48 protein-coding genes and 1 pseudogene (1 of these 49 running past the window's edge) are annotated in these 57,671 nt (G+C 65.8%); 21 read left to right on the forward strand and 28 right to left on the reverse strand.

What is annotated here, in order from left to right; genetic code table 11:
- Positions 1–222, forward strand: a 222-nt coding sequence (locus AC1DT7_RS19695) for an integrase core domain-containing protein (protein WP_478034659.1), incomplete at its 5' end; no start/stop codon positions are given.
- A gap of 23 nt (positions 223–245) precedes the next feature.
- On the opposite strand, the pseudogene AC1DT7_RS19700 reads toward AC1DT7_RS19695, so the two are convergent.
- Positions 246–774: pseudogene (locus tag AC1DT7_RS19700) on the reverse strand (IS3 family transposase); the annotation flags it as partial.
- Between the two features lie 197 nt (positions 775–971).
- Here AC1DT7_RS19700 and AC1DT7_RS19705 point away from each other — a divergent pair.
- A complete protein-coding gene (locus AC1DT7_RS19705) occupies positions 972–1,832 on the forward strand; it encodes a hypothetical protein (protein WP_478037881.1) in 861 nt (286 codons plus the stop codon).
- A 418-nt stretch (positions 1,833–2,250) separates the two neighbouring features.
- Here the strand turns inward: AC1DT7_RS19705 and AC1DT7_RS19710 are convergent, their stop codons facing one another.
- Entirely contained in the window at positions 2,251–2,463 is a 213-nt protein-coding gene (locus AC1DT7_RS19710) for a hypothetical protein (RefSeq protein WP_478037882.1), read from the reverse strand.
- A gap of 213 nt (positions 2,464–2,676) precedes the next feature.
- Between AC1DT7_RS19710 and AC1DT7_RS19715 the strand changes: the two genes are divergently transcribed.
- From AC1DT7_RS19715 to AC1DT7_RS19725, 3 genes are all read left to right on the forward strand, one after another.
- Positions 2,677–4,023 (forward strand): dicarboxylate/amino acid:cation symporter, encoded by a 1,347-nt coding sequence (locus tag AC1DT7_RS19715; protein WP_478037883.1) that lies wholly within the window; start codon positions 2,677–2,679, stop codon positions 4,021–4,023.
- A 36-nt stretch (positions 4,024–4,059) separates the two neighbouring features.
- A complete protein-coding gene (locus tag AC1DT7_RS19720) occupies positions 4,060–4,296 on the forward strand; it encodes a hypothetical protein (protein ID WP_478037884.1) in 237 nt (78 codons plus the stop codon).
- 315 nt (positions 4,297–4,611) lie between these two features.
- The gene (locus AC1DT7_RS19725) at positions 4,612–5,565 is read left to right on the forward strand and encodes a PEP-CTERM sorting domain-containing protein (protein WP_478037885.1); all 954 of its coding nucleotides are present in this window, start codon (positions 4,612–4,614) and stop codon (positions 5,563–5,565) included.
- Positions 5,566–5,574: 9 nt separating this feature from the next.
- On the opposite strand, the gene AC1DT7_RS19730 is transcribed toward AC1DT7_RS19725, so the two are convergent.
- The 11 genes from AC1DT7_RS19730 to AC1DT7_RS19780 form a co-directional block, all read right to left on the reverse strand.
- Positions 5,575–6,798: a molybdopterin molybdotransferase MoeA gene (locus AC1DT7_RS19730; protein ID WP_478037886.1), complete on the reverse strand. Its 1,224-nt coding sequence runs from the start codon at positions 6,796–6,798 to the stop codon at positions 5,575–5,577.
- A complete protein-coding gene (gene cobA, locus AC1DT7_RS19735) occupies positions 6,791–7,570 on the reverse strand; it encodes a uroporphyrinogen-III C-methyltransferase (protein WP_478037887.1) in 780 nt (259 codons plus the stop codon). Before cobA ends, AC1DT7_RS19730 begins: the two co-directional genes overlap by 8 nt.
- Positions 7,563–10,199 (reverse strand): molybdopterin-dependent oxidoreductase, encoded by a 2,637-nt coding sequence (locus tag AC1DT7_RS19740; RefSeq protein WP_478037888.1) that lies wholly within the window; start codon positions 10,197–10,199, stop codon positions 7,563–7,565. Before AC1DT7_RS19740 ends, cobA begins: the two co-directional genes overlap by 8 nt.
- A gap of 79 nt (positions 10,200–10,278) precedes the next feature.
- The gene (gene nirD / locus AC1DT7_RS19745; protein WP_372857881.1) at positions 10,279–10,620 is read right to left on the reverse strand and encodes a nitrite reductase small subunit NirD; all 342 of its coding nucleotides are present in this window, start codon (positions 10,618–10,620) and stop codon (positions 10,279–10,281) included.
- Entirely contained in the window at positions 10,620–13,103 is a 2,484-nt protein-coding gene (gene nirB, locus AC1DT7_RS19750) for a nitrite reductase large subunit NirB (RefSeq protein ID WP_478037889.1), read from the reverse strand. Before nirB ends, nirD begins: the two co-directional genes overlap by 1 nt.
- On the reverse strand, positions 13,100–14,311 hold the full coding sequence (locus tag AC1DT7_RS19755; protein WP_478037890.1) for an alginate export family protein: 1,212 nt from the start codon (positions 14,309–14,311) through the stop codon (positions 13,100–13,102). Before AC1DT7_RS19755 ends, nirB begins: the two co-directional genes overlap by 4 nt.
- Positions 14,311–15,624, reverse strand: coding sequence for a nitrate/nitrite transporter (locus AC1DT7_RS19760; protein ID WP_478037891.1), 1,314 nt, complete (start codon positions 15,622–15,624; stop codon positions 14,311–14,313). The genes AC1DT7_RS19755 and AC1DT7_RS19760 overlap by 1 nt, the downstream gene beginning before the upstream one ends.
- A 189-nt stretch (positions 15,625–15,813) precedes the next feature.
- Positions 15,814–17,022, reverse strand: coding sequence for an ABC transporter substrate-binding protein (locus AC1DT7_RS19765; protein ID WP_478037892.1), 1,209 nt, complete (start codon positions 17,020–17,022; stop codon positions 15,814–15,816).
- Positions 17,019–17,597 (reverse strand): ANTAR domain-containing response regulator, encoded by a 579-nt coding sequence (locus AC1DT7_RS19770; protein ID WP_478037893.1) that lies wholly within the window; start codon positions 17,595–17,597, stop codon positions 17,019–17,021. Before AC1DT7_RS19770 ends, AC1DT7_RS19765 begins: the two co-directional genes overlap by 4 nt.
- A gap of 113 nt (positions 17,598–17,710) precedes the next feature.
- Positions 17,711–18,790 carry a glycosyltransferase family 2 protein gene (locus AC1DT7_RS19775; RefSeq protein WP_478037894.1) on the reverse strand — a complete coding sequence of 360 codons (1,080 nt, stop codon included), beginning with the start codon at positions 18,788–18,790 and terminating at the stop codon, positions 17,711–17,713.
- A complete protein-coding gene (locus AC1DT7_RS19780; protein ID WP_478037895.1) occupies positions 18,787–21,273 on the reverse strand; it encodes a DegT/DnrJ/EryC1/StrS family aminotransferase in 2,487 nt (828 codons plus the stop codon). Before AC1DT7_RS19780 ends, AC1DT7_RS19775 begins: the two co-directional genes overlap by 4 nt.
- A 150-nt stretch (positions 21,274–21,423) precedes the next feature.
- On the opposite strand from AC1DT7_RS19780, the gene AC1DT7_RS19785 reads away from it, so the two are divergent.
- From AC1DT7_RS19785 to AC1DT7_RS19805, 5 genes are all read left to right on the forward strand, one after another.
- Complete coding sequence (locus tag AC1DT7_RS19785; protein WP_478037896.1) at positions 21,424–21,891, forward strand: (2Fe-2S)-binding protein; 468 nt, start codon at positions 21,424–21,426, stop codon at positions 21,889–21,891.
- Positions 21,888–24,044, forward strand: coding sequence for a xanthine dehydrogenase family protein molybdopterin-binding subunit (locus AC1DT7_RS19790; RefSeq protein WP_478037897.1), 2,157 nt, complete (start codon positions 21,888–21,890; stop codon positions 24,042–24,044). Before AC1DT7_RS19785 ends, AC1DT7_RS19790 begins: the two co-directional genes overlap by 4 nt.
- Positions 24,041–24,652 (forward strand): Isoquinoline 1-oxidoreductase subunit, encoded by a 612-nt coding sequence (locus AC1DT7_RS19795; protein WP_478037898.1) that lies wholly within the window; start codon positions 24,041–24,043, stop codon positions 24,650–24,652. Before AC1DT7_RS19790 ends, AC1DT7_RS19795 begins: the two co-directional genes overlap by 4 nt.
- The gene (locus AC1DT7_RS19800) at positions 24,649–25,563 is read left to right on the forward strand and encodes a crotonase/enoyl-CoA hydratase family protein (protein WP_478037899.1); all 915 of its coding nucleotides are present in this window, start codon (positions 24,649–24,651) and stop codon (positions 25,561–25,563) included. Before AC1DT7_RS19795 ends, AC1DT7_RS19800 begins: the two co-directional genes overlap by 4 nt.
- Positions 25,564–25,677: 114 nt before the next feature.
- Entirely contained in the window at positions 25,678–26,832 is a 1,155-nt protein-coding gene (locus AC1DT7_RS19805; protein WP_478037900.1) for a fumarylacetoacetate hydrolase family protein, read from the forward strand.
- 94 nt (positions 26,833–26,926) lie between these two features.
- On the opposite strand, the gene AC1DT7_RS19810 is transcribed toward AC1DT7_RS19805, so the two are convergent.
- Entirely contained in the window at positions 26,927–27,298 is a 372-nt protein-coding gene (locus AC1DT7_RS19810; protein WP_478037901.1) for a hypothetical protein, read from the reverse strand.
- A 146-nt stretch (positions 27,299–27,444) separates the two neighbouring features.
- Complete coding sequence (locus AC1DT7_RS19815; protein WP_478037902.1) at positions 27,445–29,103, reverse strand: carboxylesterase/lipase family protein; 1,659 nt, start codon at positions 29,101–29,103, stop codon at positions 27,445–27,447.
- 414 nt (positions 29,104–29,517) lie between these two features.
- Here AC1DT7_RS19815 and AC1DT7_RS19820 point away from each other — a divergent pair, with 414 nt between their 5' ends.
- Complete coding sequence (locus tag AC1DT7_RS19820) at positions 29,518–30,576, forward strand: alpha/beta hydrolase (RefSeq protein WP_478037903.1); 1,059 nt, start codon at positions 29,518–29,520, stop codon at positions 30,574–30,576.
- Positions 30,577–30,606: 30 nt separating this feature from the next.
- Here the strand turns inward: AC1DT7_RS19820 and AC1DT7_RS19825 are convergent, their stop codons facing one another.
- From AC1DT7_RS19825 to AC1DT7_RS19835, 3 genes are read right to left on the reverse strand one after another with little or no spacing between them, the layout of a single operon-like run.
- On the reverse strand, positions 30,607–32,163 hold the full coding sequence (locus tag AC1DT7_RS19825; protein WP_478037904.1) for a DHA2 family efflux MFS transporter permease subunit: 1,557 nt from the start codon (positions 32,161–32,163) through the stop codon (positions 30,607–30,609).
- Between the two features lie 11 nt (positions 32,164–32,174).
- Positions 32,175–33,374: an EmrA/EmrK family multidrug efflux transporter periplasmic adaptor subunit gene (locus AC1DT7_RS19830; protein ID WP_478037905.1), complete on the reverse strand. Its 1,200-nt coding sequence runs from the start codon at positions 33,372–33,374 to the stop codon at positions 32,175–32,177.
- Positions 33,371–34,810, reverse strand: a complete 1,440-nt coding sequence (locus AC1DT7_RS19835) for an efflux transporter outer membrane subunit (protein WP_478037906.1) — start codon at positions 34,808–34,810, stop codon at positions 33,371–33,373. The genes AC1DT7_RS19830 and AC1DT7_RS19835 overlap by 4 nt, the downstream gene beginning before the upstream one ends.
- 85 nt (positions 34,811–34,895) lie before the next feature.
- On the opposite strand from AC1DT7_RS19835, the gene AC1DT7_RS19840 reads away from it, so the two are divergent.
- Entirely contained in the window at positions 34,896–35,534 is a 639-nt protein-coding gene (locus AC1DT7_RS19840; RefSeq protein WP_478037907.1) for a TetR/AcrR family transcriptional regulator, read from the forward strand.
- Between the two features lie 251 nt (positions 35,535–35,785).
- Entirely contained in the window at positions 35,786–37,372 is a 1,587-nt protein-coding gene (locus AC1DT7_RS19845) for an alpha-N-arabinofuranosidase (protein WP_478037908.1), read from the forward strand.
- 153 nt (positions 37,373–37,525) lie between these two features.
- Here the strand turns inward: AC1DT7_RS19845 and AC1DT7_RS19850 are convergent, their stop codons facing one another.
- From AC1DT7_RS19850 to AC1DT7_RS19865, 4 genes are read right to left on the reverse strand one after another with little or no spacing between them, the layout of a single operon-like run.
- Positions 37,526–38,698, reverse strand: coding sequence for a hybrid sensor histidine kinase/response regulator (locus AC1DT7_RS19850; RefSeq protein ID WP_478037909.1), 1,173 nt, complete (start codon positions 38,696–38,698; stop codon positions 37,526–37,528).
- Positions 38,695–39,270 carry a chemotaxis protein CheB gene (locus AC1DT7_RS19855; protein WP_478037910.1) on the reverse strand — a complete coding sequence of 192 codons (576 nt, stop codon included), beginning with the start codon at positions 39,268–39,270 and terminating at the stop codon, positions 38,695–38,697. The genes AC1DT7_RS19850 and AC1DT7_RS19855 overlap by 4 nt, the downstream gene beginning before the upstream one ends.
- On the reverse strand, positions 39,267–40,091 hold the full coding sequence (locus tag AC1DT7_RS19860; RefSeq protein ID WP_478037911.1) for a CheR family methyltransferase: 825 nt from the start codon (positions 40,089–40,091) through the stop codon (positions 39,267–39,269). The genes AC1DT7_RS19855 and AC1DT7_RS19860 overlap by 4 nt, the downstream gene beginning before the upstream one ends.
- Positions 40,092–40,095: 4 nt before the next feature.
- On the reverse strand, positions 40,096–43,551 hold the full coding sequence (locus AC1DT7_RS19865; protein WP_478037912.1) for a response regulator: 3,456 nt from the start codon (positions 43,549–43,551) through the stop codon (positions 40,096–40,098).
- A 304-nt stretch (positions 43,552–43,855) separates the two neighbouring features.
- On the opposite strand from AC1DT7_RS19865, the gene AC1DT7_RS19870 reads away from it, so the two are divergent.
- A complete protein-coding gene (locus tag AC1DT7_RS19870; protein ID WP_478037931.1) occupies positions 43,856–44,137 on the forward strand; it encodes an HU family DNA-binding protein in 282 nt (93 codons plus the stop codon).
- Positions 44,137–44,613 carry a YbaK/EbsC family protein gene (locus AC1DT7_RS19875; RefSeq protein ID WP_478037913.1) on the forward strand — a complete coding sequence of 159 codons (477 nt, stop codon included), beginning with the start codon at positions 44,137–44,139 and terminating at the stop codon, positions 44,611–44,613. Before AC1DT7_RS19870 ends, AC1DT7_RS19875 begins: the two co-directional genes overlap by 1 nt.
- Before the next feature lie 201 nt (positions 44,614–44,814).
- Here the strand turns inward: AC1DT7_RS19875 and AC1DT7_RS19880 are convergent, their stop codons facing one another.
- The 6 genes from AC1DT7_RS19880 to hpnI form a co-directional block, all read right to left on the reverse strand.
- Positions 44,815–45,780, reverse strand: a complete 966-nt coding sequence (locus AC1DT7_RS19880; protein WP_478037914.1) for a lysylphosphatidylglycerol synthase domain-containing protein — start codon at positions 45,778–45,780, stop codon at positions 44,815–44,817.
- A 20-nt stretch (positions 45,781–45,800) separates the two neighbouring features.
- Positions 45,801–46,706 (reverse strand): ferritin-like domain-containing protein, encoded by a 906-nt coding sequence (locus AC1DT7_RS19885; RefSeq protein WP_478037915.1) that lies wholly within the window; start codon positions 46,704–46,706, stop codon positions 45,801–45,803.
- 10 nt (positions 46,707–46,716) lie between these two features.
- On the reverse strand, positions 46,717–47,583 hold the full coding sequence (gene hpnK / locus AC1DT7_RS19890) for a hopanoid biosynthesis-associated protein HpnK (protein WP_478037916.1): 867 nt from the start codon (positions 47,581–47,583) through the stop codon (positions 46,717–46,719).
- 73 nt (positions 47,584–47,656) lie between these two features.
- On the reverse strand, positions 47,657–47,983 hold the full coding sequence (locus tag AC1DT7_RS19895) for a GIY-YIG nuclease family protein (protein ID WP_478037917.1): 327 nt from the start codon (positions 47,981–47,983) through the stop codon (positions 47,657–47,659).
- A 76-nt stretch (positions 47,984–48,059) separates the two neighbouring features.
- Complete coding sequence (gene hpnJ / locus AC1DT7_RS19900; protein ID WP_478037918.1) at positions 48,060–49,505, reverse strand: hopanoid biosynthesis associated radical SAM protein HpnJ; 1,446 nt, start codon at positions 49,503–49,505, stop codon at positions 48,060–48,062.
- Positions 49,502–50,656 carry a bacteriohopanetetrol glucosamine biosynthesis glycosyltransferase HpnI gene (hpnI, locus tag AC1DT7_RS19905; protein ID WP_478037919.1) on the reverse strand — a complete coding sequence of 385 codons (1,155 nt, stop codon included), beginning with the start codon at positions 50,654–50,656 and terminating at the stop codon, positions 49,502–49,504. Before hpnI ends, hpnJ begins: the two co-directional genes overlap by 4 nt.
- Before the next feature lie 154 nt (positions 50,657–50,810).
- On the opposite strand from hpnI, the gene hpnA reads away from it, so the two are divergent.
- The 6 genes in view from hpnA to shc are tightly spaced (at most 9 nt apart) and all read left to right on the forward strand, a layout consistent with a single transcriptional unit that may run on beyond the window.
- On the forward strand, positions 50,811–51,812 hold the full coding sequence (hpnA, locus tag AC1DT7_RS19910; protein WP_478037920.1) for a hopanoid-associated sugar epimerase: 1,002 nt from the start codon (positions 50,811–50,813) through the stop codon (positions 51,810–51,812).
- Between the two features lie 5 nt (positions 51,813–51,817).
- Positions 51,818–52,939: a glycosyltransferase gene (locus AC1DT7_RS19915; RefSeq protein WP_478037932.1), complete on the forward strand. Its 1,122-nt coding sequence runs from the start codon at positions 51,818–51,820 to the stop codon at positions 52,937–52,939.
- Complete coding sequence (gene hpnC / locus AC1DT7_RS19920; RefSeq protein ID WP_478037921.1) at positions 52,939–53,778, forward strand: squalene synthase HpnC; 840 nt, start codon at positions 52,939–52,941, stop codon at positions 53,776–53,778. Before AC1DT7_RS19915 ends, hpnC begins: the two co-directional genes overlap by 1 nt.
- The gene (gene hpnD, locus AC1DT7_RS19925) at positions 53,775–54,614 is read left to right on the forward strand and encodes a presqualene diphosphate synthase HpnD (protein WP_478037922.1); all 840 of its coding nucleotides are present in this window, start codon (positions 53,775–53,777) and stop codon (positions 54,612–54,614) included. The genes hpnC and hpnD overlap by 4 nt, the downstream gene beginning before the upstream one ends.
- Positions 54,599–55,855 (forward strand): hydroxysqualene dehydroxylase HpnE, encoded by a 1,257-nt coding sequence (gene hpnE, locus AC1DT7_RS19930; RefSeq protein WP_478037923.1) that lies wholly within the window; start codon positions 54,599–54,601, stop codon positions 55,853–55,855. Before hpnD ends, hpnE begins: the two co-directional genes overlap by 16 nt.
- 9 nt (positions 55,856–55,864) lie before the next feature.
- Positions 55,865–57,671, forward strand: the 5' portion of a protein-coding gene (shc, locus tag AC1DT7_RS19935; protein ID WP_478037924.1) for a squalene--hopene cyclase. The gene runs 161 nt beyond the window's last position; 1,807 of the gene's 1,968 nt are visible here — the first part of the coding sequence; it begins with the start codon at positions 55,865–55,867; its stop codon lies beyond the right edge, outside the window.

Genomic DNA, 57,671 nt, shown 5'->3' on the forward strand with positions numbered 1-57,671 from the left:
TTGCGCGACGAATGTCTGAACGAGACGCTGTTCAGGTCACTGGCGCATGCGCGCCGGATATTGGCGGCCTGGCGGGACGATTACAACAATGTCAGGCCGCACTCGAAACTGGGCGGAAAAACTCCCGCCGAGATCGCCGGCCAACGGCCATGGGGGCATGCCCCCATGGCCGTTGCCATGTCAGCAACCAGCCCGCACAAAGGGCAAGGACTCTATCTCTGAGTGGTAACACTCAGGGGAGCACGTCAAACGCAACAACCCTCCCAGACGCTCAGCCGCGCGATGGTAGACCATAGAAAATCTACATATTGCTTTTCAGCTTCGACAGGCGGGATGTTGCCGATGGGTTCGAGCAGCCGACGATGGTTGAACCAGTCGATCCATTCCAGCGTGGCGTACTCGTCCGCTTCGAAGATGCGCCACGGCCCGCGGCGGTGGATCACTTCGGCCTTGTAAAGCCCGTTGATGGTCTCGGCCAAAGCGTTGTCGTAGCTATCGCCAACACTCCCAACCGACGGCTCGATCCCAGCTTCGGCGAGGCGTTCGGTGTACTTTATGGACACGTATTGCGACGTGCGGTCGCTATGATGGACGGGCCCCCCGGTGGGCCGGCCGGCGATCGCGAACGCCCGTTCCAGAGCATCGAGAGAAGCTGGCATGCGCCGTCCTGATGGCTCGCCAGCCGACGATCCGCCTGGCGTAGGTGTCGATGACAAAGGCCACGTAGACGAAGCCCGCCAAGGTCGCGACATAGGTGAAGTCCGATACCCACAAGCATCCGCGTCTTTCGCCTAGAGGCGATCTGCCGCGAGCGGGCAGGAGCGCTGCGGCTCCGATCTGGGCGGCGAATTGTCGCCCTTTGGTGCAGAGGGGCCTTCCAATGGCGCGCCTGTCGTGCTTCTGGCGCGCAGAGCTGCGGGGGAATGGTGATGTTGGGATATGGCCGGTATGTCGGTGTCCTGCTGGCGGCATTGATCGCGGCGATGACGGCAGCCGCCCCGGCCGCCGCGCAGATGGAGTGTGCGCCGCGCCAGTGGCAGAAGTTGAACTACCCATCGGTCGGGCTGTCGGTCGAGGCCGATTCGGATAACGCGCCGGATTATGGGATCGTCGACGGTCGATCCTACATGGCCATCGACGAAAATGTTCGACTGGGCAAAACGGTCGACGGACGCTGCAGTTCCTTCAAGTTCGACACACGCGCGCTGAGCGCCAGTGAGGCTGAAGATCCGACAAGCCTGTTCCAGACCCAGGCAAAGGATGACATTGCCAATCGCGACGACGTCAAGATCGTGCGAAACCGCGTCTTCAATTTCCAGGGCCAGCCCGCGGCGGAGATCGTCTACTCCTTTACGCGCGATATTATCGGCGGCAGCGTCACGAAGCGCTCGGTGATGGTGGTGCGCGACAATCGGCTGTACGGCTTCTACTGGTATTGGGACGACAAGGGGCCGGTCCCGGCCGACGCGGCGCGCATCTACGATTCGATCCGCTTCACGCCCGTGGTGGCCGATCCGCACGGCCGCTCGATCGCGCTGCTCTGGTCGACCATCCAGGGCTATTGGCTGAGCACGCTCAATCCCCAAATGGTGTTCCTCAGTCCCGCGCTCAAACGCATTGCCGATCCCAAACGCGTTGCCGAAAGCAAGCTGGTCGCCAGCTATGGCTGGCCCCGCAAAATCACCTTCGTCCGCAGCGAGAACGGCTACAACGTTTTCCGCGTCGAGCACAGCATGGCCGTGGTCGACTGGTACACCGTCGATGACGGGCGCCTGATCAGTGCACTGACCTGGCAGAAGATCCGCGATATTGAGGTCAAACGGCGCGAGTAGATATCGCAAAAATCGCCGTCGCGCCTTGGTCGACGCGGCTAATCACTCTAGCTGCTCGCCGGGGCTAGCGGCAGGACGTCACGATCCCACCGTATGGCATAACAGCCTGTTCCCACCCGGCGTCGCTCGGTTGGGCCTCGAGCGCCCGCCAGTTTAGCACGGCCCTGCAACATCTGCTGGCTCACCTCGTTGTACCAGACTGGAACAGACGAAGAATGTCGGGGGCGGCCTGCGCGCCTCCCCACAACCAACGTCAAACCCGGACGCCAAAAAAACCGGTGTTCTTATGCCCACAACAAACAACCAAACAGCCCGCAACGCAATCGTTTCGCGGGCCGCTATGCGTGATGAAACATGCCGCGGAAAACCGAGATCCGGGCCGGCCGCCCCCCGCGTGCCGACCGGGCAATCGGCGCCCCTAATCCGGCTTCCTGCTGCGCGTCCCGTTCGCCGGGCGGTCCCGGAAATCCTCAATCTTGATGCCAAGCCGCGCGACCTTGTCATAGAAGGTCTTGCGCGGGATGCCGAGCAGCGGCGGCACTGCGGCCACGCTGCCCCAGTCGCGCGTAATGCCTCCTCTATAGCGCTCGACGAGCCGGATTCTGATAGGTCTTGGACGACTGGCCATCATGGGCAAAATACCACACGAAAGGCATTCGTCATGTGTGGAATCCGCACATTCTACGCTGCCCTATTTCATCGAAAATCAGTTTTATGCCATAATATCAAGTATTTGATCTAAACTTTCAAAACTCTCGCCACCGGCTTTCTGGAGCCGTATTTTCACAGCCAGCCGTTGACCAGAAAGCGGCCGACAGCGCGTGTTTGCGCCGAGAGGGACTGAATGACGATCACCGTCGCCACTGCAACCGACCGACCTCCTGTGCGTGCGCCTTTATGGCAGCATCTGTATGTGCAGGTGCTGGTCGCGATTTTGGCCGGCGCCGTGCTCGGCCATTTCTGGCCGGACGTCGCGATCGCCTTGAAACCGCTGGGCGACGGCTTCATCAAGCTGGTCAAGATGGTCATCGCGCCGGTGATCTTCCTGACGGTGGTCAGCGGCATTGCCGGCATGCGGGAATTGTCCTCGGTTGGCCGGGTCGCCGCCAAGGCGTTCGGCTATTTCCTGTTCTTCTCCACCCTGGCGCTGATCGTCGGGCTGATCGTGGCCAATGTCGTGGAGCCGGGCAGCGGCATGAACATCGATCCGGCGACGCTCGATCCCAAGGCGGTCGCCGACTTCGCGCACAAGGCCCATGAAACCACCGTCACCGGCTTCCTGATGGAAATCATCCCGACGACGATGGTGTCGGCGCTGACCGAAGGGTCGATCCTGCAGACGCTGTTCGTGGCGATCCTGTTTGGCATCGCCATGTCGCTGGTCGGCAAGCCGGCCGAGCCGGTGCTCGAGCTTATCGAGCGGCTCGCCCTGATCGTGTTCCGCCTGGTCGGCATCCTGATGCGTGCTGCGCCGATCGGCGCGTTCGGCGCCATCGCCTTCACCATCGGCAAATACGGCGTCGGCTCGCTGGTCAATCTCGGCGCGCTGGTCGCGACCTTCTACCTTACCTCGCTGCTCTTCGTGCTGGTGGTGCTCGGCACCGTCGCGCGGCTGCACGGTTTCTCGATCGTCCGGCTGATCGTCTATCTGCGCGCCGAGCTGCTGCTCGTGCTTGGCACCTCCTCGTCGGAGGCGGCGCTGCCCAGCCTGATCGGTAAGATGGAGGCCGCAGGCTGCGACAAGGGCGTGGTTGGGCTGGTCGTGCCGACCGGCTATTCGTTCAATCTCGACGGCACCAATATTTACATGACGCTCGCGGCGCTGTTCATCGCCCAGGCCTGCAATGTCGACCTGACGCTTTGGCAGCAGGTCACCCTGTTGCTCGTCGCGATGCTCAGCTCGAAGGGCGCGGCAGGGGTGACCGGGGCGGGCTTCATCACCCTGGCTGCGACCCTGTCGATCGTGCCCTCGGTGCCGGTCGCCGGCATGGCGCTGATCCTCGGCGTCGATCGCTTCATGTCGGAATGCCGCAGCCTGACCAATTTCATCGGCAACGCCGTCGCGACCGTGGTGGTCGCCCGCTGGGAGGGGGCGCTCGATCGTGATCGCCTCGCGGCGGCGATGGCCGGACACCCGCTGCCGCCTGAGGCGGTGATCGCGCCGGACATCGGGGGGACGCCAGCCGGATGATCGAAAAAAACAAGAAAATGGGGAGAGGAAATGACCATGGCAATCCGATCCGCGACGTTGCTCGACGGAACGCCTTCGCCGCCCCAGCGGTATCGAGCGCCCGGCGCTGGAAGCGCCGCTCCGGCCGATGAGGCCACGCCCGAAAAGCACATCCTCGTCGGCCACTCCCAAATCCGCGGATCAAAGGTCACTGCCGCGCTGCCCATCGCAGTGCTCGATTCGAAGCAGATCGATGCGATCGGTGCGCTGACCGGCGACGATCAACCTGCGTAGCTTGGACGTCGGCAACACGCTGGTGCTGCCCAATGGCCGTCGCCTCGTGTCGCATCCGGTCACCGCAAGGAAATTCAGATCACCGGCTTTGCCGGCGCAGACTTCGCCCCGGGCCGCGGCAATGTGTCGCCCTATCTCGATGACACGATGCTTACCGCGCAGCTTTCGGGCGACGGAGCCTCTACCGCGACCAACGATCTGCGCCCGCAACCTGTTCGCCAAGAAGCCGCCGATGACCGCTGACGGCTATTTCGGCTCGCTCCAAAATCCCTATGGCCGTTACTGGTACGGATCGATCGGCAAGAAGTTTTGAGGATGACGGGTTTGAGAAAGATTGGGATGAAGACGGGCGAGTTCGGGTTCCTGCTGGCGGCATCGTTCGCGCTGCTGGCACCTGCCACTGCGCGCGCGCAGGCGCGGGCGCCCGCTCGCCCGCTGGCGGTCGCCACGGTACCGGCGGCACCGGCGAAGACGATCCTGTTCGTCGGCAACAGCTTCACCCAGGGCGCGCACTCGGCAGTACGCCGCTATCGCCCCGACACGGTGACCGACCTGACGAATGACGGCACGGGCGGCGTTCCGGCGATCTTCAAGCTGATGACCCAGGAAGCCGGGCTCAACTACACCGTGAGCCTGGAGACCCAGGGCGGCAAGGGCCTCGACTTCCATTACGAGACCCGGCGTGCGTTGCTCGACCGCAGATGGGACGTGGTCGTGCTGCAGGACTTCAGCACGCTCGACAGCACCAAACCCGGCGATCCCGGCTTGCTGCTGACCTATTCAAGGCTGCTGGCGGCCATGTTCCGCCAGCGCAATCCGACAGTGCGGATCGAGTTCAGCTCGACCTGGTCGCGCGCCGACGAAACCTATCGGCCCAGGGGGCATTGGTTCGGCAAGCCGATCACCGCCATGGCGCTCGACCTGCGCACCGGCGCCAATCTCGCGCTGGCCAATCGCACGATCGATGGCATCATCCCGGTCGGCGAGGCATGGAATCGCGCCTTTTCCGAAGGGGTCGCCGATCCCAATCCATATGACGGGACCGATTTCGGCAAGGTCGATCTCTGGACCTATGACCAGTATCACGCGAGCATTGCGGGCTATTATCTCGAAGCGCTGATGGTGTTCGGCAAGGTCACCGGGCTCGATCCCCGCTCGCTTGGCGCAAAAGAGAAGGCGGCCGACGATCTCGGCTTGTCGCCGCGTCTGGCGGCATCGCTGCGCGACATCGCCTTCAGGCAGATCGAGGCGGAGAAGGCGGGGCGCTGAGCGCTCCGATCAGAAATCCAGGATCATGGCGGCATCGCCCGGCTGAGTGGGCGGAGCATCGCGCTGCCGCCGGATCAGCACATTGGCCGCCGCCAGGCTTGCCTGCGACGATGCAGCCTGACCGTCGAGCGCCCGCACCACGGCCCCGTCCCAGGTGCCGCAGAGAAAGCTTTCACGATTGCCCGCTGCGTCGAGCGGGGCATCCAATATCGCGGGCCGCCAACCCAGCGCTGAAGAAGCCGACCGGCCGGTCAGGAGGCAGAGCAACGGTGCGAGGAACAGCCGCGCCGTGACCAGCCCGGCGGTCGGATTGCCGGGCAGTCCCAGCACCTTGGTGCTGCCCACCCGGCCAAGCCAGACGGGCTTGCCCGGCTTGATCGCCACGCCGGCAAACACAGGGTCGAGCCCAAGCGCGCCCAGGGCGCCCCGCGAGAAGTCGCGATCGCCGACCGAGGCCCCACCGGTGACGATCAGGACATCGGCCTGCGCCATCGCGGATCGGGCCATGACCCCGATCGCCTCTCCATCGTCAGACACCAATGCCACGCCCGAGATCACCGCGCCCCATTCGGTCGCAAGCGAGGCGATGGCGAGCGACAGGCTGTCGGGGATCGACAACGCGCCGCCGCTGGCCAGGCCCGGTCGCGACAGTTCGTCGCCCGTCGCGAGAATGAAGACGCGCGGCCGGCGCCACAGCGTCAGCGTTGCGGCATCCGCCGCCGCTGCGACCAGCATCGCACGGGCATCGAGCCGCCGGCCGGCGGGAAGCAGCACGGCGCCCGCTGCAAAATCGGATCCCCGCGCCCGAACATGACGGCGCCCTTCGGCGGCGGGGACAGCGACCTGGTCGCCCCGCCGAACCGCCAACTCCTGCACGATCACCCGGTCCGCTCCGCGCGGCATCGGCGCGCCGGTGAAGATCCGCACCGCCTCACCCGGTCCGATCGCACCGCGATAGGGGCGGGCGGGGAACGACTCGCCGACGACCCCGAGATGCGCAGCGGTGCGTGCCTCGCCGACCGCATAACCATCCATTGCCGCCAGATCGGCCCGCGGGGAATCGAGCCGGGCCACCACCGGCCGGGCCAGCACCCGTCCAGCAGCGTCGGCAAGCGCCACACGCTCTTCCCCAAGCGGGGGCGTGCCCGCCGCCAGGCGTGCGATGGCCGTCTCGAAATCGATCGTCGCATGGCAGGGCAGGGGCGGCCGGATCGCGAATGCCAGGTCAGACATGCCGGCGTGCCGCGTCCAGGATCATCTCCAGATCGGCCGCGCGCCGGGCTCGCATCGCCTCGCCGATCAGGATCAGCGCCGGCCCACCGCTCGCTTCGCCGATCGCGATCGGCAACAGGTCGAGCCGGGTATGGACCAGCTGCTCCCTGGCCAGGCTCACATCCCGGGCGATCAGCACGGGCGTGGCGGCGGAGAGGCCGTGTCCGATCAGGTTGCGGCAAATCTCGGGCGCTGAATCCCGACCCATATAGAAAACGAGCGTCGCTTGCCGGTCGGCCAGCGCCGCCCAGTCGAGATCAATCGCCTCGCCCGCGCGCGCCTGCGCCGTGACGAAACGGATTTGCCGCGCCGATCCGCGCAGCGACAACGATACGCCCGCGCTTGCGGCGGCGGCGCTTGCCGCGGTGATGCCGGGGCAAATCCGCGCCCGTATGCCCGCCATGGCGAGCGCGTCCATTTCCTCGGCCGACCGGCCGAAGACCGACGGGTCGCCACCCTTCAGCCGCACCACCCGTTCGCCGTCGAGCGCCGCCTCGACCAGCAGCGCGTTGATCGCCTCCTGACTCCGCGAGTGCCGTCCGGCGCGCTTGCCGACGGGCACGCGGCGCACATGCGGCGGAATCAGGTCGAGCACGCCGGGCCCGACCAGCGCATCGTGAAACACGACCGAGGCAGCAGCGATCAGCCGTTCGGCCTTGCGGGTCAGCAGGTCGGGATCGCCGGGGCCGGCACCGACCAGCCAGACCTCGCCTGGGGCGACGAGCTCAACCATAAGCGGCTTCCTTTTGTGGGGGGAGCAGGGCGGCGATGGCGGGACGGCACGACCCGCAATTGGTGCCGGCGTTGATCGCGGCGCCGACGGCCTCGACGCTGACGAGGCGCTGCCCGGCGATCGCGTCGAGGATGGTGTTGAGCCCCACATCGAAGCAGACGCAGATGATCCTGCCGCGGTCGGGTGCCGGCGTCGCGGGTCGCCCGGCGAGCAGCTCGAAGGGGGCCGCACCCGCCGCGCCGAGTTGCGCGATCAGCCAGTCGCGCGGCGGCAGTCCGCCGCTGCGCGACACGAACAGGGCAGCCTGGAGCATACCGTCGGCCATCACCGCAGACCGGATCACGCCGCGCTTGGGATCGATCATTTCGGCCCGCTCGCCCTCGGGCAGCAGCGCGGTGAGGGGCGCGATATCGCCGTCGCCCGCCAGCTCGACCAGCCACCCGGCGGCGGTGCGGATGCGCGTCCAATAGGCGCAGTCGGGCATGGCCGGCAGGTCGCGCGAGAGCAGGAAGCCGTTCCAACCTGGCTTATAGGCGCTCGCCGTCACGGGCGTGTTCTTGAACCCAGGCTGGCCCGACACCGGATCGCGGTCCTGCGCCGGCAACAGCCCAGCCCGGCCGCCGCCGCTGGTCTGGTCGGTCCAGTGGATCGGCACAAACAGCTCGCGCCGTCTTTGATCGGGCGTGCTGGCGACCCGGAAGATGCTCGATCCTTGCGCGGTCTCGACCCGCGCCAGCCCGCCATCCTCCAGGCCGAGCCGCCGGACGGTGTCGGGATGGATCTCGACCAATGGCTCGCGGCGATGCTGCGACAGCTTTGGCGACAGGCCGGTGCGCGTCATCGTGTGCCACTGGTCGCGATAGCGGCCGGTGTTGAGCCGCAGCGGAAAGGCGCGGTTGCCGTCGTCGCGCGGCACATGGCTGACCGGCACCAGCCGCGCCTTGCCGTCGGGCGTGGCGTAACCCCGCGCCGCGAAGGGCGACGCACCGCCCCATTGGAACGGCATCATCGCGTCATACTCGACCGCGCTGATTGCTGCCTTGTCCGAGATATCCAGCACCCGCGCGCCGTCATTCTCGAACCCGGTCTGCGCGGCGAACTCACGAAAGATGCTCGCCGCATCGGGATAGTCGAAGCCGGCAAAGCCCATGCGCTTCGCCACCTCGGCGATCGCCCACCAGTCGGGGCGCGCCTCGCCTGGCGGCGCCATGAAGCCACGCTGGCGCGAGACGCGGCGTTCGGAATTGGTGACCGTGCCGTCCTTCTCGCCCCACCCCGTCGCCGGCAGCCTCACCTGGGCGTAGAAGCTGGTGTCGGTCGCCGCGATGCAATCGGAGACCACGACGAACGGGCAATTGGCCAGCGCGATCCGCGCCAGCCGCGCATCGGGCAACGAGACGGCGGGATTGGTCGCCATGATCCACACCGCCTTGATCCTGCCCTTGGCCATCGCGTCGAACATGTCGACTGCCTTGAGGCCGGGGCCGGGGCAGATGGTCGGCGATTGCCAGAAACGCTGTGCCCGGTCGCGCTCGGCCTCGCTGAAGCCCATATGCGCCGCCAGCATCGACGCGAGCCCGCCGACTTCGCGCCCGCCCATCGCATTGGGCTGGCCGGTGATGCTGAACGGTCCCGCGCCGGGCTTGCCGATCCGGCCCGTCGCAAGGTGCAGGTTGATGATCGCGTTGGCCTTGTCGGTGCCACTGGTCGACTGGTTCACGCCCTGGCTGAACAGGGTGACGGTGCGCGGATGCTCGGCGAACAGGTCGTAGAACGCCTGGAGATCGGCGGGTGCGATGTCGCACGCCTTCGCCACATCGGCGGCCGGCAGGGATTTCCAGAAGCCCTCGGGCACCGCGACATGCTCGGCGAGATAACGCCCGTTGAGCCGCCAGGTCGATTGCATCTCTGCCAGCAGCCCGGCGAACAGCGCGACGTCGCTGTCCGGCGCGATGGCAAGATGCAGGTCCGCACGCTCGGCCGTCTCGGTGCGGCGCGGGTCGATCACCACCAGCTTCGTGCCGCGCGCGGCGCGTGCCGCCTCGATCCGCTGCCACACGATCGGATGGCACCAGGCGGTGTTCGACCCGACCAGGACGATCAGGTCGGCGGCGTCGAGATCGTCATAGCTGCACGGCACCACATCCTCGCCGAATGCCCGGACATGCGCCGCCACCGCGCTCGCCATGCACAGCCGCGAATTGGTGTCGATATTGGCGGTGCCGACGAACCCCTTCATCAGCTTGTTGGCGACGTAATAATCTTCGGTCAGCATCTGGCCCGAGGCGTAGAAGGCGACGCTGTCCGGGCCATATTCGGCGATCGTCGCGGCAAAACGGCTGGCAACGAGGTCTAGCGCCTCGTGCCAGCCGGCCCTCTCCGACCCGATCATGGGGTGTAGCAACCGGCCTTCGAGGCCGATCGTCTCGCCGAGATGCGTGCCCTTGGAGCAGAGCTTGCCGCGATTGGCGGGGTGGTCGGGGTCGCCGGCGATTTTGGCGGTGCGGTCGCCTGTGTGGGTTGCGAGGACGCCGCAGCCCACACCGCAATAGGGACAGGTCGTTCTGACGCTCGTCTCGCTTAAAATCCCCCTCCCGCTTGCGGGAGGGGTTAGGGGAGGGCCTGTCATAAGGCGCCGCCTGCTCGGAACAGGCCCTCCCCCGGCCCCTCCCGCAAGCGGGAGGGGGGAAGAAAGGGCAGGTCGAGTATCACGCGGCAACCCCCTCGAGCGCAGCCGCACGCCCGATCAGGATCCGCCCACCATCAACCTTCACCGGAATCACCGGCACGCACCCCTTGTCCGCCCCCAGCGCTTCGCCCGTCACCAGCGAGATCCGCCAGTTGTGCAGCGGGCAGGTCACCGTCGTGTCGTGCACGATCCCCTGGCTGAGCGGCCCGGCCTTGTGGGGGCATTGATTGGCCAGCGCATAGACCTGGCCATTGGCGGTGTGGAAGATCGCGATCTCGCGTCCGCCGCGCACCGGCAGGGTACGCGCGCCCAGCGCCGGGAGCTGATCGACCGGTCCGATATCGAGCCATTCGGGTTCCATCACGCGATCTCCAGCTTACGGACGGGAACAGGCGCGGGGGCCGGCCGGATCTCGGCAAGATGCTGGTGCAGCTTCCAATCCTCGCCTGCGGCGCGCTTCGCCCAGGGGTCGTCCTGCATGAAGCTCTGCGAATAGAGGAAGCGTGCCCGCAGCGCCTCGCGCCCGGCTTCGTCGTCGACGATCCGCTGCCGGATATAGTCCAGCCCGACCCGCTCGACCCAGGGCGCGGTACGGTCGAGATAGCGTGCTTCCTCGCGGTAGAGCTGGATGAAGGCAGCGCAGTAATCCATCGCCTCCTGCTCGGTCGAAACCTTGCACAGGAAATCGGTGCCGCGCAGCTTGATGCCGCCATTGCCGCCGATCGACAGCTCATAGCCGCTGTCGACGCAGATCACGCCGATGTCCTTGATCGTCGCCTCGGCGCAGTTGCGCGGGCAGCCCGACACCGCGATCTTGAACTTGTGCGGCATAAAGCTGCCCCAGGTCATCTGCTCGATCCTGATGCCCAGCCCGGTCGAATCCTGCGTGCCGAAGCGGCACCATTCGGAGCCGACACAGGTCTTCACCGTGCGCAGCGCCTTGGCATAGGCATGGCCGCTGACCATGCCGGCGGCGTTCAGATCGGCCCAGACGGCGGGCAGGTCCTCCTTTTTGATGCCGAAGATGTCGAGCCGCTGGCCGCCCGTCACCTTCACCATGCGCGCCTGATATTTCTCGGCGACATCGGCGATCGCGCGCAGCTCCTTCGGGTTGGTCACACCGCCCCACATGCGCGGCACGACTGAATAGGTGCCGTCCTTCTGGATGTTCGCGTGCATCCGTTCGTTGACGAAACGCGACTGGTTGTCGTCGACGAACTCGCCCGGCCAGGCGCAGAGCAGGTAATAGTTGAGCGCCGGGCGGCAGGAGGAGCAGCCATCGGGCGTGGTCCAGTGAAGTTCCTGCATCACCTGCGGGATCGCTTTCAGCTGCTTCTCGATGATCAGCCGGCGGACATCCTCATGGGTGAAGCTCGTGCATTTGCAGACGGTCGGCGCCGCGCGCTCCCCGGCATAATCTTCGCCCATGGTGATCGCGAGCAGCCCCTCGACCAGCCCGGTGCAGGATCCGCACGAGGCCGAAGCCTTGGTGCAGGCCCGCACCGCGTCGAGCGTGCAGGCGCCGCCTGTGATCGCGGCGACCACCTTGCCCTTGGATACGCCGTTGCAGCCGCAGATCTCGGCGTCGTCCGCCATGGCTGCGACTGCCGCATTAGGGTTTGCCGATGCCCCTCCTCCCGAGGCGAAGGCCTGGCCGAAGATCAGGGCATCGCGAATCGAAGCGACGTCCTCCTGCCTCTTGAGCAGGTCGAAATACCAGTTGCCGTCCTGCGTATCGCCATAGAGCACCGCGCCGATCAGCCGGTCGTCCTTGACCACCACGCGCTTGTAGATGCCGCGCGCGGCGTCGCGCATGACGATATCCTCACAGCCTTCGCCGCCCGAGAAATCGCCGGCGGAGAAGACGTCGATCCCGGAGACCTTGAGCTTGGTCGAGGTGACCGACCCGCCATAGCCATTGGGCGTCGCGACCAGTCCGTCGGCAAGGCTGCGGCACATCTCCCACAGCGGCGCGACCAGGCCGTAGACCTGGCCCTGATGCTCGACGCACTCGCCGACCGCGAGGATGTCGGCATCCGAGGTGACGAGATGATCGTCGACATGGATGCCGCGTCCGATCGCGAGGCCGGCGTCGCGCGCCAGCTTCACATTGGGGCGGATGCCCACCGCCATCACGACCAGGCTTGCCGGAATCTCGCGACCGTCCTTCAACCGCACGCCCTCGACCTTGCCCTGGCCGATGATCTGGGCGGTGTCGGCCCCGGTCAGGATCGTCTGGCCGCGCCGTTCGAGCTCCTCCTTCAGCAGCCAGCCGGCTGCCTCGTCGAGCTGGCGCTCCATCAGGGTCGGCATCAGGTGAAGCACCGTCACCTTCATCCCGCGCAGGCACAGGCCATGCGCTGCCTCAAGCCCGAGCAGGCCGCCGCCGATCACCACCGCATCGCCACCGGCCGAGGCAGCGCGCAGCATCGCGCCGACATCGTCCATGTCGCGGAAGGTGACGACACCCTGCAGGTCATGCCCCGGCACCGGAATGATGAAGGGATCGGAACCGGTCGCTAGCAGCAGCTTGTCGTATTGCTCGACCCGGCCCGACCGGGCGGTGACGGTACGCTGCGCCCGGTCGATCGCGACGATCGGGTCGTCCGCAACCAGGTCGATTCCGTTGTCCGAATACCAGGCGTGATCGTTGATCACGATGTCCTCGAACGACTTGTCGCCCGCGAGCAACGGCGACAGCATGATGCGGTTGTAGTTCACCCGCGGCTCGGCACCGAAGATCGTGATGCGGTATTTGCCTGCGTCGCGCGCGAGGATTTCCTCCACCGCGCGGCACCCGGCCATGCCGTTGCCGATGACGATAAGGTGCGGTTTGTCAGTCATATCGCCCACTCCAGGGACAGCCAGAATTTATGCGTATCGGTCGCGAAGCGATCGGCGTCGTAGGACGCGTATTTGGCGAGTGCGGTGTACCGCCCGCGCTTGACGCTCGCCTGCAGGTCGATCTCGTCGCCATAATGCTGGGCGATCCGCTCGGCATCGAAACGGTGATACGCGGCGGTCAGGTCGATCGAGGCGAAGGGCCCGACCTTCTTCCATCCATAGCCGGCCGAGGCATAGGCATCGCGCAGGCCATTGGGCGGGGTGACGAGGAACTTGTCGGCCCAGCCGTTGAACTTGTGCAGGGTCGCGAGCGGCGTCTGGAAGCTGGTCAATGCGGCGCCCCCATCGGCGCCGAGCACCTCATAGCCGCCGCCGACTTTGAACGCGGCCAGCTCGAGCCCCAACTCGCCCGCATAATAGCTGGCGGCATAGCGGTTCGGGTTGCGGCCATAATCGCTCTGCCGCGCATAGCTGGCCAGATAGGTCAGCTTCACCTTCGGCCCCATCGCATGGCCTCCCGCAAAGCGCGCGCCATAGGTCTGGCTGCTGTTGCGTAGCACCAGCGCCCGGTCCTGGTCGACCAGATAGGCAAAGCCGGTCAGGGTGCCGAGCTTCGTGGCGAAGGCCAGATTGGCGAAGACATTGTTGCCGCCGATCGCCTGGTATCGCGCCGGACCGTAACGATTGCCGCCATCGATCCCCCAGATGGTGCGATCGGACCAGGCATAGGTCACATCGGCCTTGAGGTTCGCGATGCCCGACCATTCGATCCGCGCCGCATCGAAGGTCTGCTCATTGTCGCGCCAGCCGACCGATCCAACGAAGCGCTGGTCGTCCAGATTGATCCGCTGCCGCCCGACCGTGACGACGGTCTTCGGCAGGCCGCGATACTGGAGCTGGAGCCGGTTCAGTTCGACATTCTGCGCATCGGGCACCAGCGGGAAAGCAGTGTTGGCGTTCAGGCCGTTATTGTATTTCTCGACCAGCGCGAGGGTCGCCTCGCTCTCGGCCAGCAGCGCGAAATCGCCCGCCTTGGCCTCCACGCCGCTGCGGATCCGCAGCGTCAGGGCATCGGCGTCGCGGGCCAGCGGATCCTGGTCGACAGTCTCGTAGCGCAGCCGTGCATCGATCAGCGGCTTTAGGATTACCGGGTCGGCAAGGGCTGGTGTCGATACCAGCCCCGCCAGCAGGATGGGGAAAGCGCGCATCAGATCCGCACGCCGTTGGCGGCTGCGCCCCAGGTATTGCGCCATCGCGCCTTGACCATGGTCAGCCCGCCCAGGGCTATCAGCGCGAGCCCCGCAAAGATCAGGAAACCCGTCGCGGTGCTGCCGGTGAGTTGCTTTGCGAAGCCGAGCGAAGAGGCGAGATAGAAGCCGCCCACGCCGCCGCCGAATCCGACAAGCCCGGTCATCACGCCGATCTCGGCGCGGAAACGCTGCGGCACGAGCTGGAACACCGCGCCATTGCCGAAGCCGAGGGTGGCCATCACCAGCAGGAACAACACCATCGTGCCCACCAGGGAAACCGGCGCCGTGCTGATCGCGATCAGTGTCGCGGCCGCCAGGCCATAGACGACCGTCAGCGTCTTCACGCCGCCGATCCTGTCCGCCGTCGCGCCGCCGAACGGGCGCACCAGCGACCCGATGAACACGCAGGCGGCGGTGCAGTAACCGGCCATCACCGGGCTGAGCGCGAACTGGTCGGTGAAGTAGATCGACAGGCTGGCGGCAAGGCCGACGAACCCGCCAAAGGTCACGCCGTAGAACAGCATGAACCACCACGCATCGGCCTGTTTGAGCACGGCCAGATAGGCCGCGAGCTTCTTGGGCGCCGGACGGTCGGGCGCGTCCTTGGCCATCGCCATGTAGAGGACGAAGACAATGGCGAGCGGGATCGTCGCCAGCCCGAACACCGCATTCCAGCCGAAGGACTTGGCGAGCATCGGCGCGAACAGCGAGGCGAGCACGGTGCCCGAATTGCCCATGCCGGCAATGCCCATCGCCTTGCCCTGATGCTCGGCCGGGTACCAGCGCGAGGCGAGGGGCAGGGCGACGGCGAAGCTGGCCCCGGCAAAACCGAGCACGACCCCCACGGCAAGCGTTCCCGCAAAGCTGTTGATGCCGAATGCCCATGCCGTCAGCAGCCCGGCGATGACGATGATCTGGCCGATCGCTCCGGTCAGCTTCGGGCCGATCCGGTCGACCAATACGCCGTTGACCAGCCGCAGCACCGCACCGGCGAGCGTCGGCACCGCGACCATCAGGCCCTTCTCTGCGGGCGTCAGGTGGAGATCGGCGGCAATGATCGGCGCGAGCGGGCCAAGCAGCACCCACACCATGAAGGCGAGGTCGAAATAAAGGAAAGCGGCGATCAGCGTCGGCCGATGCCCAACCTGCCAGAAACTCCCGGCCTCTGAACCCCCGGCCTCTGAACAGTCGCCCTTGCCGGTGGCGATGGTCGTGACGGATGGCCGTTGTTCGGCGACCGGCCGCTCCTGCAGCGTCTGTGCTTGCGTCATCTGCCTCGATCCCCTTCGAGCAAACGCAAAAAAGCCGCCGCGACGCCCGTTGCGAAACGGGGCCTGACGGCGACTTTGCCAAAATTTTCGGTGGTGCCGGGTGCTACCTCGTTGCAGCGATCCGGCGATCGACAGAAAGCTGACGCGGATCGCGATCCGATGCAAGCCCTTTTTGCATCGCAGCGTAAATCAGGTCCGATTCGTCCCCATCAGGTAGGTTTCGAGCGCATCAGGGTCGAAGCTGCGCGCATCAAAGAAGCGGTCGGCGCCGAGAATCAGGCGCCCCTGGGTTGTTCCCACGCCGAGCGAGTCGGCAATGCCACCCTCCAGCTTCGAGCTGGCACCCGGCAGCGGCACCCCGAGCGGCCGAAGCGCTGCGCGATAGACGTCAGGTCGGAAAACATGCTGCGCTGCATGGTAATCGGCATCATTGGCAGTGGTATGCCCGGCCAGGCACATTTGCGCGTAGAGCCATGCCGCCTGGCTGACCCACGGGAAGTTTGCTGCTTCGCGGTGCTGGAACATGAAGTCGGGCACATGGATCGCAGCATGGCCGTGCGCGAACAAGATCTGATCGGAAATGGCGCGGCGGATCAGGTCGGCGGACCCATCCAGATATTCGGGCCGGGCGAGCACGCCCGCGATCTCGTCGAGCCGCGTCGGATCGACGAACGCGACACCCGCCCGGTAGAGCGCCCGGATCAGGCGATTGGTGAGGTCCGGATCCTCCTCCATCCGCGCCGTGCGCATCGCCAGCACCTTCTCGACGCCGCGCAGCCAGATCTGCGAGGTGACCGCGACGATCACCCCCGCGCCGCGATCCACCGCAACGCTGTTCCATGGCTCGCCGACGCAGATGCCGTCGACCTCGCCGCTTGCCAGGGCATCGGCGGCGAAGGGCGGGGCGACGGTGACGATCTCGACATCGCGGTCCGGGTCGATGCCGCAGCCGACCAGCCAGTAACGCAGCATGTAATCATGGCTTGAATAACGATGCACCACGGCGAAGCGCAGTCGCTTGCCGCCGCCCCGCACAATCGCTGCCAGCTTCGCCCCGATTGCCGCCACGTCTCCGGGCTCGCCGACCGTCGTGACCTGCGCCGCCAGATCCGGCCGCAAGGTGATGGCATTGCCGTTCAGCCCGAGCACGAACGGCACGGAGATCGGCGTCGCCGGCCGGCCAAGCCCAAGCGTCGTCGCGATGGCGAGCGGCGCCAGCAGATGCGCGGCATCGCTATGGCCGTAAAGCAGCCGGTCGTTGACCGTCGCCCAGCTCATGTCGCGCACCAGCGTCAGGTCGATCCGCTCCTCCTCGGCAAAGCCGAGCTCGCGCGCCAGGATGGGCAGGGCCGCATCGACCAGCGGGAGGAAGCCGATGCGGAAAACCGTGTTGCTCATAGGTCCCCCATCAGCCGGTCGGCGGTCACGATCGCATCGGCCACGTCGCCGATCCGCCGGCCGCTATCCATCGCGGCCTTGCGCAAGGCGGCATAGGCTGCGGGCTCGTCGATCCCGCGTTTCTTCATCAGCAGCGCCTTGGCCTGGTCGATCGCCTTGCGCTCGGCCAGCGCGCTGCGCGCTTCATCCAGCTCGGCGCGCAGCCGCGAATAGGCACGGAAGCGCCGGATCGCGAGTTCGAGCACCGGCCTGATCCGCTCTTTCTTCAGTCCGTCGACGACATAGGCCGAGACCCCGGCATCGATCGCCGCCTCCATGCCGGCGGTGTCGCTCTGGTCGACGAACATCGCCACCGGCCGCGCCATCGCGCGCGACAGGGCGAACAATTCCTCCAGCTCGTCACGGTGCGGATTGGCGAGGTTGATCAGCACGACATCAGGCGCAAAGGCCTCGAGCCGTGCGGCGATGCCGAGGCGTTCGTTGAACAGCGCGACGTCGGTCAGGCCCGCATCCCGCAGGCCCTCCTCGATCACCGCGGCTCGGGCGGCGCTTTCGTCGACGATGGCAATCCGCACCAAGGCAGCCTTTCTTGCTGCGACGCCGCATAGACGGCCCGGGGCAGCAAGTTCAACTGCCCCTCACGTCAACCGCCCTTCCGTCAACCGCCCGTCCGTCAACCGCCCGTCCGTCAACCGACAGCGCGCGCCGCCAGCTTGCGCTGCACCGCGCGGGCAGTGCCTACCAGCCGCGACATCACCAGGTCGTCGATCCCGGCATAGCCAAGCCCCAGATGGTCGGGCCGTACCGCGACCGCATCGCCAAGATCGATCTGGCCGGTGCGCAGGCCGGCCCGGCCGATGCGTGCCCAGCGCCGCGCCGTCTCCCAGCGGATCAGGCTGCGGCTGTGCGGGTCGGGTCGGTGGCTCGCGAGGAAATCGTCCTGCAGGGCCACCAGCGCATCGCCCAGCTTCTGGAAGGTCGCGCGGTCGGGCACCGGGCGCTGGCCCATGACATATCTGACCATCAGGTCGGCGATTGCCGCCGCCTCGTCACCGAACAAATCGGCATAGGCTGCCGCGAGAACGTCGGTCGCACGGCCGGTCATCTTGTCGGTATGAGTCTGCGAGGCGCTGCCGGTGTGGCGGCGATAGGTCATCAACTCCTCGTCGAGCCGCGCGATCGTGCCGAACCGGCCGATACGGTGATACAGGTCGTAATCCTCGGCAAAGACCATTTCGGGCCGCTGGAAGGGGACGAGCTTCCGCGCGGCATCGGCGCGCATCATCACGGACGACCAGACCAGCGGATTCTCGATGCGCAGCAGCCATTCGATAAGGGCCGGCGTCGTGACCGCGGCGAGCGATCCGGGCAGCACGGCGCCATTCTCCAGGATCGACGCGGCGGTGCCGACCAGCACCGTCTCCGGATTTGCCTCGAGATAGGCGACCTGCTTCGCGAAGCGCTGCGGGTGGCAGAGATCGTCATGATCGAGCGCCGCGATATAGCTGCCCCTGGCCTCGCTGAAGGCGCGGTTGCGCGAAGCGACGACACCCTGGTTTTTCTCCGCCGCGATAACACGCACGCGGGGATCGTCGAACCCGCGCGCGACCGACAGCGTATCGTCGGTCGAGCAATCGTCGACGATGATCACCTCGAAATCGCCGAAGCTCTGCGCCTTCAGCGTTTCGAGTGTCTCCACGATCAGGCCAGCGCCATTATAGGCGGCCATCACGACGCTGATCGCGGGCCCGGTCGGGGAGACCGTCATGCGACGGCCCTTTCGCTTATGCCGAGTACCTGGTCGACGATCATCAGCCCGACATCATTCTGCCATTGCCACAGGCCGTTCGCCTGACCGCGGAAGCTCGCCTCGCCACCCAGCGCCCCCCAGGGCACGAAGCCGGCCGCGAGCCCTATGCCGTACAGTCCGGCGATCGGCTCTCCGTTCGCGTCGCAGACCCGGCAATGCCGGTCGACCATCGGCCCGTCACCATGAGCGGAGAGCGCGATCGGCGCACCGCTCGCGTCGCTGACCGGCAGGGCGCGCGGGCGATAGCCGAGCGCTGCGATGACCAGGTCGGCATCCGCGAGATGCGCGCGCGCGGCCCCATCCTCGTCGCCCGTCACCTGATGAATCTGGACGCGCGGATCGGGCATGCGGCCGTCGATCTCGAGCATCCGCAGCACCAGCTCGCGCGCTTCCAGCCTGAACCCGGCAAGGCGATAGACGAAGCCGCTTACCGGGCAGATGTCGTCAGGACCGAAATCGGTAAAGCCCTCCGCATGCGCCGCCTCGACCGAATGATAGAAGGGCCGCAGCGGCCGCCGGTGCAGCAGGGTGACGCCGCCCGCGCCGAACGGGATCGCCGGCTTGCTCTTCAGCAGCGCCACGATCGTCGCCAGCGCGCTGGTCGACCCGCCGATCACCACGATGCGCGGGTTTCGCTTGCCGGACAGGAGGTCGCCGACCCTGGCCATGCCACCCTCGACCAGTACCTCGTCCGACTGGATCAGCCGGTCGCCGGCCTGATGCAGCAGAGAGACGCCGGCGACTCGCTGGCCGGCCAGCCGGTCGAGCGGCTGGTGACCGCCCGTCGCGATCACGACCGAGCTTGAAAGCTGCTCGAACTCGGTGCTGTCGGCCAGGCGCCGCAATCTGGTGCGCCACAGCCCCTCGCGGGTGCGCGTCGTGCCGATCACTTCATGCCCGGTCAGGACCGATCCGCCATTGGCGGTGACGATCTCGGTCAGCCGGTCGCCGGTGGCGCGCACCAGCCGGCCTGCCTCTACCAGCGGGACACCCTCGACGCCGTCATGCCGTGCGACGGCGCGCCCGATCGGGCCGTTGGCGATCACCGCCAGCTCGGGATGCACATTGTCCTTCACCGCGCTGAGGAAGGTCGTGGCGGTGCTATCCGAATTGATCGCGTAGCGGCCGATCCGGCCCCGGCCGATCGCGGGATCGCGCTCGACCACCACCAGGCCCGATTGGGCGAGTTGCGGCAGCAATCCGCGCTTGGTCGCGGCGGTGAGCAGCGCGGTCCCGGCGGGGCCACCCCCGACGAGCAGCATCGAGGCGATCGGCATGTCGCGCGGCGCGGCGGGGGCTCGCGCGCCGGATCTCGGCGTGGCGAGGCGGTTGAAGACATTGGCGATGGTCACGGCATCGGCGGGCGTCATCGCATCGGTGACCGGCAGCGACACCAGCCGCGCCGAAATCGAATCCGCGACCGGCGTCGGTTCGATCATGGCGACCGATTTGAACAGCGGCTGTTCGCCAAGATGCGGACTGAAATAGCGACCGCAGCCGATCCCGGCTTCGGCCAGCCCGGCGGTGATCGACTCGCGCCGCCCGACCAGTGACTCGTTCAGGACGGCGGGCATGAACTGGCTGGCGCGCCTGCGTCCCGATGCGCGCTGGAACGTCATGTCCTTCAACGTGTCGCGATAGGCGTCCTCGATGGCGGCACGATGATCGCAGATCGCGTCGATCTCGGTCAGCTTCGCGCGCGCCATGACCGCCAGGATCTCGGGCAGCTTCGCGTTGATGCCGGGCACCGTCGCACTGCGGCCGCTCTGGAACCCGAAATTGATCATCGCGCGCAGCGTTTCGATCAGGGTCACGTCGCCCGAATGGATCAGCCCGCCCTCGGCGACCGAAAAGGTCTTGGTCGCATGCATCGAATGGACGACGGCGAACGGCGCGTCGGCGCCGAAGCCCTGGCCGCTGTCGTCGATCGTGCCGAGCGAGGCCGCCGCATCGATGACCACGCCGACGCCGTACCGGCGCTGCAGCCAGGCATAACGGTCGAGGTCGATTGCGTTGCCGAAGGTCGCGTAAGGCACGACGACTCCGATCCGGTCGCCATGAAGGCGCAACAGCCGCTCTTCCTCGGTCGGGCACATGCCCCAGTCCTCGGCGTCGACATCGCAGATCAGCGGAGTCAGCCCGGCCCACAAGGCGGCTTGGGCCGTGGCGGCAAAGGTCAGTGCCGGCATCAGTGCGAGCCGCCCGGCAGGCATGTCGGTGCCGGCCGCCTCGCGTATCGCGACGATCAGGCCTAGGGTCGCATTGGCGACGGCCAGGCTCGCGCCTTGTCCGCCGAACAGCTGTTCGTTCACCTCCGCCTCGAACGCACGGACCTCGGGGCCGTTGTTGCTGAAGATGCCCGATTGCTCGACCCGCTTCAGGGCATCGAGATGCTCGCTGAGGCGCGGCGGGTTCGGGGAGATGAGGGGAAAGCGATGCATGAGCGTTGGCCGGCCTGTCCACTTGGGTTGCAACGCCGCAGCTATGGTCCCGCACCCGCTAAAAAGACGTTACACCCACGACGCTTTCGATTGCGCACCATGGCGGTGCTCGCCTATCTGTACCGGGCGGACTAAAAAGGGAGACGCGGCGTGGCGACGGATTTCATTCTGAACGGGGCCAAGGTCTCGTTCGACGGCGACCCCGACACGCCGCTGCTCTGGGTATTGCGCGATCATCTGAAGCTGACCGGCACCAAATATGGCTGCGGCATCGCGCAATGCGGGGCCTGCACCGTCCATCTCGATGGCAAGAACCGCCGCTCCTGCGTCACCCCGGTCGGCACCATCGCCGGACGCAAGGTCGTCACGATCGAAGGCGCAACCGACGCAAGGGCGGAAGCCGTGAAGGCAGCCTGGGTCAAGATCGACGTGCCCCAGTGCGGCTTTTGCCAGTCTGGGCAGGTCATGTCGGCGATCGGATTGCTGACCGCGAAGCCGAAGCCGACCGATGCCGATATCGACCAGGGCATGGCCGGCAATATCTGCCGCTGCGCGACCTATGTCCGCATCCGCCAGGCGATCAAGGATGCCGCGACCTCGATGGAGCAGAGCGCATGAACGCCCCGATCCCCAACGCTCTGGTCCCCTCCCGGCGCGGCTTCCTCCAGTCGACCGGGCTCATCCTAGGGCTAGCCCTGCCGATGGGCCGCGGCCTTGCCGCCGCGGCGCCCGATGCGCCGTTCCAGCCCAACGCCTTCGTCAAGGTCACGCCGGACAACCTCGTCACCATCGTCATCAAGCATGTCGAATTCGGGCAGGGGCCGGCGACCGGGCTGGCGACGCTCGCGGCTGACGAGATGGATGCCGATTGGGGGCAGGTCCGCATCGAGCACGCCACCAACAACGACAAGCTCTACGCAAATCTGTTCTTCGGCGTGATGGCGACGGGCGGGTCGACCGCGATCGCCAACAGCTTCATGCAGATGCGCAGTGCCGGCGCCACCGCCCGGGCGATGCTGGTCGATGCGGCCGCGAAGCGGTGGAACGTCCCTGCGGCCGAGGTGAAGGTCTCTAAGAGCGTCGTCAGCCACGGCGCGAACAAGGCCAGTTTCGGTGAGCTTGCGGCCGAGGCGGCGGCGATGACGCCGCCGGCCAAGCCGGTGCTCAAGACGCCCGACAAATGGACCCTCATCGGCACCGACGTGCCCAAGGTCGATTCGGTCATCAAGTCCAACGGCACGGCGATCTTCACACTGGATATCGACCGGCCAGGCATGGTCCATGCGGTCATCCTCCACGCCCCCGCCTTTGGCGGCAAGGTGAAGTCGGTCGATGACAAGGCGGCGCTCGCCACGCCTGGCGTCGTCGGGGTCAAGGCGATCCCGCAGGGCGTCGTGGTCTATGCCAGGGACAGCTATGCCGCGATGAAGGGCCGCAACGCGCTGAAGGTCGACTGGGACCTGAGCGCAGCCGAGCTCCGGTCGAGCGAGGAGATGTTCACCGCCTATCGCGCTGCCGTGGCGACGCCCGGCGTGGAATATGAGAAGAAGGGCGATGCCGCCGCGGCGCTGAAGGGCGCGGCGAAGACGATCGAGGCGACCTATCAGCTGCCCTATCTCGTTCACGCCCCGATGGAGCCGATGGACGCCGTGATGGAGGTGAAGGACGGCCGGCTCGACGTCTGGATGGGCGCTCAGTTCCAGGCGACCGAGACCAGCATCATCGCCGGCGTGCTCGGCATCGCGCCCGAAAAGGCGGTGCTCCACCAGCAATATGCCGGCGGCAGCTTCGGCCGGCGCACCACCTCCGACATGGCTTTCCCGCAGGAGGCGGGCGCCGTTGCCAAGGCCTGGGGCGGGCAATCGCCGGTCAAGTTCTTCTGGACGCGCGAGAACGATATCCGCGGCGGCTATTACCGGCCGATGGCCGTGCACAAGCTGCGCGGCGGGATCGACGCCAAGGGCAATATCGTCGCCTGGGATCAGGTCGTCGCGATCCAGTCCTTCGTCATCGGCACCGCGATGGAGAAGATGATCGTCAAGGACGGCAAGGACTCGACGATGACCGAGGGCGCGACCGAGGGCAGCTACGACCTGCCCAATTTCCGCGTCGGCGCGCATCTGATGAAAAGCCCCGTCACCACCAACTGGTGGCGCTCGGTCGGCCATACCCACACCGCCTATGTCGTCGAGACCTTCATCGACGAACTGCTGGCGCTCGGTGGCAAGGATGCGGTCGAGGGCAGGCTCGAACTGATGAAGGAGCCGCGCGAAAAGAATGTTCTCCGCCGTGTCGCGGAGATGGCGAAATGGGGCGGTCCGGTGCCGGCGGGACGCGCGCGCGGCGTCGCGACGCACAAGGCGTTCAATACCTATGTCGCGCAGATCGCCGAAGTGTCGAAGGGCGCGGACGGCCTGCCCAAGGTGCACAAGGTCTGGTGTGCGGTCGATTGCGGGGTCGCGGTCAACCCCAATATCATCCGCGCCCAGATGGAGGGCGGCATTGGCTTCGCGCTCGGCCATGCGCTGTATGCGGAGTTGGTGCTCGGCAAGGGCGGCACGGTGGCGCAGGGCAATTTCGACACCTACCGCAGCTTGCGCATCGGCGAGATGCCGGAGGTCGAGGTGGCGATCATCGCCTCCAGCGAGGCGCCGACCGGCGTCGGTGAGCCCGGCGTTCCGCCGCTCGCTCCTGCTGTCGGCAATGCCTGGCGCAAGCTGACCGGCAAGGCCGTGCGCAGACTTCCCTTCGCCCATGGAGAAAACGCATGAACCCGCGCCTTCTCGCCCTGGCGGTTGCCATCGTCGCGCTGCCCGTCGCCATCATGGCCAAGGGTGCACCCGTCACGCTCAAGGACCCATCGGCTTTTGCCGGCATCGCCAATCAGGATGCGCGCTCGATCGCCCTGTTCCGCGAGATGGGCAAGGTCATCCAGAGCCCACGCTGCGTGAACTGCCATCCCCGCACCGATCGCCCGCTACAGGGTGACGACATGCACCCGCACAGCCCGCTGGTCGTGCGCGGACAGTATAATTTCGGTGCGGCGGGCATGGAGTGCACAACCTGTCATGGCCGCGACAATGTCGACTTCGCCAATGGCGAGGGCAGCATTCCCGGCAATCGCAAATGGGCGCTGGCGCCGATCTCGATGGCGTGGGAGGGCAAGTCGCTTGCCGAGATTTGCGCCCAGATCAAGGATCCGACGCGCAACGGCGGCAAAACGCTGGAGAAGCTGATCGACCACAACACGAACGACGTGCTGGTCGGTTGGGGCTGGAACCCGGGCAAGGGCCGCACGCCCGCGCCCGGCACCCAGGCGCAGTTCGGTGCACTGACCAAGGCATGGGTCGAGAGCGGAGCGAAGTGCCCGGCGGCATGAGCCGGGACTTCGCGACGATACGGCTGGAGACGGATGGGGACGGCATCGCCACCATCACGCTCGACCGGCCGGACAAGCTCAACGCCTTCAACAAGGCGATGCTCGACGATCTGCTCGCCGCGTTCGACGCGACCGATGCGGACGATGCCGTCCGCGCGGTGATCGTCACCGGCAGCGGCCGGGCCTTCTGCGCCGGGGCGGACCTGTCCGAAGGCGGCGCGACCTTCGATTATGAGAAGCGCGGCGGTAGCTGGGCCGATGGCGACTCGCCGGTGGATCAGGATGGCGATGTCGACTGGTCCAACCCCGCGGTGCGCGACGGCGGCGGCATGCTGAGCTTGCGCATCTTCGAATCGCGCAAGCCGGTGATCGGCGCGATCAACGGCCCGGCAGTGGGTGTCGGCGTCACCATGACCCTGCCGATGGATTTCCGCCTGGCCAGCGACACGGCGCGCTTCGGTTTCGTCTTCGCGCGCCGCGGTATCGTGCCGGAGGCGACCTCGACCTGGTTCCTGCCGCGCCTCGTGGGCATCGGCCAGGCGCTCGAATGGTGCTATTCGGCGCGCCTGTTCGACGCGGCGGAGGCACTGCGCGGCGGGCTGATCCGAGGCGTGCACGCGCCCGATGACCTTTTGCCCGCCGCCCATGCCCTCGCCCTGGAACTCACTCGCGACAGTGCACCGGTCTCGATTTCGGTCATGCGCCGCATGCTCTGGACAGGCCTGGGTGTCGGGCATCCGATGGACGCGCACCGGCTGGAAAGCCGGGTGATGTGGCTGCGCGGTGCCAGCGCCGATGCGCGCGAGGGCGTGGGCGCTTTCCTCGAAAAACGCCCCGCCGCCTTTCCCGATCGCGTATCCGGGGCGTGGGACGATTTCGCCCGCTGGTTCGATGAGCCACGTTACCGCTGAGCATCCTATAGGGTTTCCGCGTCCCTCTCGTGATTCGAGACTATCGGAGACCTTGACACGGCCCCGGCTGCGCTTGATGGTAGCGCTATCAAGAACGGTGTAGAGCGGAGCGGAATGTCTGAAGGGGGCTTTGCGGTGGCGGATGCGCTGCCAGCGGATTGGCGTGACGGCTTGTTCGTCGGCCGGATTGCCGGCGCGGAGGGACCGAGCCCGGTCCTGATCGCGGGTGGCGTGGTTCATGACATGGCGAAAGTCGCACCGACCGTCTCGTCGCTGATCGAGGACAAGGTCTTCGACGCTGGCGCCGGCACGGCGCTCGGCGCGCTCGACTCGCTCGGRCTCGGCACCGGTGCCGATGCGGCACTTCGCCTGCTMAGCCCGATCGATCTGCAATGCGTGAAGGCGGCCGGCGTGACCTTCGCGGTTTCCGCGCTGGAGCGGGTGATCGAGGAGCGCGCGCGGGGCGACGCAGGCGCGGCTGCYGAAGTCCGCTCCAGGCTGGAGGACATCATCGGCGGCAGCCTGCGTGCTGTGGTGCCCGGCTCGCCCGAGGCGGCGGCGATGAAGACCGCGCTGATCGARGACGGCATGTGGTCGCAATATCTCGAGGTCGCGATCGGCCCGGATGCGGAGGTGTTCACCAAGTCGCCGGTGCTCTCGACCATCGGTTATGGCGGCGAGATCGGGGTGCGYTCCGATTCGACCTGGAACAATCCCGAGCCCGAGATCGTGATGCTGGCGGATTCGACCGGTGCCGCGGTTGGCGCGACGCTYGGCAACGACGTCAAYCTGCGCGATTTCGARGGCCGCTCGGCGCTGCTGCTCGGCAAGGCGAAGGAYAAYAAYGCGTCCTGCGCGCTTGGCCCGTTCATCCGCCTGTTYGACCARGGCTTCACGCTCGACGACGTCCGCAATGCCGAGGTCGARYTGCTGATCGAAGGGCCCGAAGGCTATCGCCTGACCGGCATCAGCTCGATGAACCAGATCAGCCGCGATCCGGAAGCGCTGCTCAAGCACACGATGAGCGAGCATCAATATCCCGACGGCTTCGTGCTGTTCCTCGGCACGCTGTTCGCGCCGACCCAGGACCGCGACGTGCCCAAGCACGGCTTCACTCACAAGGTCGGCGACGTCGTCACCATCTCGACGCCGCGCATCGGCCGCCTGGTCAACCGCGTGACGACATCCAAGGCCGCGCCGCCCTGGCAATTCGGCATCGGGGACCTGATGCGCAATCTCGCCGGCCGGGGACTGCTGGCCACATCATGATGGCCCTGTCGCCAGAGAAGTACGGGGTGCCGAGAGCAGTTCACTGCCCTCGGCACCCCGCCGCGTCGAATATGATTCGGGCTGCCCGGTAAAGTCAGGGCATGCCGAGGAAGGCGCGCATTTCAGGTTCCGACAGGAAACCGTCAGCGTTCGCATCGGCTGCCTTGAAGCGGTCCGGCACTGCAGCGATGTACGCTTCCTTGGTGACGAATCCTTCGGCATCCACCTTCGCGCTGGCGAACGAGGGCTGGAAGAAGTCGGGCAGCGTCTCCTTCTTGATCTTCCCGGCGCCCGCCTGGTCGGCATAGCCCCATCCCTGTTCGGTAAAGCTGGTCGCTTCCTTCAGATCGACCTTCCCGTCGGTGTTGGTATCGGCCATCGCCATCGGGTCGAAATCCTGGGCAGTCGCGGGCGCGGCGGCGCTCGCGAGGAACAGCGTCACAGCAGCGGCGCAGGCTAATTTCATGATATTCCCCTCTCAAAAAATCGACGGACCGTCCTTGGTCGTCGAACTGTGTCGATACTGAACAACGAAGCGTCAGATGTAAAAACGACGATCCGGGCAGGCATCGGGACTGAAGGATCCCGATGCCTGCCCGGATCGCCACGCCGTCACGCAAGCATGATACGGCGCACCTCCCCTTCCGGATCGTCTTCCATCCGGCAGCGATTATCAAAGACCATGGTCTGGCACTTGATGGGATCGCTCGGCGCCCAGGCCAGGCCAGGCTGGCTCGGATTTCCGGTCCGGGCGAAATTGGCCCAGGCCCGCGCCATCTTGGTGGCAAGTGCCCGCGCTTCGGCCGTATCCCCGGTGCCTTGTTCGCATCGCTTGGTATTGTCGAAGCAGAAAGCGAGTTCGGCCGTATGCCAGGCGCCCGAACCCTCGAGCATCGGCGACTGCCACTGGAAGTGATATTGATAGACCGGCGCTGCCTTCTGATCATATTTCAGCTTCACCATGCGCTGCACATTGTTGCGGCCGGTAATGCCCTGCACGCCGTAGGACAGGGTGCGGATAGACTTTTCCGGGTGCGCCTTCTTCATCGCATCGATCAGCGCATTGGCCTTCGGCGCGCCGATCTGTTCCGATAGCTGTTTGCGCCACTCGGCCTCGGTCGGGTTGGAACTATAGCGCATACCCTCTTCGCTGACGGCGCCGATCATCATCGGGATATGTTTCGAAATCTCGGGCGCGGCGTCGAAGAAGGATCGCATGTTGATGATCCGGCCATCCATGGTCGGACCGAAGCCGACGCGCGGCGGCGTTGGCGGCGCAGCCGGGCCGGGAAGGCCCCGGGCCGGTCCGTTGATCTTTGCGGCAACGGCGTTCCCCGTTTCCATCAGTTTCGACCATTCCATCTTTTGCAGGGCAGCCATATCGCCCTTCGAAACGCCGAGTTCCTTGATCACCTGCCGCGTAAACTCACGGGTCTGGGCTGCGTCGGGGATATTGCCGCCGCCGCCGGACTGGACCGACGCGCGGTGCATCAGCCCCGAGGCGGCGGGCATGCCAAGCAGCGTCGTGACCTTCGAGCCGCCACCCGACTGGCCATAGATCATCACCTTGTTCGGATCGCCGCCGAAGTTCGCGATATTCTCGTGCACCCAGCGCAAGGCCGCGACTAGGTCCATCATCCCGGCATTGACCGAATCCTCATAGGCGCTGCCACCGAATTCGGCGAGATCGAAGAAACCCAGCACGTTGAGACGGTGGTTGACCGAGACCTGCACCACATCATGGTTGCGCGCCATCTGCGCGCCCTCGTGCGACGGCAGTTCGTACGACGAGCCGAAGCTGAAACCGCCGCCATGGAAATAGACCATGACCGGGCGGCTTCCGCTTAGCGACGGCGTCCAGACGTTCAGCTTGAGCATGTCCTCGCCCAAAAAGCCGTCGTCCCAGTCCTGGAGGAACGTCTGCTCGATCGCGCGGAAATTGTGCAGGGTCTGCGGGCAGTTCGCCCCATAGACCAGCGCCGGATACTCGTCCGCCCACGGCTTGGGCGCCTTGACCGGAAGCCAGCGGTTCTCGCCCGCGGTGTCCTGCCCGTACGGAATGCCCTTGAAGGTGAAGACGTCTCCGGCAAGATACCCGCGCACCTTGCCATATTGCGTCTTGGCGACTGCCGATTTCGGAGTGGAGCAGCGGCCCGGCCCGGTGTGCGCGGCGGTCTTCACGCTGTCCGATGCCAGTGCCTCGCCCGGCAACGCCAACCCGACCCCGGCTGCGGCCGTTCCGACCAGCGCCGCCCTACGGCTGAGCAACATCGAATTCCGTAATCCGTCGACCATCCATCCTCTCCCCTGGCTCCCTGTCTTCCCGATTGGATTCGGGCGCGGGGCCGCGAATCCTATATAATCCGACAAGTACAAAGGCGAGTCGCAACTTGTCGCAATGCCGAGGATGATTGCCGCGGGACGAGGGAGTTCGACAGGCTATCCGAAATAGTCCGGCAACACTTCCGCCGACCGTCGCCACGATCGAAATGCCGCACAAACTCTCCTCTGTGCCGCAGGACGAAAGGCGCGACTTGGCGAGGCTGTCGGCTTGCCTCGGCGCAGGCACGCGCCGATGAAAAACCTGATGCGCCCGGCCGGCTTTTCTACTCCTACAAATATGGTAGACTGTGCCGGACGATATCCGGAAAAGCAGAACGCCCGGATCAAGGCCGGGAGGATGCTGTGACGGACTATAGCAGGCGGCGTTTCAATAGCTTAGGCCTTGCGGCGATCATCACCGCCTGTGCTGGGGCGGTTTCGCCTTCTCTGGCCGAAGCAGCGATGGCGGATCCGCTGGCCGATGTCGATCCGGAGCTGCGTCCTGCAGCGCGCGACATGCTGTCCGGCCCCAAGGGGCCGCCACTCGACCGGAATTATCTCAACATCCGCAAATCCATCCGGGACGGCGCGCGCGCTCCGCGACCCGACATCGCCGTGGCCAGGCACGAGATTGCCGTGCCGGGAGGTGCTGCGACCGTCACGGCGTTCGTCATCAACGCCAGACCCGGCACGCGCCGCCCCGCGATCCTGCACACCCATGGTGGCGGCTATGTCTTCGGCAATGCAGGCAGCGAGATCGCCTCGCGCCAGGATCTCGCTCGGGATCTCGATTGCGTCGTGGTCACGGTCGACTACCGGCTCGCCCCCGAGGCGCGCTACGCCGTGTCGATCGAGGAGAATTACGCCGCCCTCAAATGGCTGCACGACCAGGCCGACACCCTCGGCGTCGATCGATCGCGTATCGCGGTAATGGGGGAAAGCGCCGGCGGCGGCCATGCGGCGCTGCTTGCCCTGACCGCCCGGGACAGAGGCGAGGTGCCGCTCGTCCTTCAGATGCTGATATATCCGATGCTCGACGACCGTACCGGCAGCAGCCGCATGCCGCCGCCGCATATCGGAAGGATAGGATGGAGCGCAGCCGACAATCGCTTCGGCTGGGGATCTTTTCTCGGTCAGGCGCCCGGAACGCGGGCCGTCCCGGCGGCGGCAGTGCCTGCCCGGGCGCGGACTCTCGTCGGGCTGCCCCCGGCCTTTATCGGCGTCGGGTCGATCGATCTCTTCGTCGAGGAGGACATCGACTATGCCCGGCGCCTGGTCGACAGCGGCGTGGCGACCGAGCTTATCGTCGTTCCCGGCGCGTATCACGGCTTCGATGACGCTGCGCCCGGCTCCTCGGTTACCCGGCAATTCACCACAGCGAAGATGGCGGCACTGCGCCGCGCTTTTACGCGGTCCAAATAAGGGTGATTACCCCCCGAACGGGCGCCCACATCAATGCGCGGCTGACGTGTCCACTGCCCTGGCCGGTCGTGGCGCGAGCCAGATGATCGACGCGGAAAGGAAGAAGATCACCGCCGCCAGCGCGAAGATGTGGTTGGTCGCGAGCGCATAGCTTTCCTGGTCCACCAGCCGTTCGATCAGTCCACGCCCCTGTTCGGCGGAAAGGCCAGACCGGGTTGCGTTCGAAATGACCTGATCGCTTCCGTTCAGGATATTGGTGAGTTCGACGCGATTGGTCTGCGCCCCGTTCTGCCACAGGGTCGCGCCGATCGACGTGCCGATCGCCGCGGCGAGCGTGCGCAGGAAGCTCATCACCCCGGCCGCGGATGCCGTCTCTTCCGGCTTGACCGCACCGAGCGCGATGATCGTCAGCGGGATAAAGAAGAAGGGCATGCCCAGCCCCTGCACCAGTTGCGGCATGGCGAGAATCCAGAAATCCGCACCGCTGAACCAATAGGTCCGCATGATCGACGTCAGGCCCAGCCAGAATATGCCGAAACATACCAGCGCGCGGGGATCATATTTGTTGGAGAGCTTGGCGACGATCGGCGAGAAGATCACCGCCAGCAAGCCGTTGAACGCGGTGATATAACCGGCATCGGTCGCGGTATAGCCCATCGTCGTTTGCAGCCATTGCGGGATGATGACCACCGAAGCGAAGAAGGTGCCGAAGCTGAACGACAGTGCCGCCACGCTGACCGTGAACCCCCGATGCCGGAACACGCGAAGGTCGACGATCGGATTGCGCTCGGTCAGTTCCCAGATCAGGAAGGTCACGAAACCGATCGCGGCGACGATCGCGCAACCGACGATGAAGCTCGAGCCGAACCAGTCATGCTCGCGACCGAGATCGAGCATTACCTGAAGCGCGGCGATCCATATGATCATGATCGCCAGGCCGATGCGGTCGATCGGCACGATCTCCGTCTTGGTCTCCGCCTGGCGCAGCAGCGCAAACACGCCGACGATGCAGAAGATCGCCACCGGCAGGTTGATGTAGAAAATCCAGGGCCACGACCAATTGTCGCTGATCGTGCCGCCCAGAATCGGGCCCAGGATCGGCGCGGTGACCGTCGTCATTGCCCACGCGCCCATCGCGGCGGCCTGTCTCTCCTTGGGGAAGATGCGCAGCAGCAGGGTCTGGGTCAGCGGCATCAGCGGCCCGCCGCAAAACCCCTGACCGATACGAAATGCGACCATTTCGCCAAGTGTCGAGGCGATGCCGCACAACGCCGAAAAGGCCGCAAAGCCGATCATCGCCACCATGAACACACGGATGGTGCCGAAGCGGCGGACCAGCCAGCCGGTAAGCGGCACGCAGATCGCTTCCGCCACCGAATAGGATGTGACGACCCAGGTCCCCTGAGTGGGCGAAACGCCAAGCCCGCCGGAAATATGCGGCACCGAAACATTGGCGATCGTGGTGTCGAGTACCACCATGAAGTTGGTCAGCGCTAACACGAAACCGGCAAGGACCAGGCGCGAACCGGTCAGCGGCTGCATGGCGCCGCTGGCCTCAGCAGCCGAGGGAGATGCGGCGGAAGCCATTGGCTATATCCTCAACGATCGTCCGAAAGGTCGATTTCGACATCCATCGACAAGCCGACGCGCAACGGGCGTTCGCGCAGCTCCCTCGGATCGAGCGCGATGCGCACCGGCAGGCGCTGTACCACCTTGATCCAGTTGCCAGTGGCATTCTGCGCGGGGATCAGCGCGAAAGCGGATCCCGTACCGCCCGCCAGACCGATGACCCGACCGTGATATACGACGCCGCCGCCGTAGACATCGGAGGTCAGCGTGGCACGCTGCCCGACCCGCACGCGCTTCAGCTGGCCTTCCTTGTAGTTCGCATCGACATAAAGCTTGTCGATGGGGACGATCGCCATCGTCACGGTGCCAGGCGCGATTCGCTGGCCGATCTGGACGTTGCGCTGGGCGATCACGCCATCGATCGGCGCGCGGATCACGGTGCGCGACAGATCGAGCTGCGCCTGGCGCAGCTTTGCGCGCGCAGTCAGCACCTCTGGTGCGGTCTGCTGCGTGGTGCCGCGCGTCAACGCGGCATTCGCGGCACGATCGCGAAGGGCGGACTCCCGCGTCGCCGTCGCCTGGGCGACCCCGGCCTCGGCCAGGGCGACATTGGCGCGCGCCGTCCGCAGCGCATTCGTCGACGACGTTACCTCGTCGCCCGAGACGGCGCCTGCGCCGACCAGCGCCTGGCGTCGTTTATAGTCGATCTCGGCGCGTTCCAGATTGCCGCGCGCGACGGCGAGCTGAGCACGCGCGCTGGCGATATCGGCGCCGCGGGCATTGGCCTGCGCCTGCAGAGCATCGCCGGTCGCGGCGGTCTGTCCGTAACGCCGCTCGGCCGCCGCTAGATCGGCTTCGGCCTGTGCGACCGCAATCTGCTGGTCGGCGTCGTCGAGCCTGAGCAGCACCTGGCCGCGCTTGACGCTATGCGTATTGCTAACCGTCACGTCGATCACCTGGGCGCTTATCAGCGGCGTGACCTGAGCGGTCTCGGCGGCGACATAGGCATTATCGGTCGTCACGCGCCGCGAGGCGACGAGCCAGTCATAGAGAAAATACAGGGCCGTGATGACGGCCAGAACGCAGGCTAAGATAAGCAGCAGTCGCTTGCGCCTTCCCGGATTGCCCCCCGAACCGGCGGCGTCGGCGTGCGTTGCATTCGCGTCCGGCGCGGCCTGCTCGACGGGCGCCTGATCCGTTCCCTTGGATGGCGTTTCGTTGTCCATCATCGTGTCCCGCTGGTCTGAAGTGTGGAAGGTTGGAAGCCGCCGCCAAGTGCGCGCACCAACTGGATATCGAGCGCGAACTGGCGCGTCTCGATATCGGCAAGCACCCGCCTGGCGGTCAGCACATTCTGTTCCGCGCTGAGCACGTTGAGAAAGGTCGAGAGGCCGCCCTTGTAACGGAGCTGCGCGACCTGATACGCGCCCTCGGCATCGGCCAGCGCCGCGCGCGCATCAGTGAGCTGCGTGCCCACCTGTCGCCGGCTCGTCACGGCATTCGCCACATCGCGCAGCGCTTCGATCAGCGTACGGTCATAGGTGGCCACGGCCTCGTCATATTGCCCCCGCGCCTGGCGATACTGGCCCTGCAGGGCGCCGCCATTGAAGATCGGCAAAGTGATCGCCGGACCGATCGAACCGATGCTCGACGTACCCTTGAAGAGGGTGTCGAGCCCGAGTGATTGCAGCCCGATCAGCCCCGTCAGGCTGATATTCGGATAGAAATTCGCATGTGCCACCTTGATTCGGCTCGCCGCTGCCTCGGCGCGCGCACGGGCAGCCGCAATGTCGGGCCGCCGCCCGACAAGCGCGATGCCGGCGTCGGCGGGCAAGCCGGTCGTCAGCACCGGGATAGCGGGGCGCGTGATCGACAGCGCCCGATCGGGCCCTGCACCGGTCAACGCGGCGATCGCGTTCCTGGTCAGCGCGATCTGCTCGACATTGGCGGCGAGGTCGACCCGTGCCGCCGGCACCGCGGAACGTGCCTGTTTGAGCTCGCCCTGGGTATCGAGCCCGATCAAGACCCTGTCGGACACGAGCTTTTCGGTCGCGACGCGGACCTCCAGAGCCCGTTGCAATACATCCTGTTCGGCATAGAGACGCGCAAGATCGGCATAGTTGGACGCGATGCTCGTCGCGAGCACCAGCGCCGCCTGTTCCCCGTCGAGACGCGCCGCTTCAGCCTCGGACGTTGCGGCGGCCAGCGCCGCACGGTTGCGGCCGAACAGGTCGAGGTCGAGCCCCGCGTTCAGCGCCAGCCGCCCGGTGTCGTTCCACCCCTTCGGCACGAAGGCCGGTGGGATGCCGTTATTATAGCTCTGCTTGCTGAGCCCCGCGGAGCCGTCCGCGCTGAGTGTGGGCAGGCTCGCTGCCCCGGCCTGTTGCACCGCCCCCTGCGCCGTGCGCACCCGCGCCGCGGCGATCTTGATGTCGGGCGATCCCGCCAGCGCCTCGCCGATCAGGGTGTCGAGCTGCGGGTCGCCATAGCCATGCCACCACGCTGCCGCCGGCCAGTCGGCCGCGGTTACGCCTGATGCCAAGCTGGCGCCCGATGCATAATCGCCGGGCTTCGCGAGTTCGGGGCGCGGCCCCAGATCGGGTGCGGCGCACGCCGCAAGGCCCGCGGCAATGCCCAGGCCACAGGAGAGTCGAATCAGTCGCATTGGATTACCGTACTCCTCGGTACGGCGGCCAGATGCTCGCGGAGCCGGAGCTTGTCAACGCATAATCGTACCCTATAGTACGGCTATGACCAAAATATTGTCACGTCGTGAGGAGAACCGGGAAACGCGCCGCGCGGCCATCGTCACAATCGCGCGCAACGCATTTCTAACGCATGGCTATGCCGCCACATCGATGTCGACGATCGCCACCGAGCTTGGCGGCTCCAAGGGAACGCTCTGGGCCTATTTCCCGTCCAAGGAGGATCTGTTCGCCGCCGTCCTCGACGACGCCACCGCGAACTTCCGCAAAAGCCTCGACGACGCGCTACGGCCGGGGCGCGATTGGCGCACCACCTTGCTCGACTTCTCGATCCGCTTTCTGCACAAGATCATCGATCCGGACAGCCTCCAGCTGCACCGTCTGATCGTGGGCGAAGCCGGGCGCTTTCCCGAGATCGGCCACATCTTCTTCGAGCGCGGGCCGAAAAGGGTTCTTGATCGGCTCTCCAGCTATATCGGCAGTTGCATGGAGGCCGGCGACCTTCGCCAGGACGACCCGATACAGGCAGCGATGGCGCTGATCCAGCTCACGCAAATGCAACATAACCTGCGGCTCTGGGGAATCGTCGGAGCGCCCGATGCCGAAGAAATCCATCGTTACGCGGTCACGGCGCTCGATATCTTCTCTCGCGCTTATGCTTCGGCCTCTCCGGCCACCCGGTAGCGTCTTCGCGGTGTATTAGTCAGGGTATTAAATACCGATTGAGCCTCCGGCCTCATCAGCGGAACGGCATGGCGCGCCCCGCCAAACCGGAAACCATAGGAAAACTGCGCTTCGCAAGGTTCACCCACCTCCGGGCGTTGCACCCGGCGCATGAAGCTCTAAGGGATATATTGTAGGAGAAGTTGGGAACGCGGTTGCTTGCCGATCGCGATTCCCGTGCCAGATCATGGTTGAAGAGGGGATTCACGCACATGTTCCGACGGTCGCTGACACTTGTCGCATTGCTGCTGGCGTCGGTGGCGCCGGTCCACGCACAAGCACGTAAGGGCGACGATGTCGCGATCACCATTGACGCGGCAAAGCCGGGCGCGAAGATTGACCGGAACATCTTCGGCCAGTTCGCCGAACATCTCGGCACCGGCATCTATGGCGGCGTCTGGGTGGGCAAGGATTCGCCGATTCCGAACGTGCGCGGCATCCGCAAGGACGTGGTCGCCGCGCTGAAGGCCATCAAGGTTCCCAATGTGCGCTGGCCGGGCGGCTGCTTCGCCGACGAATATCACTGGCGCCACGGCATCGGCCCGGCAAAGGACCGCCACAACACGATCAACACCAACTGGGGCGGCGCGGTCGAGCCCAACACCTTCGGCACCGACGAGTTCTTCGATTTCGTGGGGCAGATCGGCAGCGAGGCCTATGTGTCGGTCAATGTCGGTTCGGGCACCGTCGAGGAAGCGTCGGACTGGCTCGCCTATATGACCGCCGATGCGAAAACGACGGCCGGCAAGGAACGGGCCGCCAACGGCCACCCTGCCCCCTATAAGGTGAAATATCTCGGCCTCGGCAACGAGGCATGGGGGTGCGGTGGGTCCTACACGCCGGAACATTATGTAGAGTTGATGAAGCCCTTCGCCCGCTTCACCCATAATTATAATCCGGCGCAGACCGGCGCCGAGACGATGCAGCGGATCGCGGTCGGCCCCGATGGGGACAAGCCCGAATATACCGAAGCCGTCATGAAGGCCTATAAGGACAGGACCTGGGCCTGGGGCATCGAGGGCCTTTCCCTGCATAGCTACACCACCAATGGCTGGCCGCCCGCCTATGCCAGCGAGAATTTCGACGAAACGGCCTATGCGACGCTGGTCAAGGCAACGCTGAAGATGGAAGCGCTCGTCTCCACGCACTCGGCGATCATGGACAAATATGATCCTGAGAAGAAAGTGCCGCTCGTCGTCGATGAGTGGGGCGTGTGGCTGAAGCCGAATGCGGGGAGCGACCCAGGCTTCCTCCAGCAGCAGAACTCCCTTCGGGACGCGGTCATCGCGGCGCTCAACATCAACATCTTCGCCCGACATGCGGACCGGGTACGGATGAGCAACATCGCGCAGATGATCAACGTCCTCCAGGCGATGATCCTGACCGACAAGGACAAGATGGTCCTCACGCCCACCTATCATGTCTTCAAGATGTACCTGCCGTTCCAGGATGCGACGCTCGTCCCGCTGGCCTTCAATGCCGGCACCTACAGCCGGGGTGACGTCACCCTCCCGCGGGTCGATGCGATCGCCGCGCGCGATACGAGCGGCAAGCTCTGGATGGCAGTAACCAATCTCGATCCGAACCGCTCGGTTCGTATCGATGCGGCCGTAGCGGGCACACCGGTACGCTGGGCGCGTGGCGAGGTGCTGACCGCGCCGCGGGTCGATGCCGTCAACACCTTTGCCGCGCCCGAAACGGTCAGCCCCAAGGCGTTCAGCGGACAGGCGGCCGGCGCGAATGGCGTGACCCTCGACATTCCCGCCAAGTCGATCGTGGTCGTACAGGTCGGATCGTAACGCGAACGGGGCGGCGGCAGACAAGGCCGCCGTCCCGGGAAGATGCGTGAGGATCGGCGTCGCGTCGACCGGAAGGTAGGTAGCTCGACCTTCGCCGCGCGGCCGCCAATTCAGATGATGAAGTGGTGCGCGCCGTGGTCGAGGCAGCAGCCTTTAACGGACGCCGGCCCTGTCCTCCGTCGCCTCTGAAGGCTCGATCAGCGGGAGCCTGACCGTGAACATGCTGCCCTTCCCCTCCCCTTCGCTCTCGACGGCGATAGACCCGCCATGCAGCATGACGAGCTGGCGGACGAGCGCGAGGCCGATACCGAGGCCGCCGTTTGCCTGCTCGCGATGCCCCTCGACCTGAGCGAAGATCTGGAAGATGCGAGACTGCATCTCCGCCGGAATGCCGATGCCGTTGTCGCTGACCGCAATCTCGACATGTCCGTCCAGCGGCCTCGCGGCGACGGAGATCGCGCCGCCCGCCGGCGTATATTTGGCGGCATTGTTGAGCAGGTTCGCCACCACCTGAGCGATTCGCGTATGGTCGGCGTCGAGCCAGACCGGCTCGTCCGGCAGGTCGGTCGTGAAGACATGTCCGGCCGCTTCGAGATTGGGCTCGCTCGCCTCGATGGCGGACCGCAGGATGACGGCCAGGTCGATCCGCTCCTTCCGAAGCGATATCTTGCCCTTCCCGATCCGCGAGATATCGAGCAGATCCTCGACCAGGCGGGAAAGATGGAACAGCTGTCGCTCCATCTTCTCGCGAATATGGTCGCCATCGGCGCCGGTTCGTTTCTTCAGAAGATGCAGGCCGCCATGAAGGGCGGTGACCGGATTGCGCAACTCATGCCCTAGCATCGCAAGGAACTCGTCCTTGCGCCGGTCGGCTTCCTTTAGAGCCTGCGACGCCGCTTCCAGTTCATCCCGCTGCGCGGCCAGCATCTGACGCTGGCGATACAGGTCGAAGAACACATTCGCCTTGCTGCGCAGGATATCGGCCTCGATCGGCTTCTGGATAAAGTCCACTGCGCCGGCCTCATAGCCGCGGAAGCGGCGCTGGCTGTCCGCGGTGCCGGCGGTCACGAAGATGATGGGTACATGCCGCGTGCGCTCGTTGCCGCGCATGAACTCGGCAAGTTCGAACCCGTCCATGCCGGGCATCTGCACGTCGAGCAGGGCGAGCGCGACCTCGTCGCGGAGCAGCAGTTCCAGTGCCTCGTCGCCCGAGCGCGCCTTGAGCAGGACGAGATTGTCCCGCCGAAGAAGTGCATCGAGCGAGAGGAGATTCTCTTCCAGGTCATCGACGAGAAGGAACTGAACCGGGCTGACCTCACTCTTCATACTTCGGATGCTTTCATCAGATGGAGCGCGATCGCATCGAGCGACAGGATGCGTGCAGCCGGACATTGTTTAAGCGCGGCGAGCGGCATGGCATCCGCATAGGCACCCGACGGGTCTTCGACGATCGCCGTGCCGCCGGCATCCGCCACGGCCTTCAATCCGTTCGCACCATCGGCGTTGGCGCCAGTGAGGACGATACCGATGAGCGAAGCGCCATAGGCATCGGCGGCGCTTTCGAAGAGAACGTCGATCGACGGGCGCGAATGGAGCACTTGCTCATCGCTCGACAGCGACAGCGTACCCTCGGCTTCGACGAGCAGATGATAGTCCGGCGGCGCGAAATAGACCACGCCCGGAAGCACCGGTTCCTTGTCCTCCGCCTCTCGGACCGCCACCGCGCATTTGGCCTCGAACAGCGGCGCGAGAATATTGTTTCGATCCGCCGGCACATGAACCACTACCAGGATCGGCAACGGATAGTCCGCAGGCAAGGCGGGCAGGATCCGGGACAGCGCCTGGATCGCGCCGGCCGAGGCCCCGATCACGACCGCACGAGGCGCGATCGCGGTCATAGATCGCGCCTCTGATAGATCTTCTCGGTTCGCACGAAATCGCTGAACGCGGCGGCATGTGCCGAGAAACGGATATTCTCCTTCGAGCCCAGGCCGAGAAAGCCGTTGCGCACCAGCGAATCCCGGAAGAGGCCGATCGCGCGATCCTGCAGTTCGCGGTCGAAATAGATCATGACGTTGCGGCAGGAGATGAGATGCATCTCGGCGAACACCGCGTCAGTGACCAGGCTATGATCGGAGAATACCACGCGTTCGCGCAGGGATTTGTCGAATGCCGCGGCGCCATAGGCGGTGCTGTAATAGTCCGAGAGTGACGATTTTCCTCCGGACTCCCGGTGATTTTCCGTGAACTTCCTGATCCGGTCGAGCGGGTAGATGCCTTTCGCCGCGGTATCGAGCGCGTCCTGGCTGATATCGGTCGCATAGAACAGGGTCCGGTCCTCCAGGCCCTCCTCACGGAACAGGATGACGAAGGAATAGAGCTCCTCGCCGCCGCTGCACCCGGCGATCCACACCTTGAGCGAGGGATAGGTCCGCAGGTGCGGAATGACCTTTTCGCGGATCGCCCGAAAATAGCCGGGATCGCGGAACATCTCGCTGACCTGGACCGTCAGATAGGTGAGCAGCCTCGGCAGCATGGCTTCGTCGTGCAGCAGGCTTTCCTGCATCGCGGAGAAGGTCGCAAAGCCCAGTTGCTGCCGCGCCTGGCGCAGACGACGCCGGATCGACGCCTGCGCGTAATTGCGGAAGTCATAATGGTAGCGCTGGTGCAGCGCCTCCAGCAAAAGCCGGATCTCGATATCCTCGATCGCGTCGGTCATCGGGTCAGCGCGGCATCCAGACCCGGACCAGCGACAGCAGCTTATCCACGTCGAGCGGCTTGGCCATATAGTCGCTGGCCCCTGCCTCGATGCAACGCTGCTGATCGTCCGGCATGGCCTTGGCGGTCAGGATGATGATCGGCAGCTTCTTCCAGCGCCCATCCTTCCGGATCTCGCGGGTTGCCGTCAGGCCATCCATCACCGGCATCATCACGTCCATGAGTACCAGATCGATCGACTGACCGTTTTCGTTCCCCGCCTTGTCGCCCACCTTGTCGCCCGCCTTTTCGAGCGCATCGATCGCCTCGCGCCCGTTCCGGGCGATCTCGATCCTGGCGCCGCGCGGTTCCAGGATGTTCGTCAGCGAATAGACGTTGCGGACATCGTCCTCGACGATGAGGATACGCCGCCCTTCGAGGATCGCGTCGCGGTTGCGCGCCTGCTGGATCATCTTCTGCTGCTCGGGCGGCAGTTCGGTTACGATCTGGTGCAGGAACAGCGAGACCTCGTCGAGCAGCCGCTCCGGCGAACGCGCGCCCTTGATGATGATGGAATCGGAATAGCGCCGCAGGCGCTGCTCGTCGTCGGCGGACAGGTCGTGCCCGGTATAGACGATGACGGGCGGGAAGCTGTGACCTTCGTCAGCGTGCAGCGTCTCGAGCAGCGCGAATCCCGATGCGTCGGGCAGTGTCAGGTCGAGCACCATGCAGTCGAAGGTCCCCTCCTTCAGCCGCGCCATGCATTCAGCCGCCGTCCCGACGGTCACCGTCTCGACATCGCCCGACCCGAGCAGCCTTGCGACCGCGTCGCGCTGGATCGGATCGTCCTCGACGATCAGCACGCGGCGGACCGTCGTGGCGAGCTTCGCGGAGAGCGCCTCCAGCACCCCGGCAAGCTCCTCGCGCTTCACCGGCTTCATCAGGTAACCGATCGCACCGAGCGACAGCGCGGTCTGGCTGTGGTCGCTCGCCGAGACGACATGGACCGGTATATGGCGCGTCTCGACATCGCGCTTGAGCCGATCGAGCACGGCCAGGCCCGACTGGTCGGGCAGGCCGACATCGAGCACCACGGCGCTCGGCCTGTACCGGCGCGCCAGTTCCAGCGCCTCCTCGGCCGTGCTCGCGATCAGGCACTGGAAGCCCATCTCGCGCGCCAGGTCACGCACGATGCCAGCAAAGCTCGAATCGTCTTCGACCACGAGCAGGATCCGCTCCCCGCCAAGGCTATCGCGATCGTCATCGACCTTGCGCGGCAGCGTCGGCGGCCGGCCGGGCATCCGTGCCACTGTCGCCGCCGCCGGCGCCGAGGCGAGCGGAGGCGCTTCCTCGCGCGGCGCCACGAGCGCCGGATCATAGGAAAGCGGCAGCGTCAGCGTGAAGCGGCTCCCCTTGCCGGGCTCGCTCTCCAGCGCGATGCTGCCGCCGAGCAGGCGGGCCAGCTCGCGCGATATCGACAGGCCGAGCCCGGTACCGCCGTATTTCCGGCTGATCGTGCCGTCCGCCTGGCGAAAGGCATCGAATATCTCGTGCTGATGGTCCTCGGATATGCCGATGCCGGAATCCGTCACGGTGAGCGCGATCCGCCCGTCATCGGCGCGCGCGACGGAAAAGGCCACGCTGCCTGCCTCGGTGAACTTGAAGGCGTTCGACAGCAGGTTCTTGAGGATCTGGTCGACCCGCTGGCGATCGGTATCGATCGTCTCGGGACAGTCCTCCGCGATCACGATATCGAATTGCAGCCCACGCTCGCCGGCGACTGGCTGGAACAACTGGCGCATGTCCGCCGCCAGCCGCTCGAGCGAGACCGTCTCGGGCCTGACCTGGACATGACCCGCCTCGATCTTGGACAGGTCGAGGATATCGTTGATCAACCCCAGCAGATCATTGCCCGATGCCTGGATCGTCGTGGCATATTTGACCTGCTCGGCGCTCAGATTGCCATTGGGGTTGTCGCCGAGGAGCTTCGACAGGATGAGCAGCGAATTGAGCGGGGTCCGCAGCTCATGCGACATATTGGCCAGGAAGTCGGACTTGTAGCGGCTCGCCTGGTCCAGCTCGCGCGCCTTCAGCTCGACGGCCGCGTTCGAGCGTGCCAGATCGTCGCGCTGGATCTCCAGTTGCTGGGCCTGTTCCTCGAGCTGCGAATTGGTCTGCTCCAGCTCGACCTGCTGCTGTTCGAGGCGAGCGGCCGATTCCTTCAGCGCACGGCCCTGCTCCTCAAGTTCCTCGTTCGAGACGCGCAGCTCCTCACTCTGGACCTGCAGTTCCTCCGACTGGCGCTGGGTCTCCTCGAGAAGATTCTGCAATTCCGCCCGGAAACGTGCCGAGCGCAGGCCGACCCCGATCGACGCCGACGCCTGACGGAGAAATCCGAGCACCTCGTCGCTGACCGGCTGAAGAAAGCCGAGCTCGAATACGCCCTGCACGACATCGTCGGCGACCGTCGGCGAGATGGTCAGGTGGCGCGGCTTGTCCTGGCCGAGCGCCGAGCCGATCGTCAGATAGCCGTCCGGGATATCGCTCAGGACGAGCTGGGCGCGATCGGCCGCCGCCTGGCCGAGCAGGCCTTCCCTGGGTACGAACTTTTCGGGGATCCGCGCATCCGCCGGCACGCCATAGGTCGCGATCCTGCGATAATGCGATCCATCGCCGGCAAATATCGCGCCGCCATGGGCATCTAGGAACGTCGTCAGGAAGCCGAGAATATTCTCGCCGAGTTCGCCGATCGACTGCTCGCCGAGCATTGCGGAGGCCAGTTGCGCCTGCCCCGACTGAAGCCATTGCTGCCGATCGCGCGCGATACTCGCCCGGCGGATCAGGAAGCCGACGACCAGGGTCAGCGCGACGCCGAGCATGCCCGTCAGGATGCCGGTGAACCATGCGGTCCGATACGCGACCTCCATCTCGTCGAGGCGCGTCTGACGCAGGCGCGCCTCCTCCTGCTGCATGAGATCGAGCTGAGTCCGGATCGCATCCATCTCGACCTTGCCGCGGTCGCTGGCCACGACCTGCAGCGCAGCGGCAACTCCCGAACGTCGGCGCAGCTCGATGGTCTGTTTCAGTTCGGCCAGCTTGGCGCCGGCATGGCGGCGGACCGCCACGAGCCTTTCCTGCTGGGACGCATTGTCGCTGGTCAGCGACCCAATTCTGTCGAGCCTGCCCCCGAGCTGCGCCAGCGCCTCGCTATAAGGGCCAAGATATTGCTCGTTGCCGGTCAGCAGGAAGCCGCGCTGCCCGGTCTCGGCATCCTGGATGGTCAGGAGCACGTCGTTGAGCGACCGGATCACCGAATGGGAATGCTGGATCTTGCGGGCGTCCTCGCGCAGGACGTTGATGTTCTGATAGGCGACGGCCCCGCTGATCACAAAGAACAGGATAACGGCCGCGAGACCGAGCGCCGCCCCGGCGCCCATGCCTGACCTTTGTGCAGCCGAACTGCGCGCGAACGAAAGCGACATCGGTACCTAACTCGCATTTTCTGAAAAACCCGAGCGCCGCGTATCGGCTATTCTGTAACCGATTCAAAGCCCTTGGCCCGAAAATGGCCTTAGCAACGCAAATGCGGCGCCGCACCTCGCCCGGCCTCGGCAGTTCGGGCGGCCGCGCCCTGGCTCGGGTGTGGTCCGGGATCCGCGCTCGCAGGATGCAGGCGGAAGGTCTATCGGTGATCCTTCGGAGATTCGGCGCCAATCCCCATCTCCGTTCTGGACACGCCCAGTCTCCCCGGCTAGGCGCGCCTCCTTTTCAACCGCAAGGAACAAGATCGACATGAACACCTCCGACCTCGTTGACACGATCGCCGCCGACAACGGCCTGACCAAGGCCGATGCCAAGAAGCTGGTGGAAGGCGTGTTCGCAGCGATCACCGCTGCAGCCGCAGACGGCAACGAGGTGGCGCTGAGCGGTTTCGGCAAGTTCAAGGTCAAGGCGACCGCGGCACGCGAAGGCCGCAACCCCCGGACCGGCGAGACGATGCAGTTCGCAGCGTCGAAGAAGCTGACCTTCACCCCCGCCAAGGCGGTCAAGGACAAGCTCAACGGCTGATGAGCCTGGAGACGGTCAGGGCCTTTCTGAGCAGGGAGGCCCCCGACATCGCCATCATCGAGCAGGCGGCGAGCACGGCGACGGTCGCCGAGGCCGCCGCCACGCTCGGCGTCGAGCCGGGCCGGATCGCCAAGACATTGTCGCTGCGCGTGAACGACCGGGTCGTCCTGGTCGTCGCGCGCGGCGACGCCCGGCTGGACAATCGCAAGACCAGGGATGCGCTTGGTGCCCGTCCGCGCATGCTGGGCGCCGAGGAAGCCGAACGGCTGACCGGCCATCCCCTTGGCGGTGTCTGTCCTTTTGGGCTCGCGACACCATTGCCGATCTATTGCGACGTGTCGCTCAGGGATTTCGACCTGATCTACCCGGCGGCGGGATCGCGCACCGCATCGGTCTGCCTCAGCCCCGGGCGGCTCGCCGAGCTTGTCGGTGCCGAATGGGTCGATGTCTGCATCAGCCCGGACAACGCGGCCTGACGCCCATCATCGTATCGTTACTGAGGCAGGCGGCAGGCGCGCGAATAGGTTGCCCATCGCCGTGCGCAGCCTGGAGCGATTTCGAAGCAGATGGAATCACCTGCTGACTCGGAAATCGCGTTAGAACAGATATCTGTAGCAGCCGATCCGATGCAATCGGATCGAAAACCGCTCTAGCATCCTGACGCAAGCGCTGGCCGGCTACCCCTTGCGCGATGCCAGCACCACCGCCCGCACTTCACCGATCTGCCAGACGATCAATGTCGGCAAGCCGATTGCGAGGTCGCGTGCCCGCTTGGCAAGGGAAAGTGCGAGCGCCGTTTCCGGCGGCAGACCGAACAGCGGCGCGGCCAGGGCATAGGCAGCCTCCTGCACGCCGATCGCGCCTGGCACGGCGAACGCCACGCTCCTCAGGGTGAAGATCAGGCTCTCGAGCGACAGTGCCGACCAGATCGAAATCTCCGCGCCCATCATCCGCAGCACGACCCAACCGCCGATCCCGCTGACGATCCAGCCGGCAAGGTTGAGCGCAAAGGCACACGCGACGCGTCCGCGCTGCGCATAGGTCTCTCGCAATCTGTCGGTGATGCCGGTCATGGCGACGACCGACCCGGGCAGGAAATGCTGGGCCACCCGCCCGGCCAGGCCAAGCGCCGGGCGTTGGGCGAAGAAGAACATCACCATCGCCGCCGCCATCACCCCCGTGCCGCCGAGGATGAGCGGCCGCAACGCCGCCGCCTGGCCACCTGTCGCCAACAGGGTGACGATCATCGCCAGGCCGAACAGGGTGAAGACGAGTTGGGCAGCCATTTCGGTCGTCATGTCGACCACGAAGGATGCATAGACGCGGGATGCCGGAATGCCCGCGGTCGTCAGTGTGCGCGTGCCGACGACGATGCCGCCGATCTGCGAGAAGGGCAACAGATCGGAAACCGCCTCCCGCACCGCCCTGGCCCAGGCGAACAGGCCGACCCGGTCGAACGGCTCACCCGGCGCCGCCGCCAGCCAGGCCGCCCCCAGGATTCCGAACGTGGAAATCGAAATGGCGCAGAAGATCATGAATCCATCGATCCCGATCCGCCCCGCGACCGCCAGCACGCTGCCGAGCCCGATCGAGCCGAAGACCCAGACCGCGGCGGCCAGCCCACCCAGCGTCGCGAGCAGCATGCCCGCGCGTGCGAAATTCTTCAGCCGGCCTCTCCCTTGCGCCCACCCGCGAAACGCAATGCGAGACGCATCATCGCCGGCACGAAACGCGGCCTGATCAACCGCGCATCATATTGTGCCAGACGCCGGTCATTCTCGGCAAGGCAGATCCGGGCAAGTTCGGGAAAAGTCACCTCGACCCCAAGCTCCTTCGAGCCGTTGAGGGTGAAATTATTCTCCTGCGCCTTGGTATTGTCATCGCCCATGCCCTTGGCCATGCTGATCCGCTCGCCGATCAGGAACATCCAGACGATCAGCACCTTCGCCTCGAACAACGGCCGCCGCCACCACGGCATGTTGCGCCGCCACCACGCGACCCAGTTGACGAAGAACAGGATGTGCCGCCCCTCCTCGCGCATCACCGGCTCGAACGTGTCGACCAGTTCCTCGGGAAAGAAGCCCGAATCCTTGGCCAGCTTGAACAGGCCGAAACCGAAGAAGCTGTCGATGCATTCCGAATAGCCGGTGCGCATGAAGGCGAACTCGGGATCGCGCGGGCGCTTATACTCGGGCTCGGGCGCCAGCACGATGCCATAGGCCTGGACCATGTCGGCGAGCACGATCTTGTGCCGGCTCTCCTCGAAGCCGTTCATGTCGACCGCAGCCTTCAGCAGCGGATCGCCGATCGCCTCGCCGAACGTCTTCACGTTCATGCCGGCGCGCCCCTCGGTCGCGACGGCGATGTCCCAGATCGGCAGCGAGACGATCTTGTCGCGCGTCTCCGGCTCGAGCTTGGGCCAGTCGATCAGCGCAGGCCGATAGGGGTCGTGCGTGTCGAGCATCGTCTGGCAGAAAAGGGCGCGATGTTCGCGGCTGCCGAGGCGGATCGGGCCGGCGGGAACCGGCTCGGGCTGGGCAAAGTGGCTGAAGCCGTTGGCAATGTTCATGGCATTAATCTCAAGCGAAGTCGGTGAAGCTCCCCAACGCGATCCTGTCGCGCGAGATCCTCTCGCGCGCAAGAGGGTCGATCAACGCCGCCAGTTCCACGCGATAGGCGTAACCGGGGGCGTGCGTCGGGTAATGGTCGTCAGTGGCGGGGTGGGTATAGATCTCGGTCAGGCCATCGGGCAGATGTTCGATCAGCCCACGCACCCGCACCGCATCCATCGCGCCTGACCAGGCCAGGCCGAAGACCTGATCGGGTACGGTAATGCCCGCCGCGCGCATGCGTCTGCGCACCAGCAACGCCCAGAGGCGTGCGACATCGACGCCGCGGGTATCGGGCTCGATCTTCGCCAGAATGTCCCGCGGCTCGATCGGCGCGCGCACCGACTTCATGCCATAACGCTTGCCGGTCGCCAGGATCGTGGAGGCGATGGTCGGGTGCAGATGGAAATGCTTGTGCGCGTTGACATGGTCGAGCCGCAGGCCGGTCGCGGCGAAGGCAGCAAATTGCGCCTCTACCTCGGCGAGAAGCTGGCGACGAGCGGTCGGGTTGGCGAAGATGGTGATTCCGGCACGGACCATGTCGGTGCGGAAATGGCCGGTCGTGTCGACCAGTGCGGAAACCTGCTCTGGCGGGAGCGTGGGCCGGCCCTCGACCAGCACCACGTGCAGGCCAACGCCCAGCTTCGGCATGGTCCTGGCCCGCGCCACAGCATCGGCGGCCGCCTCGCCGGAGACCATCAGGCTGGCGGCGGTCAGGATACCGCCGCGATGGGCCTGCTCGACAGCGTCGTTGACAGCGAGGGCCGCGCCGAAATCGTCCGAGGTGATGACGAGGCGTTTCGTTGCCGTGCGCTTCCCTTCCTTACTCTGCGTCACCCTGAACTCGTTTCAGGGTCCAACGTGCCCCACACGCCACCTTCCTGATGGCAAATTGGATGCTGAAACAAGTTCAGCATGACGGAAGGTTTGAAGGAAGCACTTCGGCCAATCCAAGCCCGGGCGCCAGATCATTCCAAGCCGGATTCTCGCGCTCGATCAGGTTGCACTTCCACGCGCGCCGCCACGCCTTGAGTTGCTTCTCCCGCTTGATGGCGGTCGGCATGTCCCCGAGCAGTTCGAAATACACCAGTCGAAAAACCTTATAACGGCTGGTGAAACCCTCCACTGTGCCGGAACGGTGTTCATCGAGACGTGCCGTAAGATTCGGGGTCACGCCTATATAGACCGTGCCCAGATAGCCGCTTGCCAGAATATAGACGCACGGTTGCCGACCCACGCAACGTCACCGGATGCCGAAGCCTGGATGCTGAAACAAGTTCAGCACGACGCCAGTCGAGGACTCACCGAAGGCCTCAAGCAGCCTCTTTCCGCCGGCGGAGGAAGTCGAAAAACTCCACACCCTCGCGCAGGCGGCGCTTCATCATGTTCCAGTCGCGCAGCATCTCCGACACGATCGACCAGATCTTCGACGGGCGGAAATAGAAGCGTTTGTAGAACTCCTCCACCTTGTCGAAGATCACGCTCGCGGGGAGATGCGGATAGCTCAGCTGCGCAATCTGGTTGCCGCCATCGGTCAGCAGATCGTTGCTGTTGTCGAACCAGCCATTCTCCGTCGCCTGCTTGTACAGGAAGGTGCCGGGATAGGGCGCCGCAAGCGAGACCTGGATCGTGTGCGGATCGATCTCCTTGGCGTAGTTGATCGTCTCTTCGATCGTCTCCTCCGTCTCGCCCGGCAGGCCGAGGATGAAAGTGCCGTGGATGACGATGCCCAGGGCGTGGCAATCCTTGGTGAACTGCCGCGCGACGTCCGTGCGCAGACCCTTCTTGATATTGTGCAGTATCTGCTGATTGCCGCTCTCATAGCCGACCAGCAGCAGGCGCAGGCCATTGGCCTTCAGCACCTCGAGCGTCTTGCGGGGTACGTTGGCCTTGGCGTTGCAGCTCCACGACACCGGGAAGCCCTTCTTGCCGAAACCCAGCTTGCCCAGCGCGATCGCCAGCTCTTCGACGCGGGCGTGGTTGTCGGTCAGCGTGTCGTCGTCGAAGAATATCTCCTTGGTCTCGGGGATGTTCTTCAGGATGTACTCGACCTCCTCGATCACCTTGGGGACCGAGCGGAAGCGGTAATTATGACCGCCGATCGTCTGCGGCCACAGGCAGAAGGTGCAACGGCTCTTGCAGCCGCGGCCAGTGTAGAAACTGACATAGGGGTGGAGAAGGTAACCGCCGAAGTATTTCTCGATCTGCAGGTCGCGCTTGTACACCGGCGAAACCATCGGGAGGACGTCCATGTCCTCGATGACCGCGCGGTCCTTGTTGCGCACGAACGCACCGTCGGGCGCGCGCCAGGTAATGCCGTCGACAGTTGCCAGCGGGGCGCCCTGGGCAATTTCGAGGATCGTGAAATCATATTCCTCACGCGCGACGAAATCGACATGCGGCGTCGCGGCAAGGCTCTTGTCAGGCTCGACCGCGACCTTCGCGCCGACAAACCCGATCAGGATCTTCGGATTGCGCTCCTTGATCAGCGCAGCGGTGCGGATGTCCTGGCCGAAGCTCGGCGTCGAGGTGTGCAGGATGACGAGGTCGCGATCGTCGAACTCGTGCTTGATATCGTCCCAGCTCTGGTCATGCGCCGGCGCGTCGATCAGCTTCGATCCCTCGACCATCGCCGCCGGCTGGGCGAGCCAGGTCGGGTACCAGAAGGACTTCACCTCACGCTTCATCTGATAGCGCGCGCCTGCCCCCCCATCATAACCGTCGAAAGAGGGAGCTTGTAGGAACAGCGTACGCATCATGCGGGAGTCTCCGGATCGGCCGAAACGCGGCCGTCATCACCCATTTTAAGGCGTTGTCCACGCCAATCAACCGATGCGGTGAAGAAGCTTGCAACGAATATCGCAAAGGTGAGGCAATCGCGCACCGGTAAAAGCCACAAGGGAGCCGCCGGTGAGCAGGTCCGGTGATCCACGGTAGCGACGACAAACAGGCGGGCGGCCAGCGACAGAATCACGATCGCGAGACCGGTCAGCGGCGCCGGAACGAGCGCTGCGCCCACAAGGGCAAGCGGGAACGGCATGCCGATCACCGACCCGATATAGGCGCCGGGCACCACGCCCCGCACGGTCGCGCCCCAGCGCAGTTCGTGCCGCCACAGCTCAGTGAAGCTCCGCTCGGCCGAGGCATGAGTGACGAGCATCGGCGGCACCGCTACCTTTTGGCCAAGCGCATGGACGGCCTCCCCGATCGCATAATCATCGGCCAGAACATCGGCGAAGCGCTCGAAACCGCCAAGCCCGTCGAGCGTCTCGCGCCTGATCGCGATGGTCGATCCCATGCACGGCCGCGCCAGCCCCATCGCTACACCGAACACCGCCCCGGGCAGGAACTGGTAACTAAGCCCCGCCGCCCCGACCCCCGACCAGAAGCCAGCATCGCCCCGGCCATGATAGAGACAGGTCATCGCTCCGGTATCCGGCGCATCGAGCGCGTCGAGAACCCGGGAGAGATAGTCGGGCGTCGCGACCATGTCGCTGTCGCTCAGCACCAGGATCGGGTGCCGCGCCCTGGCCATCATGTTGATGAGGTTCGATACCTTGCGATTCGCCCCATGGTTCGTCGGGTCGATCACCAGGTCGATCGCAACGTGCGGATATCGGCCGCGAAGCTTATCCACCACGGCGATGGCCGGATCGTCGGCACGCTGGACCCCGCAGACAAGCTGGATCGGGCCGGCATGGTCCTGCGCGAGGAAGCTCGCCAGATTGTCGAGAAGACGCGGCTCGGCGCCATGGAGCGGCTTGAGCAGCGTCACCGCCTCGCTCCGGCGGGCCGGCACGGTCCGCAACGCCATGAAGCGGCGAAACACCATTGTCGCGGCGAGCATGTAAAGGCTGCCGATCGCTCCCATGGCCAACAGAATCCAGCCGAGGATCGTGAGGACTAGCATGGATGCACGCGCCGCAAACCCTTCTCCCGGCGGGAGAAGGTGGCGCGAAGCGCCGGATGAGGGCGATTGAAGGTCGATCGTTTCGCCATCACCCCTCCCTATCGCCCCCGGCGCATCCTGTGTAGAGCGCCCAATCGAAGGACGCGGAGGCGGGGTGAGCCAGAGTTCGAATTCGGTGCTGGTAACCGGCGTGTCGGGTTTCGTCGGATCGGCAGTTGCGCGTGCCCTTGCCGCGCAGGGGCGGCAGGTGCGCGGTCTCGTGCGCGCCACCAGCCCGCGCGCCAATCTCGTCGATTTTCCAGGGACGCTCGTCGAAGGCGACGCCCGCGATCCGGCGGCGATGGCAGAGGCGATGCGCGGCATCCGCCACCTGTTCCACGTCGCCGCCGACTACAGAATCTGGGCGCCCGATCCCGAGGAGATCGTGCGCAACAACCTCGCCAGCACCCGCGCCGTGATGGAAGCGGCGCTCGCCGCCGGAGTCGAGCGGCTGGTCTATACGAGCAGCGTCGCCACGCTGAAGCCCGACCCGGCCGGCCCGGCCGACGAGACCCGTGCCGCCACGCCGGAACAGGCGGTTGGCGCCTATAAGCGCAGCAAGGTCGTCGCCGAGCGCCTGGTGGAACAGATGGTTGCCGACCGCGGCCTGCCGGCGGTGATCGTCAACCCTTCGACCCCGATCGGTCCACGCGACGTGCGGCCCACGCCGACCGGCCGGATCATCGTCGAGGCGGCGAACGGCAAGATGCCGGCCTATCTCGATAGCGGCCTGAACCTTGTCCATGTCGACGACGTCGCCGCCGGCCACCTGCTCGCGCTGGAGAAAGGGCAGATCGGCGAACGCTATATTCTCGGCGGGCAGGATGTGCGGCTTGCCGATATGCTCGCTGCCATCGCCGGAATCATGCAGCGCCGCCCACCGACGATCAGCCTGCCCCGCGCGCCGCTCTTTCCGCTCGCCTATCTCAATGAGGCGCTGGCACGGGTCACCGGCAAGGACCCGTTCCTGACGGTCGACGGGCTGAAGATGGCGAAGCATCACATGTTTTTCACCTCGGCCCGGGCCGAGGCCGAACTCGGCTACCGCGCCCGCCCCTGGGAAGAAGCAGTGGCTGACGCGGTCGCCTGGTTCAAAGATGCGGGGATGATCCGGTGATCTCGCTGATCATCGGCGGCCTGGCTCTCGTCATCTGGCTTGGACTGGTCTTGGCGCATGGCGGCTTCTGGCTTGCCCGCGAACGTGACACCAATGATCTCCCGAATGAACCGACCACATGGCCCGACGTGGTGGCGATCGTCCCCGCCCGCGACGAGGCAGAGGTGATCGGCCGGGCGATCGGCAGCCTGCGCGTGCAGGATTATCCGGGCCGTTTCCGCATCATACTGGTCGATGATTCGAGCAGCGACGGCACCGCCGGCATCGCCCGCGCGACGGAAGGCCCACATGCGTTGGAGATACTGACCGGCCAGCCGCTCGCCGCCGGATGGACCGGCAAGCTCTGGGCGGTGGCGCAGGGTGTCGAACATGCCGGCGCGGCCACCTATCTCTGGCTGACCGACGCGGACATCGCGCACGAAGCCGACACGCTCCGCACCCTGGTCACGCGTGGCCAGGCCGGCGGACTGAGTCTGGTATCGCTGATGGCCGAGTTGCGCTGTACCAGCCTGGCCGAACGGGCGCTGATCCCTGCCTTCGTGTTCTTCTTCCAGATGCTGTACCCGTTCGGCCGGGTGAACCACCCGGATGGCCCCGGCGCCGCTGCTGGCGGCTGCATGCTGGTGCGACGCGATTCGCTGGCAGCGGCCGGCGGCATCGCCGCGATCCGGACCGCGCTGATCGACGATTGTACCCTCGGCACCCTGCTCAAGAAGCAGGGACCGATCTGGCTCGGCCTGACTCACCGGTCACGCAGCATCCGCGCCTATGACGATAGCGGCGTGATCGCGGCGATGATCTCGCGCTCCGCCTATGCGCAGCTCGGCTATTCGCCAGTGCTGCTGGCCGGCACGCTGATCGGCCTCGCTCTGGTCTATGGCGCCCCGCCCGTGCTGGCGCTGGCCGGAAGCGGCTGGGCACAGGCCGCGGGCGCGGCAGCCTGGGCACTAATGACGATCTCCTTCCAGCCGATGCTGCGCTTCTATCGCCGGTCGCCCTTATGGGGTGTGGTCCTGCCGCTCATCGCGGCTTTCTACGCCGGCTGCACCTTGCTATCGGCGTGGCAGCATATGCGGGGACGTGGTGGAATGTGGAAAGGCCGCGCTCAGGCGTCGGGGACCGTTTGATGGAAGCTGCCGATCTTGCTTCGGGCAAGGGACATCGCGACGAGAATTTCCCGGTCGCCTCGATTCTGCTCAAGCCCGAACACCGCGCCCCGGTGATGGCCTTTTACCGCTTCGCCCGTGTGGCGGACGACATCTCCGATCACGAGACGCTGTCCGCCACGGATAAGCTCGCCCAGCTCGGCCGGATGCGCGCCGGGCTCGACGGCAAGGTCGGCGGCGCGGCGGAAGCACTCGCACTCCGTTCGGTCATGGCCGATCACCGGCTCGATCCGGTCCATGCGCATGACCTGCTCGACGCGTTCGAGCGGGACGTGACCGTAACCCGTTACGAGAATTGGGACGGGCTGATCGGATATTGCCGGCTCTCCGCCATGCCGGTCGGCCGTTACGTGCTCGACGTGCATGGCGAAGCTCGCGCGACCTGGCCGGCCTCGGACGCGCTGTGCGCCGCGCTTCAGGTGATCAACCACCTCCAGGATTGCGCCAAGGATTACCGGACGCTCGACCGTGTCTACATCCCGGCCGAAACCTTGGCCGAGACGGGTGCACGGATCGAGGATCTCACCGCCGGCCGCGCGACACCGGGCCTGCGGGCAGCGATCGTCTCTCTCGTGGGCAAGACTCGTACGCTTCTGAACGACTCGGCCGGCTTTGCGGGGATGATCGCCGACCGCCGCCTGGCCGCCGAAGTCGCGATCATCCACCGCCTGGCGGTCAGCCTCTGCGGACGCCTCGAAACCCGCGATCCCCTCAGCGAGCGCGTGCATCACAAATCCTGGGAAGCTGCCTTCCTCGCCACCGGTGCCGCCGTCGGCAGCCTGTTCCGGCGCGCCGCATGAACCCGGATGCGACCCCGGCCGCCCTGCAGCAGCAGGTTTCGGGCAGTTCCTTCTATGCCGGCATGCGCGTGCTGCCCAAGGCCGAGCGCGAGGCGATGTACGCGATCTACGGCTTTTGCCGGGTGGTCGACGATATCGCCGACGACCAGCAGGGCAATCGCGAGGGCCGGATGCAGGCGCTCGACGCATGGCGGGTCGATCTCGACTCGCTCTACGCCGGCGGACCGCCGGGCCAGGCGGTGCTGGTTGCCGAGGCAGTCAGGCGCTTCAATCTCGACCGCGCCGATTTCGAGGCGGTGATCGACGGCATGGCGATGGACGTCGATCGCGACATCCGCTGGCCGCCCATGGCCGAACTCGATCTCTATTGCGACCGGGTCGCCTCGGCCGTCGGCCGGCTCTCCGTACGCATCTTCGGCATGGACGAGGCGCCGGGCATCGATCTCGCCTATCATCTCGGCCGGGCGCTTCAGCTCACCAACATCCTGCGCGACGTTGACGAGGACGCGGGGATCGGCCGTGTCTATCTGCCTGCCGAGGCGATCACCGCCGCCGGCATTCCCTTCACTACGCCGTTGGGGGTGGTCGGCGATCCACGGATCGATATCGTCTGTCGCGCGCTGGCGACGACGGCGCACGAACATTATCGCAAGGCCCATGCCCTGCTCGCCACCCGCCCGCGCGGCCACCTGATCGCGCCGCGCCTGATGGAAGCGGCTTATGCGAAAGTGCTCAAACGGAGCGAGGCGATCGGCTGGAAACCGCCGCGCCACCGGGTGAAGGTGTCCAAGCTCGGACTGCTCTGGACGGTGGCGCGACTGTGGCTGACCCGTTGAGCTTCACCCGGGCGACGATTGCCGGGGCCGGACTGGCGGGGCTTGCTACCGCCGTCGCCTTGCGGAAAGCCGGTGTCGCGGTGTCGATCTCCGATTCCGCGGCGCAGGCCGGCGGGCGCTGCCGCTCCTATCACGATCCGCAGCTCGGCCTGACGATCGACAATGGCAACCATCTGGTCCTGTCGGGCAACCCTGCGGTGGCCCGTTTCCGATCGGCGGTGGGCGCGACGACACCGCTGGCCGGCCCGGATCATGCGGATTTTACCTTCCAGCACCTGGGAAATGGGAAACGCTGGACCGTCCGCATCAATGACGGCCCACTTCCCTGGTGGATCGCAGCCCCCTCCCGCCGCGTGCCGGGCAGCCGGATCGCCGATTACCTGGTCTTTGCGAAGCTGCTGTCGAACCGCGAGGGCCGGATAGACCAGCGCATCTCGACGACCGGCCCGGCCTGGTCGCATCTGCTCGAACCGGTGCTGCTCGCCGCCCTTAACACTGCGCCCGGCGAATCCTCGACGATGCTCGCCGCAAATGTCCTGCGAGAGACCATCGCCAGGGGCGGCCGAGCCATGCGCCCGCGCGTCGCGGAACCGAGCCTCGGCGCCGCCTTTATAGACCCGGCCCTCGCCTGGCTCGGTGTACGGCAAACCCCGGTCAGACTTGGGCGACGGCTCCGCGCAATCACCTTCGATGGCGACCGGGTGAGCGGCCTCGACTGGGGCGCAGGACTGGAGCCGGTTGCGGCGGACGAGGCGGTAATCCTCGCCGTGCCGCCATGGGCCGCGACGTCGCTGGTGCCGGACCTGCCCGCCCCCGACTCGTTCCGGGCGATCGTCAACGGTCACTTCGCCCTGCCCGCCCCGGCCGGCGCACCCCCGATGCTCGGTCTGTTCGGTGGGACGGCCGAATGGCTCTTCGCCTTTCCCGACCGGCTCTCTGTCACCGTCAGCGCCGCCGACCGCCTGGTCGACATGGACCGCGAGGCGCTGGCCCGGATATTCTGGGCCGATATCTGCGCCGCGCTCGGGATCGATACGCCCATGCCCGCCTGGCAGATCGTCAAGGAAAAGCGCGCCACCTTCGCCGCGACCCCGGAACAGAACGCCAAGCGCCCGCCGGCCACGACACGCTGGCGCAATCTGTTCCTGGCCGGAGACTGGACCGACACCGGCCTGCCCGCAACGATCGAGGGTGCCTTGCGGTCGGGGGAAACCGTGGCGCGGCTCGCGCTCGCGCGATAGGAAGAGGCGATGCATCAGGGTTTTTCAGAAATTGGCGGGGGCACAGCCTCCCTCGCTACAGTCGAGGCGTCGGTCGATCGCGCAACCGCCGCGCTCGCCCGTCTCCAGCGCGAAGACGGCCATTGGGTGTTCGAGCTCGAAGCCGACGCGACCATTCCGGCCGAATATGTCCTGCTCCGCCATTATCTCGGCGAGCCGGTGGATACCGTGCTCGAAGCGAAGATCGGCACCTATCTGCGCCGCATCCAATCCGCGGAACATCATGGCTGGGGCCTGTTCCACGGCGGGGCCTTCGATGTCAGCGCCTCGGTAAAGGCCTATTATGCACTGAAGATGATCGGCGATCCCGTGGACGCGCCGCACATGGCAGACGCCCGCGCCGCGATTCTGGCGGTCGGCGGCGCGGCCGCGGTCAACGTCTTCACCCGCATCCAGCTCGCCCTGTTCGCGGCTGGCCCGTGGTCGACCGTGCCGACCATGCCGCCGGAGCTGATCCTGCTGCCGCGCTGGTTCCCGATCCATCTGTCGAAGATGTCCTACTGGGCACGCACCGTGGTGGTGCCGCTGCTGGTGCTGGGCGCGCTCCAGCCAGTTGCGCGCAATGCGCTCGGGTTGAAGGTCGACGAGCTCTATACTGGCGAGAAGATCCGGCCGGGCACCAAGGCAGCCGACACCAAATGGCTGTGGACCCACGGCTTCAACGCGCTCGACCGGGTGCTCAAGGCCGGCAACGGGCTCTGGCCGAAGAAGCTGCGCGCCCGCGCGGTCAAGGCCTGTGTGGATTTCGTGCTCGAACGGCTGAACGGTGAAGACGGGCTTGGCGCGATCTACCCGGCGATGGCGAACAGCGTGATGATGTTCGATTGCCTCGGCTATCCGGCGGATCATCCGGCCCGGACGATCGCACGGCAGTCCGTCGAAAAGCTGCTCGTGATCCGCGAGGACGAGGCCTATTGCCAGCCCTGCGTCTCTCCGGTGTGGGACACGGCGCTCGCGGCCCATGCGATGCTCGAAGCGGGTGGCGAGGATGCGGAGGCACGCGCCGGTCGCGGGCTCGACTGGCTGAAGCCACTCCAGGTACTTGATGTGAAGGGCGACTGGGCCGAGGAAAAGCCCGATGTCCGTCCGGGCGGCTGGGCCTTCCAGTATAATAACGCGCACTACCCCGATCTGGATGACACGGCAGTGGTGGTGATGGCGATGGACCGGGCGAAGGCGCGCGACGCCCCTGAGAATGAATGGCGCGAGGCGATCGACCGCGGGGTCGAATGGACCGTCGGCCTGCAGAGCCGCGACGGCGGCTGGGGCGCGTTCGACGCCGACAACAGCTATCACTATCTCAACAACCTGCCCTTCGCCGATCATGGCGCCCTGCTCGATCCACCGACCTCGGACGTCAGCGCGCGTTGCGTGTCGATGCTCGCCCAGCTCGGCGAGAGTCGGGACAGCGAGCGCATGCGGGCCGCGCTGGATTTCCTCACCAAGGAACAGATGCCCGACGGAAGCTGGTTCGGTCGCTGGGGCGTGAATTATGTCTACGGCACCTGGTCGGTACTGTGCGCGCTCAATGCCGCCGGGATCTCCCCGGAAGAACCGATCGTGGCGAAGGCGGTCGACTGGCTCACCCAGATCCAGAATCCGGACGGCGGCTGGGGCGAGGACTGCGAGAGCTACGCACTCGACTATGCGGGCTACACCCCTGCCCCCTCGACCGCCTCGCAAACGGCATGGGCGCTGCTTGGACTGATGGCGGCAGGCGGCGTCGATTCACCGGCAGTGGCGCGCGGGATCGAATGGCTTGCGGCACAGCAGGAGG

Source organism: Sphingomonas sp. P3_C6 (assembly GCF_056402595.1).

Coding starts and splice junctions, on each gene's coding strand:
- AC1DT7_RS19710 (WP_478037882.1), bottom strand. CDS start 2,463: ATGATGGCCAGTCGTCCAAGACCTATCAGAATCCGGCTCGTCGAGCGC.
- AC1DT7_RS19715 (WP_478037883.1), top strand. CDS start 2,677: ATGACGATCACCGTCGCCACTGCAACCGACCGACCTCCTGTGCGTGCG.
- AC1DT7_RS19720 (WP_478037884.1), top strand. CDS start 4,060: ATGGCAATCCGATCCGCGACGTTGCTCGACGGAACGCCTTCGCCGCCC.
- AC1DT7_RS19725 (WP_478037885.1), top strand. CDS start 4,612: ATGACGGGTTTGAGAAAGATTGGGATGAAGACGGGCGAGTTCGGGTTC.
- AC1DT7_RS19730 (WP_478037886.1), bottom strand. CDS start 6,798: ATGTCTGACCTGGCATTCGCGATCCGGCCGCCCCTGCCCTGCCATGCG.
- cobA (WP_478037887.1), bottom strand. CDS start 7,570: ATGGTTGAGCTCGTCGCCCCAGGCGAGGTCTGGCTGGTCGGTGCCGGC.
- AC1DT7_RS19740 (WP_478037888.1), bottom strand. CDS start 10,199: ATGACAGGCCCTCCCCTAACCCCTCCCGCAAGCGGGAGGGGGATTTTA.
- nirD (WP_372857881.1), bottom strand. CDS start 10,620: ATGGAACCCGAATGGCTCGATATCGGACCGGTCGATCAGCTCCCGGCG.
- nirB (WP_478037889.1), bottom strand. CDS start 13,103: ATGACTGACAAACCGCACCTTATCGTCATCGGCAACGGCATGGCCGGG.
- AC1DT7_RS19755 (WP_478037890.1), bottom strand. CDS start 14,311: ATGCGCGCTTTCCCCATCCTGCTGGCGGGGCTGGTATCGACACCAGCC.
- AC1DT7_RS19760 (WP_478037891.1), bottom strand. CDS start 15,624: ATGACGCAAGCACAGACGCTGCAGGAGCGGCCGGTCGCCGAACAACGG.
- AC1DT7_RS19765 (WP_478037892.1), bottom strand. CDS start 17,022: ATGAGCAACACGGTTTTCCGCATCGGCTTCCTCCCGCTGGTCGATGCG.
- AC1DT7_RS19775 (WP_478037894.1), bottom strand. CDS start 18,790: ATGACGGTCTCCCCGACCGGGCCCGCGATCAGCGTCGTGATGGCCGCC.
- AC1DT7_RS19780 (WP_478037895.1), bottom strand. CDS start 21,273: ATGCATCGCTTTCCCCTCATCTCCCCGAACCCGCCGCGCCTCAGCGAG.
- AC1DT7_RS19790 (WP_478037897.1), top strand. CDS start 21,888: ATGAACGCCCCGATCCCCAACGCTCTGGTCCCCTCCCGGCGCGGCTTC.
- AC1DT7_RS19795 (WP_478037898.1), top strand. CDS start 24,041: ATGAACCCGCGCCTTCTCGCCCTGGCGGTTGCCATCGTCGCGCTGCCC.
- AC1DT7_RS19800 (WP_478037899.1), top strand. CDS start 24,649: ATGAGCCGGGACTTCGCGACGATACGGCTGGAGACGGATGGGGACGGC.
- AC1DT7_RS19810 (WP_478037901.1), bottom strand. CDS start 27,298: ATGAAATTAGCCTGCGCCGCTGCTGTGACGCTGTTCCTCGCGAGCGCC.
- AC1DT7_RS19815 (WP_478037902.1), bottom strand. CDS start 29,103: ATGTTGCTCAGCCGTAGGGCGGCGCTGGTCGGAACGGCCGCAGCCGGG.
- AC1DT7_RS19825 (WP_478037904.1), bottom strand. CDS start 32,163: ATGGCTTCCGCCGCATCTCCCTCGGCTGCTGAGGCCAGCGGCGCCATG.
- AC1DT7_RS19830 (WP_478037905.1), bottom strand. CDS start 33,374: ATGATGGACAACGAAACGCCATCCAAGGGAACGGATCAGGCGCCCGTC.
- AC1DT7_RS19835 (WP_478037906.1), bottom strand. CDS start 34,810: ATGCGACTGATTCGACTCTCCTGTGGCCTGGGCATTGCCGCGGGCCTT.
- AC1DT7_RS19840 (WP_478037907.1), top strand. CDS start 34,896: ATGACCAAAATATTGTCACGTCGTGAGGAGAACCGGGAAACGCGCCGC.
- AC1DT7_RS19845 (WP_478037908.1), top strand. CDS start 35,786: ATGTTCCGACGGTCGCTGACACTTGTCGCATTGCTGCTGGCGTCGGTG.
- AC1DT7_RS19850 (WP_478037909.1), bottom strand. CDS start 38,698: ATGAAGAGTGAGGTCAGCCCGGTTCAGTTCCTTCTCGTCGATGACCTG.
- AC1DT7_RS19855 (WP_478037910.1), bottom strand. CDS start 39,270: ATGACCGCGATCGCGCCTCGTGCGGTCGTGATCGGGGCCTCGGCCGGC.
- AC1DT7_RS19860 (WP_478037911.1), bottom strand. CDS start 40,091: ATGACCGACGCGATCGAGGATATCGAGATCCGGCTTTTGCTGGAGGCG.
- AC1DT7_RS19865 (WP_478037912.1), bottom strand. CDS start 43,551: ATGTCGCTTTCGTTCGCGCGCAGTTCGGCTGCACAAAGGTCAGGCATG.
- AC1DT7_RS19875 (WP_478037913.1), top strand. CDS start 44,137: ATGAGCCTGGAGACGGTCAGGGCCTTTCTGAGCAGGGAGGCCCCCGAC.
- AC1DT7_RS19880 (WP_478037914.1), bottom strand. CDS start 45,780: ATGCTGCTCGCGACGCTGGGTGGGCTGGCCGCCGCGGTCTGGGTCTTC.
- AC1DT7_RS19885 (WP_478037915.1), bottom strand. CDS start 46,706: ATGAACATTGCCAACGGCTTCAGCCACTTTGCCCAGCCCGAGCCGGTT.
- hpnJ (WP_478037918.1), bottom strand. CDS start 49,505: ATGATGCGTACGCTGTTCCTACAAGCTCCCTCTTTCGACGGTTATGAT.
- hpnI (WP_478037919.1), bottom strand. CDS start 50,656: ATGCTAGTCCTCACGATCCTCGGCTGGATTCTGTTGGCCATGGGAGCG.
- hpnC (WP_478037921.1), top strand. CDS start 52,939: ATGGAAGCTGCCGATCTTGCTTCGGGCAAGGGACATCGCGACGAGAAT.
- hpnD (WP_478037922.1), top strand. CDS start 53,775: ATGAACCCGGATGCGACCCCGGCCGCCCTGCAGCAGCAGGTTTCGGGC.